At 47.5% G+C, this 57204-nt stretch carries 57 protein-coding genes (2 of these 57 cut by a window edge); 22 read left to right on the top strand and 35 right to left on the bottom strand.

Annotated elements, in window-relative coordinates; translation table 11 throughout:
* The 12 genes from DESPODRAFT_RS01880 to DESPODRAFT_RS01830 form a co-directional block, all read right to left on the bottom strand.
* Window positions 1–1832: the 5' portion of a S8 family peptidase gene (locus tag DESPODRAFT_RS01880; protein WP_004070926.1), read on the bottom strand. It extends 601 nt beyond the left edge of the window; only the first 1832 of its 2433 coding nucleotides appear in the window; the start codon lies at window positions 1830–1832; its stop codon lies beyond the left edge, outside the window.
* Complete coding sequence (locus tag DESPODRAFT_RS01875) at window positions 1832–2842, bottom strand: AAA family ATPase (RefSeq protein WP_004070925.1); 1011 nt, start codon at window positions 2840–2842, stop codon at window positions 1832–1834. The genes DESPODRAFT_RS01880 and DESPODRAFT_RS01875 overlap by 1 nt, the downstream gene beginning before the upstream one ends.
* A gap of 106 nt (window positions 2843–2948) precedes the next feature.
* Window positions 2949–4121: a restriction endonuclease subunit S gene (locus tag DESPODRAFT_RS01870; protein ID WP_004070923.1), complete on the bottom strand. Its 1173-nt coding sequence runs from the start codon at window positions 4119–4121 to the stop codon at window positions 2949–2951.
* Between the two features lie 31 nt (window positions 4122–4152).
* Window positions 4153–4512 carry a hypothetical protein gene (locus tag DESPODRAFT_RS01865; RefSeq protein ID WP_004070921.1) on the bottom strand — a complete coding sequence of 120 codons (360 nt, stop codon included), beginning with the start codon at window positions 4510–4512 and terminating at the stop codon, window positions 4153–4155.
* A complete protein-coding gene (locus DESPODRAFT_RS01860) occupies window positions 4502–5548 on the bottom strand; it encodes a PDDEXK nuclease domain-containing protein (protein ID WP_004070919.1) in 1047 nt (348 codons plus the stop codon). Before DESPODRAFT_RS01860 ends, DESPODRAFT_RS01865 begins: the two co-directional genes overlap by 11 nt.
* Entirely contained in the window at window positions 5541–5816 is a 276-nt protein-coding gene (locus DESPODRAFT_RS20830; protein WP_245532054.1) for an N-6 DNA methylase, read from the bottom strand. Before DESPODRAFT_RS20830 ends, DESPODRAFT_RS01860 begins: the two co-directional genes overlap by 8 nt.
* A complete protein-coding gene (locus DESPODRAFT_RS01855; protein WP_245531988.1) occupies window positions 5762–6727 on the bottom strand; it encodes a class I SAM-dependent DNA methyltransferase in 966 nt (321 codons plus the stop codon). Before DESPODRAFT_RS01855 ends, DESPODRAFT_RS20830 begins: the two co-directional genes overlap by 55 nt.
* 162 nt (window positions 6728–6889) lie before the next feature.
* On the bottom strand, window positions 6890–8428 hold the full coding sequence (locus DESPODRAFT_RS01850; RefSeq protein ID WP_004070917.1) for a Fic family protein: 1539 nt from the start codon (window positions 8426–8428) through the stop codon (window positions 6890–6892).
* Between the two features lie 641 nt (window positions 8429–9069).
* A complete protein-coding gene (locus DESPODRAFT_RS20500) occupies window positions 9070–9393 on the bottom strand; it encodes a hypothetical protein (RefSeq protein ID WP_040015765.1) in 324 nt (107 codons plus the stop codon).
* Window positions 9394–9902: 509 nt separating this feature from the next.
* Window positions 9903–10478: a hypothetical protein gene (locus DESPODRAFT_RS01840; RefSeq protein ID WP_004070915.1), complete on the bottom strand. Its 576-nt coding sequence runs from the start codon at window positions 10476–10478 to the stop codon at window positions 9903–9905.
* Between the two features lie 101 nt (window positions 10479–10579).
* Window positions 10580–11284: a TRADD-N-associated membrane domain-containing protein gene (locus DESPODRAFT_RS01835; protein WP_004070913.1), complete on the bottom strand. Its 705-nt coding sequence runs from the start codon at window positions 11282–11284 to the stop codon at window positions 10580–10582.
* 331 nt (window positions 11285–11615) lie between these two features.
* Window positions 11616–12368, bottom strand: a complete 753-nt coding sequence (locus tag DESPODRAFT_RS01830; RefSeq protein WP_004070911.1) for a DUF4412 domain-containing protein — start codon at window positions 12366–12368, stop codon at window positions 11616–11618.
* A gap of 208 nt (window positions 12369–12576) precedes the next feature.
* Between DESPODRAFT_RS01830 and DESPODRAFT_RS01825 the strand changes: the two genes are divergently transcribed.
* From DESPODRAFT_RS01825 to DESPODRAFT_RS01805, 5 genes are read left to right on the top strand one after another with little or no spacing between them, the layout of a single operon-like run.
* Window positions 12577–12912 (top strand): CerR family C-terminal domain-containing protein, encoded by a 336-nt coding sequence (locus DESPODRAFT_RS01825; RefSeq protein WP_083843532.1) that lies wholly within the window; start codon window positions 12577–12579, stop codon window positions 12910–12912.
* Between the two features lie 17 nt (window positions 12913–12929).
* The gene (locus tag DESPODRAFT_RS01820) at window positions 12930–13964 is read left to right on the top strand and encodes an HlyD family secretion protein (RefSeq protein ID WP_004070909.1); all 1035 of its coding nucleotides are present in this window, start codon (window positions 12930–12932) and stop codon (window positions 13962–13964) included.
* A 24-nt stretch (window positions 13965–13988) separates the two neighbouring features.
* Window positions 13989–15833 (top strand): ATP-binding cassette domain-containing protein, encoded by a 1845-nt coding sequence (locus tag DESPODRAFT_RS01815; protein ID WP_004070907.1) that lies wholly within the window; start codon window positions 13989–13991, stop codon window positions 15831–15833.
* Window positions 15830–16972: an ABC transporter permease gene (locus tag DESPODRAFT_RS01810; RefSeq protein ID WP_004070905.1), complete on the top strand. Its 1143-nt coding sequence runs from the start codon at window positions 15830–15832 to the stop codon at window positions 16970–16972. The genes DESPODRAFT_RS01815 and DESPODRAFT_RS01810 overlap by 4 nt, the downstream gene beginning before the upstream one ends.
* 2 nt (window positions 16973–16974) lie before the next feature.
* Window positions 16975–18096, top strand: a complete 1122-nt coding sequence (locus tag DESPODRAFT_RS01805; RefSeq protein WP_004070904.1) for an ABC transporter permease — start codon at window positions 16975–16977, stop codon at window positions 18094–18096.
* A 16-nt stretch (window positions 18097–18112) separates the two neighbouring features.
* On the opposite strand, the gene DESPODRAFT_RS01800 is transcribed toward DESPODRAFT_RS01805, so the two are convergent.
* The 7 genes from DESPODRAFT_RS01800 to DESPODRAFT_RS01770 form a co-directional block, all read right to left on the bottom strand.
* Complete coding sequence (locus tag DESPODRAFT_RS01800; RefSeq protein ID WP_004070902.1) at window positions 18113–18772, bottom strand: potassium channel family protein; 660 nt, start codon at window positions 18770–18772, stop codon at window positions 18113–18115.
* A 12-nt stretch (window positions 18773–18784) separates the two neighbouring features.
* Window positions 18785–20146, bottom strand: a complete 1362-nt coding sequence (locus DESPODRAFT_RS01795) for a TrkH family potassium uptake protein (RefSeq protein ID WP_004070901.1) — start codon at window positions 20144–20146, stop codon at window positions 18785–18787.
* Window positions 20143–20547 carry a CHASE3 domain-containing protein gene (locus tag DESPODRAFT_RS20495; protein WP_004070899.1) on the bottom strand — a complete coding sequence of 135 codons (405 nt, stop codon included), beginning with the start codon at window positions 20545–20547 and terminating at the stop codon, window positions 20143–20145. The genes DESPODRAFT_RS01795 and DESPODRAFT_RS20495 overlap by 4 nt, the downstream gene beginning before the upstream one ends.
* Before the next feature lie 293 nt (window positions 20548–20840).
* On the bottom strand, window positions 20841–22166 hold the full coding sequence (locus tag DESPODRAFT_RS01785) for a sigma-54-dependent transcriptional regulator (RefSeq protein ID WP_004070897.1): 1326 nt from the start codon (window positions 22164–22166) through the stop codon (window positions 20841–20843).
* Window positions 22159–23712, bottom strand: a complete 1554-nt coding sequence (locus tag DESPODRAFT_RS01780; RefSeq protein WP_004070894.1) for a sensor histidine kinase — start codon at window positions 23710–23712, stop codon at window positions 22159–22161. The genes DESPODRAFT_RS01785 and DESPODRAFT_RS01780 overlap by 8 nt, the downstream gene beginning before the upstream one ends.
* 62 nt (window positions 23713–23774) lie before the next feature.
* A complete protein-coding gene (locus DESPODRAFT_RS01775; RefSeq protein ID WP_004070892.1) occupies window positions 23775–25739 on the bottom strand; it encodes a monovalent cation:proton antiporter family protein in 1965 nt (654 codons plus the stop codon).
* A 211-nt stretch (window positions 25740–25950) separates the two neighbouring features.
* Complete coding sequence (locus tag DESPODRAFT_RS01770; protein ID WP_004070890.1) at window positions 25951–26916, bottom strand: sulfite exporter TauE/SafE family protein; 966 nt, start codon at window positions 26914–26916, stop codon at window positions 25951–25953.
* A 170-nt stretch (window positions 26917–27086) separates the two neighbouring features.
* Between DESPODRAFT_RS01770 and DESPODRAFT_RS01765 the strand changes: the two genes are divergently transcribed.
* The 4 genes from DESPODRAFT_RS01765 (at window position 27087) to DESPODRAFT_RS01750 (ending at window position 31576) form a co-directional block, all read left to right on the top strand.
* Window positions 27087–28196, top strand: coding sequence for a TOBE domain-containing protein (locus tag DESPODRAFT_RS01765; RefSeq protein ID WP_004070888.1), 1110 nt, complete (start codon window positions 27087–27089; stop codon window positions 28194–28196).
* A gap of 62 nt (window positions 28197–28258) precedes the next feature.
* Entirely contained in the window at window positions 28259–28474 is a 216-nt protein-coding gene (locus DESPODRAFT_RS01760; protein WP_004070886.1) for a hypothetical protein, read from the top strand.
* A gap of 260 nt (window positions 28475–28734) precedes the next feature.
* Complete coding sequence (locus DESPODRAFT_RS01755; protein ID WP_004070885.1) at window positions 28735–30426, top strand: hydroxymethylglutaryl-CoA lyase-like TIM-barrel protein; 1692 nt, start codon at window positions 28735–28737, stop codon at window positions 30424–30426.
* A gap of 16 nt (window positions 30427–30442) precedes the next feature.
* Window positions 30443–31576 carry a Gfo/Idh/MocA family protein gene (locus tag DESPODRAFT_RS01750; protein ID WP_004070884.1) on the top strand — a complete coding sequence of 378 codons (1134 nt, stop codon included), beginning with the start codon at window positions 30443–30445 and terminating at the stop codon, window positions 31574–31576.
* A 71-nt stretch (window positions 31577–31647) separates the two neighbouring features.
* Here DESPODRAFT_RS01750 and DESPODRAFT_RS01745 read toward each other — a convergent pair whose 3' ends face one another.
* A complete protein-coding gene (locus DESPODRAFT_RS01745; protein WP_004070883.1) occupies window positions 31648–32130 on the bottom strand; it encodes a methylated-DNA--[protein]-cysteine S-methyltransferase in 483 nt (160 codons plus the stop codon).
* Between the two features lie 125 nt (window positions 32131–32255).
* Between DESPODRAFT_RS01745 and tilS the strand changes: the two genes are divergently transcribed.
* The 6 genes from tilS (at window position 32256) to DESPODRAFT_RS01715 (ending at window position 39793) form a co-directional block, all read left to right on the top strand.
* The gene (gene tilS, locus DESPODRAFT_RS01740) at window positions 32256–33368 is read left to right on the top strand and encodes a tRNA lysidine(34) synthetase TilS (protein ID WP_004070882.1); all 1113 of its coding nucleotides are present in this window, start codon (window positions 32256–32258) and stop codon (window positions 33366–33368) included.
* Window positions 33369–33425: 57 nt separating this feature from the next.
* Window positions 33426–35444, top strand: a complete 2019-nt coding sequence (gene ftsH / locus DESPODRAFT_RS01735) for an ATP-dependent zinc metalloprotease FtsH (RefSeq protein WP_052314655.1) — start codon at window positions 33426–33428, stop codon at window positions 35442–35444.
* 119 nt (window positions 35445–35563) lie between these two features.
* Window positions 35564–36436, top strand: a complete 873-nt coding sequence (folP, locus tag DESPODRAFT_RS01730; protein ID WP_004070879.1) for a dihydropteroate synthase — start codon at window positions 35564–35566, stop codon at window positions 36434–36436.
* A 64-nt stretch (window positions 36437–36500) separates the two neighbouring features.
* Entirely contained in the window at window positions 36501–37391 is an 891-nt protein-coding gene (locus DESPODRAFT_RS01725) for a CdaR family protein (RefSeq protein WP_245531987.1), read from the top strand.
* Between the two features lie 66 nt (window positions 37392–37457).
* Complete coding sequence (locus DESPODRAFT_RS01720) at window positions 37458–38225, top strand: type III pantothenate kinase (RefSeq protein WP_004070876.1); 768 nt, start codon at window positions 37458–37460, stop codon at window positions 38223–38225.
* Window positions 38226–38284: 59 nt separating this feature from the next.
* On the top strand, window positions 38285–39793 hold the full coding sequence (locus tag DESPODRAFT_RS01715; RefSeq protein ID WP_004070874.1) for a transporter substrate-binding domain-containing protein: 1509 nt from the start codon (window positions 38285–38287) through the stop codon (window positions 39791–39793).
* Here DESPODRAFT_RS01715 and pyrE read toward each other — a convergent pair.
* The 9 genes from pyrE to DESPODRAFT_RS01670 are packed head-to-tail and all read right to left on the bottom strand — an operon-like array spanning window position 39775 to window position 47963.
* A complete protein-coding gene (gene pyrE, locus DESPODRAFT_RS01710; RefSeq protein WP_004070872.1) occupies window positions 39775–40446 on the bottom strand; it encodes an orotate phosphoribosyltransferase in 672 nt (223 codons plus the stop codon). The genes DESPODRAFT_RS01715 and pyrE overlap by 19 nt on opposite strands.
* Window positions 40447–40457: 11 nt before the next feature.
* Entirely contained in the window at window positions 40458–41309 is an 852-nt protein-coding gene (locus DESPODRAFT_RS01705; protein WP_004070870.1) for a dihydroorotate dehydrogenase electron transfer subunit, read from the bottom strand.
* Complete coding sequence (locus DESPODRAFT_RS01700) at window positions 41306–42214, bottom strand: dihydroorotate dehydrogenase (RefSeq protein ID WP_004070868.1); 909 nt, start codon at window positions 42212–42214, stop codon at window positions 41306–41308. Before DESPODRAFT_RS01700 ends, DESPODRAFT_RS01705 begins: the two co-directional genes overlap by 4 nt.
* A gap of 9 nt (window positions 42215–42223) precedes the next feature.
* Window positions 42224–43435, bottom strand: a complete 1212-nt coding sequence (nqrF, locus tag DESPODRAFT_RS01695) for an NADH:ubiquinone reductase (Na(+)-transporting) subunit F (protein WP_004070865.1) — start codon at window positions 43433–43435, stop codon at window positions 42224–42226.
* 12 nt (window positions 43436–43447) lie between these two features.
* Window positions 43448–44056: an NADH:ubiquinone reductase (Na(+)-transporting) subunit E gene (gene nqrE, locus DESPODRAFT_RS01690; RefSeq protein WP_004070863.1), complete on the bottom strand. Its 609-nt coding sequence runs from the start codon at window positions 44054–44056 to the stop codon at window positions 43448–43450.
* A 9-nt stretch (window positions 44057–44065) separates the two neighbouring features.
* Window positions 44066–44701: an NADH:ubiquinone reductase (Na(+)-transporting) subunit D gene (locus tag DESPODRAFT_RS01685; RefSeq protein ID WP_004070861.1), complete on the bottom strand. Its 636-nt coding sequence runs from the start codon at window positions 44699–44701 to the stop codon at window positions 44066–44068.
* 19 nt (window positions 44702–44720) lie between these two features.
* The gene (locus tag DESPODRAFT_RS01680; RefSeq protein WP_004070859.1) at window positions 44721–45470 is read right to left on the bottom strand and encodes an FMN-binding protein; all 750 of its coding nucleotides are present in this window, start codon (window positions 45468–45470) and stop codon (window positions 44721–44723) included.
* Entirely contained in the window at window positions 45463–46626 is a 1164-nt protein-coding gene (locus DESPODRAFT_RS01675) for an NADH:ubiquinone reductase (Na(+)-transporting) subunit B (protein ID WP_004070857.1), read from the bottom strand. The genes DESPODRAFT_RS01680 and DESPODRAFT_RS01675 overlap by 8 nt, the downstream gene beginning before the upstream one ends.
* Window positions 46626–47963, bottom strand: coding sequence for a 4Fe-4S dicluster domain-containing protein (locus DESPODRAFT_RS01670; protein ID WP_004070855.1), 1338 nt, complete (start codon window positions 47961–47963; stop codon window positions 46626–46628). Before DESPODRAFT_RS01670 ends, DESPODRAFT_RS01675 begins: the two co-directional genes overlap by 1 nt.
* A gap of 419 nt (window positions 47964–48382) precedes the next feature.
* Between DESPODRAFT_RS01670 and DESPODRAFT_RS01665 the strand changes: the two genes are divergently transcribed.
* On the top strand, window positions 48383–48766 hold the full coding sequence (locus tag DESPODRAFT_RS01665) for a hypothetical protein (RefSeq protein ID WP_004070853.1): 384 nt from the start codon (window positions 48383–48385) through the stop codon (window positions 48764–48766).
* Window positions 48767–48858: 92 nt separating this feature from the next.
* Here DESPODRAFT_RS01665 and DESPODRAFT_RS01660 read toward each other — a convergent pair whose 3' ends face one another.
* The 4 genes from DESPODRAFT_RS01660 to rdgC all read right to left on the bottom strand — a co-directional run bounded on the left by DESPODRAFT_RS01660 (window position 48859) and on the right by rdgC (window position 52097).
* Window positions 48859–49389 (bottom strand): peptidylprolyl isomerase, encoded by a 531-nt coding sequence (locus DESPODRAFT_RS01660; protein ID WP_004070851.1) that lies wholly within the window; start codon window positions 49387–49389, stop codon window positions 48859–48861.
* Window positions 49390–49695: 306 nt separating this feature from the next.
* Window positions 49696–50634 (bottom strand): ribose-phosphate diphosphokinase, encoded by a 939-nt coding sequence (locus DESPODRAFT_RS01655; RefSeq protein ID WP_004070849.1) that lies wholly within the window; start codon window positions 50632–50634, stop codon window positions 49696–49698.
* 315 nt (window positions 50635–50949) lie between these two features.
* Entirely contained in the window at window positions 50950–51483 is a 534-nt protein-coding gene (locus DESPODRAFT_RS01650) for a hypothetical protein (protein WP_004070846.1), read from the bottom strand.
* The gene (gene rdgC / locus DESPODRAFT_RS01645) at window positions 51480–52097 is read right to left on the bottom strand and encodes a recombination-associated protein RdgC (RefSeq protein WP_004070844.1); all 618 of its coding nucleotides are present in this window, start codon (window positions 52095–52097) and stop codon (window positions 51480–51482) included. Before rdgC ends, DESPODRAFT_RS01650 begins: the two co-directional genes overlap by 4 nt.
* A 481-nt stretch (window positions 52098–52578) precedes the next feature.
* Between rdgC and DESPODRAFT_RS01640 the strand changes: the two genes are divergently transcribed.
* The 6 genes from DESPODRAFT_RS01640 (at window position 52579) to DESPODRAFT_RS01625 (ending at window position 54947) form a co-directional block, all read left to right on the top strand.
* The gene (locus DESPODRAFT_RS01640; protein ID WP_004070842.1) at window positions 52579–52782 is read left to right on the top strand and encodes a cold-shock protein; all 204 of its coding nucleotides are present in this window, start codon (window positions 52579–52581) and stop codon (window positions 52780–52782) included.
* 248 nt (window positions 52783–53030) lie between these two features.
* Window positions 53031–53378, top strand: a complete 348-nt coding sequence (locus DESPODRAFT_RS20825) for a DEAD/DEAH box helicase (RefSeq protein WP_004070840.1) — start codon at window positions 53031–53033, stop codon at window positions 53376–53378.
* 204 nt (window positions 53379–53582) lie between these two features.
* Window positions 53583–53690 carry a helicase-related protein gene (locus DESPODRAFT_RS21660; protein ID WP_353740114.1) on the top strand — a complete coding sequence of 36 codons (108 nt, stop codon included), beginning with the start codon at window positions 53583–53585 and terminating at the stop codon, window positions 53688–53690.
* 129 nt (window positions 53691–53819) lie between these two features.
* The gene (locus DESPODRAFT_RS20235; protein WP_004070838.1) at window positions 53820–53975 is read left to right on the top strand and encodes a hypothetical protein; all 156 of its coding nucleotides are present in this window, start codon (window positions 53820–53822) and stop codon (window positions 53973–53975) included.
* A 9-nt stretch (window positions 53976–53984) separates the two neighbouring features.
* On the top strand, window positions 53985–54647 hold the full coding sequence (locus tag DESPODRAFT_RS01630; protein WP_004070836.1) for a class I SAM-dependent methyltransferase: 663 nt from the start codon (window positions 53985–53987) through the stop codon (window positions 54645–54647).
* A gap of 18 nt (window positions 54648–54665) precedes the next feature.
* Window positions 54666–54947: an RNA recognition motif domain-containing protein gene (locus DESPODRAFT_RS01625; protein WP_004070834.1), complete on the top strand. Its 282-nt coding sequence runs from the start codon at window positions 54666–54668 to the stop codon at window positions 54945–54947.
* 33 nt (window positions 54948–54980) lie between these two features.
* On the opposite strand, the gene mnmL is transcribed toward DESPODRAFT_RS01625, so the two are convergent.
* Both mnmL and pncB read right to left on the bottom strand, forming a co-directional pair.
* The gene (gene mnmL, locus DESPODRAFT_RS01620; RefSeq protein ID WP_004070831.1) at window positions 54981–55910 is read right to left on the bottom strand and encodes a tRNA modification radical SAM protein MnmL/YtqA; all 930 of its coding nucleotides are present in this window, start codon (window positions 55908–55910) and stop codon (window positions 54981–54983) included.
* Window positions 55911–56094: 184 nt separating this feature from the next.
* Window positions 56095–57204, bottom strand: the 3' portion of a protein-coding gene (pncB, locus tag DESPODRAFT_RS01615; RefSeq protein WP_004070829.1) for a nicotinate phosphoribosyltransferase. 54 nt of this gene lie beyond the right edge of the window; 1110 of the gene's 1164 nt are visible here — the last part of the coding sequence; the start codon falls outside the window, past its right edge; the stop codon is at window positions 56095–56097.

Genomic DNA, 57204 nt, shown 5'->3' with positions numbered 1-57204 from the left:
ACCATTAGATGTGCTTTTTCGGCGTATTTTGCTTTATCGGTCTGATAAAATTCCTTGTTTGGCGCAACTGGATACTCCGCGCCCATGAGCAACATGTTTTTGATGAAGTTGCCTGATCGTTGCGGGAAGTAATTAGCGATTTTTCCGGCGAGATAGGCAACCTTGGGCGCGGCAAAACTGGTGCCGCAATCGTATTGAATAATATCCTCTGTTGCCCGATTATTGAGAAGGGGGATTTTGCCTCCTCTATCCTGAGTGATTCTTCCATAGTTGTCGAACAAAATAAGATTGCCGCCATATTCAACAAGCTCTGGCTTTATCATGCCGTTAATGCCGAACCCCGACCTTGTAAAAGGCGACGGCTGGCACTCATCCGCAATAGGGGTTTTTATCTGTTCAGCGCCATATCGCTCCCGTTCAATACGCACCTCACCGGCAATGGAGCCTATTGTCAAAGCGAGCGATGCCGTGGCCGGATTAATGATGCGGAAATTCGGATTTTGGGTCAGATAAACCGGGTAATTTGATTGAATGTCCGCAATAGAGCCATAGAACCCGGTAGGGTCCTGATTGCCGGCGGATACCACAAAAACGACATCCGGAAAATCAAACGCCAGTTCATCAATAAGCGCGGCAAGTGGGAGCTGTCGATAATAGTGTTTATGCCAAACTTCATTTGCGTTGCCCAATGAGATGTTGACTGCCCTGATGTGATATTCGGGGTTGGCAAGAAAACTCTCAACCGCATCTTTCAACTGATGCTCAACAAGTTTTTCAGGATCATAAACAGAACATATTTCACCGGTAAACACATTTCTTTCCGCATACAATACTTTGGCGGAAAAAATCCAGTTGGCCGGTGTGAAATTTTTCGCGTCCAGGCATTTTTCAATGTCCCCATAGGCCGCGCAGCCTGCAACAGCAGTTCCGTGGCCCACGGTATCTTGTATTTCCGCCTCCCCGGCCTGAAAATTTTCTTCGCCGCCGACACATTTCTCCAGCATCGGGTGGTTTGAAATAATGCCGGAATCAACAATCAGAATACCGTGTGCGGCATCATCCGGTTCATTGACTTCTATTGTGGAAACATCCGGCCGGGTATATTCAAATGGATTGAACTGAGGCAGGCAAGGGCGGTCGGCCCGGCTGATCTCTTTGAGTTCGATAATCTCATCAAAGATCTGTGCCGTGAGCCTTGCCCTAACCAGAACAAAAGTTTTGGATATAAGGGTATCGGTGATGCGGAATTGACTCCGGTTGGGATAGGCATCCTTCAGCTCATGGATGAACCTTTCGTTTTTCCGGGGATCGGTCATCCTCCATAATTCGATATCGATAAACTCGGGTGTTTCCCCCAACGGCGCATCTTTTAATCTCTTGCCGATTTTTTTCTCCCTGGGAATGTCCTGAAAGGAATCAATTGCATTGAAAAAATCATATTTGGGGCCTGTTTCGCTGCCATATTTCGCAAGTTTGTTTTTGAACCCGCTCAGGTTCTCGTCATCACTGAAAACCACCCAGAAGCCTTTTCTGTTTTCCGCAACTGATAGGACATGAATTCCCATTGATGAAAGCGTATTCTCAAAGGCATCCGGCGAAACACTCTGATTGATTTCGATTTCATAAATTAAAGACGGGGTGATCCTGCCGGCGAATTTTCTTTTCAATGTGGCAAATGATTGGGATATTGTTTCCGCTTTTCGCCTGGCTGTTCGAGAAAACGCCGCTTTCCGCCTCCCTTCGGGGAGACTGTAACCGCCGCCGCCACCTCTTTTCTGACGTTCAACATTGCCATGGTAGATTGGCAGTCTCAGGTGGTCATGTCTTTCCATTACCGATCTCCCATTTGATTATTCCTGACCTTTTCCCGGCGGCTGAATTTATAAATAGCGGTTTCGATGTCGTTTTGGGAAAGACAGGGCCTGGAATCAAGAATTGAGAGCTTCATGGCTTCTTCGGTTATCATTTTGATGTCAGCCGGAGAAAATCCTTGGGTCAGATGAACCGCCTTGGGCAAATCGATGCCTGGGTCTTTTTTGATCGGCCTCATGTAGAGATCGAACAATGCTTTTCTGATATGTTCATCGGGGAGTTCATAATAAATCACATCGTCAAAACGCCGCCAGATCGCCGGGTCGAGCATATACTGATGATTGGTTGCCGCCAGGATAAGACTGTCGCCCTTGATGTTGTCCAGCATCTGGAGAAAATTGTTGACGACCCTTTTGATCTCTCCATGTTCATGGCTGTCGTCCCTGTTTTTGCCGATGATATCGAACTCATCGAAAAGAACTATCCATGTACCGTTTTCTATAAAATCAAACACTTTCCGGAGATTGGAGGCTGTCTCACCAAGATACGATGAAATGATGGAGTCAAATCGGACATACACCAAGGGAATTTGCAGGACGGAGCTGACGATCCTGGCGGAAAATGTTTTTCCCGTGCCGGGCCTGCCACACAGAAGGATCTTTTTTTTGTTTTGGAGATTATAGGTTGCGAGTACGTCCGCATCTTTAAACTCCCTGAGTGCCTGTTCCAATTGATGCTTTGTTTCCTGGCAGATCAGCAGGCTGTCCATGCTGATGTCAAAATGCTGGATTTCAAGCAGGGGGAAGCCTTTTTCCGTATCGCGAGGTATCGGCAGAGCGTTTTTAAACCGCTTGTTGCTTCCCGATGAACTGTTTGAGATGTAAAGAGCCTTTTCCAGTTCCCTGGCAACGATGGTATGTTTTTTTCTTTTTTCGTACTCGATATATTCCCGAGCCGCATTGTAAAAGGCGTCATTGTCTTTTTCGTGAAAGGACAAAAATATTTTTTTTATTAGATCGGAGGTGGTCATCGCTGTCTCCCATAGAGAGTATATTGCACAATCGGCGGTTCCAACCACCTGCCGTATTGCTCGATTATCTTTCTCAGCCTTTCCATTTTCTATATCATCTCAGTTTTCATATCGCCACCCGTACCTCGCCGCTCATCAGTTTGGGGAGCAGGGTGTCTCGGAGTTTTTCGAGGGTGCGGATTTGTATTTTATTCAACAACATCTTCTCAAAATATCCTGAAACAGAATTGTCAAATTGAATAATCTCATCCCTTGGTGGCAATAGCACCTTGTGTTCTTTAAATGTGGTTGTTGTAATTGTGTCAAATACACTGCCATACGCCGATGACTGTAATTCCTCAACGACATGATTTATGAGTAAATAAATAAAATAATAGTTTTCTGAGTTCTTCGGCAATATTCCATAATTTGATTGACTAAAAGCCATCGGTTGGGCAAGCATACAATATTTCCCAACGGTTCCTCTTGCTGAGATTACAGTTGCATGTTTAGGTAATATTTTTGCCGCGCTATTTTTCAATCCATGCTCTGTAATATGTTTTGGGGTGTCCTGGACAAAAGATTTGTGATTTGCTGCGATATCACCACCCGACAGCCATGGTATGTTTCCATCCCAGTATTCGAGTATTGAGGTTTTCGGAGTTCCTCCACCAATCAGATCAACAAGTTCAAGAAGGCTGCCATTCTCCCAATCCTCCTCCGCCTCCTCCACAAACCACTGCCGAAAAAGGGTTTCGGCCATGGCTTCGAGGGTTTTGTTCTGGCGGTGAAGCAGGTCTATTTTGTCGTCAAGACTGGAAAGGACCGAGGCAATGGCTTTTTGTTCGGGGAGGGGGGGGAGAGAAACTGGAACCTTCCTCAGGACAGCGGCTTTAATTCCAAAAACAGTAGTTCCTGATGCTCTTGAATCAAGTTCATAGTGTCCGACTGGACTTTGAAAATAGTATTTTAAAAATGGATTAAATACAAAATTTGGCTTCCCTCTGAGGGTTATTACTCTCTGAGCTAAAGCAACATTTTTATCTTTGATAAGCGCAACTTCGCCGAGAGGGGCTTCGGTAGTAATAACTACATCATTAATTTCAGGTAATCCTCTTGTCATCCAGGACTCATAATCACCTAACGCAATAAATTCATTCGGCTCAATTATTTTCCCGCTTTTGACTATTTTGGCGGTCACCAATGGAATACCCTCTTCTGTTTTCTTTGGTGTCTTCCCTCTATAATCAATGAACTTTTCGATTATATCTTCAAGAATGTATGCTTTCCACTCACCCATCAATCTACACCTTTCCCCAAATTCACCCAACTCAACACATCCACCCCTTCACTCCCCATAATCCACCCCCCTCCAATTCCGCCTCAATCTCCTCAATACCGGGCAACTCAACGCAGTTTCCACACTGCGGGCAAAGAAAGATACTGGGATTGTCTGTTCCAACAAAACGCAAACCGCTGTCTTCTTGAGTTTCATTTTCGAGAATTACGGTTTCATTATAAGTAATTAATTTACCTTCAATGGTAATGTCCTCCATCAGTTTGCAATGCTGACATTTCAACAATTCTCTCGTATCTGTAAATAAACCCATCTCATCGCCCTGTTTCCGGATTCTTATCAGTTCGGTTGCCAACTTACAAATATCGTTATGGATTTTATTTTCATTTTTCATCTTCAAACAAATCCTTGACAATCGCCAATCGCTCCGCAATCACATCTGGTGCCGGCAGATATTTGCTGTATTCTTCCGGCAAGTGAGTCGAGGTGCTGTAAGTTGCAATACCAATGGGCTGGGTTGTCGTTTTGAGTGAATATTCCACGACTGTTTTGTCCTTGCTTTTACATACAATGATGCCGATCGCATCATTTTCACCATCTTCTTTATATCGTTCATTGAGTGCGATCAGGTAAAACTCCATTTTGCCTTTATATTCCGGTTTAAATTCGCCGATTTTCAGTTCCACTGCGATAAACCGTTTTAATTTCCGGTGAAACAAAAGCAAATCGATAAAATATTCTTTCTCCCCGACCGTCAGCCTGAACTGGTTGCCCACAAAGGTAAACCATACGCCCATTTCCATCAGAAATTTACGGATATTTTTTACCAAAGCCTGTTCCAGTTCATGTTCACTGTGTTCTTCCGCCAGTTCCAAAAAATCAAAGGTATAATGATCTTTTACAGCGAGCTTTGCCTGATGTTTGTATTTTTCAGGCAAGGTTTGGTCAAAATTGGTCTGATTCAGCAGGTACTTTTCATAGGTTTTATTTTCAATCTGATGAACCAGAACATCCTTGCTCCATCCGAATTTTCTGACATGCAGCATGTAAAATTCTCTCTCCAGAGGATCTTTGCATTTGGTCAGAATCAGAAAATTTTTTGTCCAACTGATTTCTCCAACCAATGGTTGGAGATTTTCATGCTGTTGAATTTCCAGATAAAACAGCCGCATATTCCATAAATTCGTTGTAGAGAATCCTTGAATCCCAGGATATTCCCCCTGAATATCTTTTGAAAGCTGTTCAACCACGGATCTACCCCAGCCAAGGTCTTGCGGTTTCTCGACAATCATCCTGCCAATGTCCCAATAAAGCTGTATCAGTTCTTTATTGACTGCCTTCAAGGCGTCATATTGGGAACGGCGTATCCGTTCCTTTATGTCGGTAAAAAAATCTGTGTAATGACGATCGGGGCTTAATGATTTATCCATGATTGATCTTAATTTTCCCGAAGTTTTCCAATATCAGTTGATTCAGCCGAGTTTCCTCTTTCAATTGCGCTTCGAACTCAGCTCTGAGTCTGGTAACCCGCTCCTTGAAATCAAAATCATCCTCTTCATCGGCCAGCCCCACATACCTGCCCGGCGTCAGCACATAATCCAGTTCCCGCACCCGGTCAATGGGCACGGAGCAGCAGAACCCCTTCACATCTTCATAATTCCCGTCCGGATTCCGCCAATTATGATAAGTGCCGGATATGGCGTCAATATCTTCTTGAGAAGCTCTCCGCTCCAGTCGCTGTCATTGAAGGGCGGATTGGCGATGACATAATCAGCCTTCAGATCCTTGTGGCCGTCGTTCAAAAAGGAGCCTTCATTGTTCCACTTGACCTGGGAACTGTCAATGCCCCGGATCGCCAGGTTCATCCTGGCCAGCCGCCATGTGGTGTGGTTGCTCTCCTGGCCGTAGATGGAAATATCGTTCACCTTGCCCTGATGCTCGACCACGAACTTTTCCGACTGCACGAACATGCCGCCGGAACCGCAGCAGGGATCGAACACCCTGCCTTTGTAAGGCTCAAGCATTTCCACCAGCACCTCGACAACGGAACGCGGGGTATAAAACTGACCGCCCTTCTTCCCCTCGGCCAAGGCAAATTCCCCCAGAAAATATTCAAACACATGCCCAAGCACGTCGGCGCTGCGGTCTTTGGCGTCTCCCATGGCAATATTGCCGACGAGGTTAATTAAACCGCCAAGGTTGGTCGGATCAAGATTGCCCCTGGCATACACCTTGGGAAGCACATCATTGAGAGACGGGTTGTCTTTTTCAATGGCATCCATGGCCTCGTCAACCGTCTTGCCGATCGCAGGCTGCGTGGCCCTGGATTGCAGATACGCCCAACGGGCCTTTTCAGGAACAAAAAAGACATTTTCCGCCTTGTATTCGTCCTTGTCCTCCGGGTCGGCCCCGGCATATTCACCTTCCCCCCTTTTCAGCTTGTCATACAGGCCCTCAAACGCATCGGAAATATACCGAAGGAATATCAACCCCAGGACAACATGCTTATACTCAGCAGCGTCAATATTCTTCCTGAGCTTGTCTGCCGCCTTCCAGAGCTGCGTCTCCAGCGGCTCTTCCTTGTCATTATTCTTCCTGGCTTTTGCCATTTGTTGCTCCAGCTTTTAATTTGGTTTTTATTACTGATACCAAAACCTTGTGCTAATTCTGCTTTGCGCTGTCAATGATGCAAGGGGCTAACATGAACATCACCGGTGAAATCCGGTGTATGTTCGTTGTTGAAATCTGTATTGATTCTTAGGATACTGTTCTTAGATGAAAACATCTGCGTATTTTTGTTCAATTGCTTGGATTTCACTATCAGTCAGCTTTTTGAATTCTTTTTCTCGTGCTCGTTTTGATAGTTTTCCACCATTTTGGACAAGAAAACGTATAAGCAAATCAACAAGCTTGTCTGGCATATCAATATAGTTTTTGATAAATTCGTTGAGAAAATCATATTTTCTCAAGTATTCAACCTCATCGGGAAGCGTTTTATTTACAGTTTCCTCAACGCATTCAAAGAAGAACTCAGCCTGTTTTGTTGCATCAAAATAACGATACAAATTTATAGTCTCGTTTAAAACCTCAACATTATTTTTGTCTGTAGGCCTCCATTCGATCAAATTAAGCCGTGGCTTTGAATAATGCTCCAATATTTTTCTATATTCTTCTATCCTTTCTAGAATAATTGCTGATACTGGGAAAATTAATCCTTTTGAAACAAAATCGTTTTCAGCCAGTACATGATGAAATAAATAACGATGAATCCGACCATTACCATCTTCAAACGGGTGAATAAAAATAAAACCAAAGGCAAGGATAGTTGCCAATAAAATTGTATCAAAATCGTCTTCACGAAGCAGATTGTATGTTTCTATAAGGCCCGACAATAGAATGTCCAGATCCTCCGAGCGCGCAGAAATGTGGTCCGGTAGAGGCATTCCTATGCTACGGTCATGTTCTCCGACAAAACCGCCTTCTTTACGCAATCCTAATTTTATAAATCGATTATCTGGAATAACTATTTGTTGTAAATATTCCAGTTCTGAAATACTGAGTTTGCGTTGTCCTGCTTCACCTATTGCCTTTCCCCATCGTTCTATACGATTATGCGGAGGCTTTTCCCCCTCAATAGTGTAAGAGGCTTTAGAGTCTTTAAGCAACAGGAAAGAAGCTGCCCGGCTTAAAAGATCGGGGTGAGTGCGACCGATATGTTTTATAGATACTTCTGAAAGATTCTTAGCAATATATTGTTCAAGCTTTTCTGTTTTTCTGATTAGGGGGCAAAAATTGTGTGTCCCCGGTAAATTATTGCGAACCCGATGGCGCTTGGATGGAAATGATTTTCCTTCGTATTGTAGCTTGCTATTAACGAGAAAAACAAAATTCCCAGCCCGAGCATCTTCAATATCAAGTTGTTCTTCACGTAACCATTCCCACAAAAACCATAACCGACGGCTATAGCTTCCGGTCGGTTCCGAGCAGATAATTTCTTGAATTTCTTTGGCCTCAATCGTTTGAAACAAGGCATTGAGGATAGCCAGATCAAGGCCCTCATATTTAAGCGCAAATGTCAAATGTCCAAAAAGTGTACCTTCCGGTTTATGACGTGGTGTAAAAATGTGCCAGCGCCCATGATTGTATTTTTTATGTTTCGGACCTATAGCGCAGAGATAATCAGGAAGAGGTACTTTCAAATCATAAGCTGAAATAAGGGTTGAATATCCAGCCAAATAGCTTTCTTCTTCCAATGCAGGAAAGCCGTGAAAAACAGTTAAACATCCTGAATTTTGATTAAAATTTACCATTCTTATGAATTCTCGTTTTATTTGTTTGATTTACAATGGCATGAAAAACGATTATTGTCTATGAATTTTGATTAAAAAATTAGAGTTATATGAAAAACAATTCAATCAATAACTCCAAGAATTTCAATTTCAGGACTCTTGATTTAGGAAATGCCCCTTTAAACATTTAAGTTGAGCGGCACGCTCTCGACAGCAATCATGCCTCCTGAAGAGTTCATGAGCGTGTCCGCTCCAACTTACAGGTTACATTAGCCGGGTTTTTGCCTTGATTGCCCCTTCCTTGGTGAAAAGTAAATCACGGCTCCATATCATTTTTTGGTTTACCTTGTAATTTGTAGCGATTATCGCCGAGACGTTCAATCCGTGTCCTCTCTGGTTGTATATTTCAGGCAAAATTTACCCGTAGTTTGTTTATTCAAGACAGCTTTTTCTCAATTTGCCCGCAATACATGCCTCCATGTATTGCGATGGTCATGATTATCCCTTTCAATCCAATGGATCACTGTCAGGTAGAATCTGGTAATCTGGGTAGAGTAGAGCACTGATTCGGCCGGTTTCTTCAGCCCTTTTTATATTCGAGACGCCTTGCCGCACGCGGCTACTACGTGTTCCAAAGGCCTTGCATCCTCAATGCTCCCTCATCAAACCGTGCATACGGTTCTCCCGTACACGGCTTTCCGATGTTCTTCACTGTAAGGCTTGCGCCCTTTTCCACTTTGCGTAAGTTGGGATTCCAACTTTTGCACAAATTTGATTTCCCCTCCATCCTTCTCTATGGACTTAAAGCTGACACCATCTATTCCAGGTGCACCTTTGTTTGCCCGGGCAAGGCGATAGGCATGACCAAGGATGTCAGCCCGGTAGACCTTGTCATATAAAGAATAGAAACGAAAATCCGGTTCCTGCTTGGCCTTACAATAGAGCTTCCTCTGAAGCGTCCTGATCCTATCCGGAGTTAGTAGCATATTGCAATCTCCTGATCCTCCGCTCGTTAGTTACGTGAACAAAGTAGGGTCCCTTTCCTTGGCCGGGGTTATGTTGTCCCTCAGCCTCAATCGGTACTATGAACCCCTCCGACTCCCAATACAGCCCCATGGAATTTCGGATCTCCTTATATCCATCAGTTAACGGCCCTTCACCGTAACCGCATTGGGTCTCCCGCACTGCACTGCAATTCTTCCGATACATGCCATCCCTGCTACCCCGGAAGATCACCTGAAAGGATTTCCGTTTTCTACTCCCAGGCACTACGGCCTTCCCTTGATGTCCAAAAGGTCGGCATCTTCAATTAGTTGACGAGGCTACATATAGGTTCACTTTCGTTACGGCCTGCATCTTTGCCCATAAGAAACTTACAACCTCTGGTTACCCAGACGCTGCTTCCCGGTGCTAAGAAGGCGTACGGACAATTCCTCCTTCAGGACTTTAACCTGTTAGAACTACAGTTGTTACGGCATACGGACATCTTACTTAATTAACTGGGATTATGTAAGATGTCCCCAGAATTCCCTTGCGGTTTATTAGGAATTTGAAAATGTATGGTTTTTAAATTCCTGAATTCCTTGTAGTCGTCATCACAAAGATCTTCTCTAATTGCAGAAAAAAGCTTGTTAAAGTCAGCCTCTCCTTGCGAAACATCCCTTCCTGATGCGATGTGATTAACAAGCTCGACCACAGCTTGAGAGGCATATAACGGAAGCCTATTAACCTCAATACAAAACTTCTGATTCTCTTCAAAATCATATCCTGAAGGTGAATTGCCAGCGGCCAACTTTCTGCTGAAATGCTCAAGAAACCGGTTATAAAATTCTCTCTTAAGGTTTCTGGCTTCTGTTTGTCGCTGCTTGCGGCCCTCATTCAATGCCGTTAGCTGTGCGATGAAAACCGATCCTACTATGGTAGTTGCTGCTGTGATTGCACCAATCAAAGCAATAACAACATTGTCTGATACGCTATCTTTAGATGCCATTTGCTCTAGCACAACCCACAAAAGGACCGTGAGCACTAAAATTAGCGCCACAGAAACGAACCAGTTTATCGATTTATGCATCGCCCCTCCCTTTTCCAACAACTAACGCATTGCTCACCAGAGAGGGCCGCTTTTTGGCCCGAATCTGGTGCAGCAAAATGTTATGCGATATCTACTTGGTTTCATGGTGATTCTGTAAGCTTGCTGATATCGATTTCTTTCTGCTCAAGCCCTGCCATATGTAATGCAATTTGTGCCTGAGCAACCGACTTGATCTTTTTGTCCTCTATTGAAGCGAGAAGCTTTTGTGCCATGCTCATTTGACTATCCTTGCGTAATCGATCATAAAGATCTGTCGCTCTCTGGCGGGTTTGTTCCGCTTGCCGAAAGAATAGTGCTGCTACGGCGTCGATAACAAGGCCGGGCAGTATTTTAACTAAAGAAGACAATTGGTCAAGACCAGCGGAAGCGGCTACCAAAAGGATATAACCAAAGCCGACTGTAGCAGCCATTATGCTAAACCAGAATTGAACTTTTGCTTGGGAGAGGGCCTGGTGGTGGTACCCTGTTACAAGATCCTGTATAAAGTCTGAACCTTCTTTTGTAATCTGATTAATTACAACATCCCCTCCGATCCGAAACTGACTTGCAAGTTTTTCGGCAATGTCGATTGGAGTAGCCCCTGCGGGGGCTTTTTCAGCTATGCTGGCGATTACCTTTGCTTTAGCTTCTTCTGCTTTGGCTTCAACCGCTGCCAACACATCCTCAATGTTCTTTCTTTCCTGTTGTTTGCGACGAGAAAACCTCTCATTGAGAATATTTAATATTACCGCAATAGCTGCTGTAATAATACCGCTCGCAAATGTAAATATTAGTTCTATTCCCATTCTATTACATTTTCATGCATAATCGCGGTGCTGACCGGCGCCGTGCGCCGGTCAAGCAAACGCAGTTTGATTGATCGGTGTGCGGTGTCCGGTCCAGTACCTTGTTCTAGCGCCAGAGGTGCCGGGACAAGGTTCTGGACGCAGTCAGCACCGCGATTCTCGGCGGCGCAGCCGCCGAGAACAAGTCGATCTGTGGTTTCCGTTTATCTTTCATGTCCACCTATCTACCGGGATAACATTCGAAAAGTAAGAATAACCAGATCTGAAGAAATTGCTCAGATACGCCATAAAATTGAAACAGAAAATGTGTGGTTCTGTATATTACTAACGCTTAATCTCCAAAGGCTTTTTTCGTATACCCTTTGGGAATAGAGAATACGTTGGAAGGCGCTTTACCTTCTTTAAATTCCAAAAGCGCTACCGAGGATTTCATCTCCTGTCCCATCATATTCATAGTAGACTCATTTAGAACCTGAACACCCTTTATTTTTTTCATTTCATGCACGATTTTATCAAGCGATTGTTCCATACCCGGCTGATTTGCGAGTATTGATGCGCTAAATTTGGCATAAACATCCGCATCTACGTTGATATCCGTTGTTGCCCAAATTACGGATGTATTTGTTCCCATCCCCATTTCCATGGTCTGGATATATTTTTGGCAATGGTAACCGTTGATTTGCTTTTTCTCCCCGGTTGGCTCTACAGATATTTTAATATCCATCATTTTGCCCATGAGTTGTTTTAAGCCTGCCATCTCTTCAGCATCCATTTTTTCACCCGACGCTTCAGCCATTTTCTCGTAATTCATGTTCATTTCAGTATAGGTTTTGCCAAGGTGGTCAAGCATGATCATGCTGCCGTCTTCTTTTATTAGAATCCCCTTATCACCTGTTTGGGTCCACATTGCGCTGTCGGAAATCCACGATTCTGTTTCAACTTCCTGGGCAGGTTGTTCCTGGCCCATCATGGAAAATGCCTCTGTTCGTTGCTTTTGCTTGAGATAGATATCAGCCAAAGCAAACTGTTGCGATAATAATATCACTAAACACATAACGGCACACAGCAATAGCCCCTTTTTCATATTCCCTCCCTTGGAATTCGGTGTTTTCTGCAGCGCTTATCTTATAAAGTTTAGCAGAACCAGATCTGCATAAATGGTAAAAAAAATAAATTAGCACTATCTGAACAAGCTTGCAAATTTTTTCAATTTTATCGGCGAGTAACCGTGGTTTTACATGTGATTGACATAATTTATTCACTTGATTTATTCAATCGATTGAAATAATTTCATTGCTGGTTCGGAACAAGGGCCTCGTGTTTCCAGAATCATCCTGCGCGAGCAGATGTTCCCAAGTCCTGCCTATGACACTATTTTTGAAGGGTTTCTGAAACCTGTGCTCAATGCGTTGTCCACCCTGATCATGGCGGCATCCGGGGAATGCGACCCCAGGCAGGCAACCTTCAAAGCCATGACGCTCATGGGCCAGGTGGTGATTTTCCGGGTGGCCCGGGAGACCATTGTCCGGGGGCTTGACCTTGAAGGATATTCCCCGGAAGAACTGGAAGAGATCCGCAGGGTGCTTGTGGCCAATGCCCTGGCAATCACTGCAACGCCAAGCGAATAGAGTACAAGGAAATAATCATGAAAAAAAAAGTATTCCCTGTCATCATACTGATCCTCGCGGCAGCCGGTGCTTACATCTATTGGCAGGATCAGAATAAAAAACAGAATGAAAATGTCGGCACCTTCAAAATATACGGCACCATTGATATACGCGACGCATCCCTTGCCTTTACCGAGCAGGAACGGATTGAAACGGTGCTGGTCGAAGAGGGTATGCGTGTAAAAAAAGGGCAGGTGCTGGCAAAACTTCGCACCGCAAAGCTTGATGCCGCCATCAGGGAGCTGCAGGCCCGGATTGCGGCCCAGAAGGAGACCGTAGCCAAACTGGAAGCAGGCAACCGTTCCCAGGAGATCGACCAGGCCCGGTCTGAAGTGCAGGCTGCCAGGGCCCGGGTGGAAAATGTCTCCCGCACCGCACAACGCCTCCAGGCCACCTCCCGGTCCGGGGCCACCAGCATCCAGAACTATGATGATGCAAAAGCCCAGCTGAAAGTTGACCAAGCCCAGTTATCAGCAAGGCAAAAAGCATTGGACCTGCTCATTGAAGGCCCGCGCAAAGAGGATATCGCCGCAGCGCGCCATCAGCTTGATGCGCTGGGGGCAAGCCTTGACCAGCTTCAGGTGCGCTTCTCCGATATGACCCTGACCGCCCCTGCCGACGGGATCATCCAGTCCAGAATACTTGAACAGGGGGAACTTGCAGGTCCTTCCAAGCCCGCTTTTGTCCTGGCGCTTTGCGATCCCAAATGGGTTCGGGCATACATCCCCGAGCCCATGCTGGGAAAAATCAACCTGGGCATGACCGCCCAAATTTTTACGGACTCTTTACCCGACCAGCCCCTGGACGGATGGGTGGGCTTTATTTCACCCGTGGCGGAATTTACCCCCCGGGCCGTGGCCACTGAAGATTTGCGCACCCAGCTGGTATACGAAACCCGGGTTTTTGTCAAAGACCCAAAAGATATTCTTCGTCTGGGCACCCCTGTGACCGTTGCCATTAATGACAATCAGATCCTAACCCGGCCCAATGCTCCGGCAGAGCCTGCTGACTGATCCCGGGAATCGGCGGTATAGCATATGAACAGCACAGTAAGCAGCGTAAGCAGCACAAGCGTGGCATTATCAACAAAAGACACGGACGTTGAAAACGCGCCCCTGATGCATGCAAACTGCGTATGCAAAATCTTTGACAACGCAGGCGGTAAAAAAATCACGGCCCTGGATGCGATCAGTCTTAAAATTTTCCAGGGCCGGGTGACCGGCCTTGTGGGCGCGGACGGTGCGGGAAAAACCACTCTTATCCGCATTGCCGCAGGGCTTCTGGTACCCACTGCAGGACAAATGACCCTGCTGGGACTGGACAGCGTGGACCACAGCCTGGAAATCCAGAGCCGCGTGGGGTATATGCCCCAGAAGTTCGGCCTGTACCAGGACCTGACCGTAATCGAAAACCTAAGACTTTATGCAGACCTCCAGGGGGTTGCGTTAAAAGCGCGGCATGACCGCTTTGACAAGCTGCTGGCCATGACCGATCTGGCCCCGTATACCAGAAGACGCGCAGGTGCCCTTTCCGGCGGCATGAAACAAAAATTAGGCCTGGCCTGCGCCCTGGTGAAATCCCCTGAACTGCTCCTTCTGGATGAGCCCACCGTGGGGGTGGATCCGGTCTCCCGGCGGGAACTTTGGAAAATCGTCTATGAACTGGTGGAAAAGGAGAGGATCGGGGTTCTGGTCTCCACAGCCTACCTGGATGAGGCGCAACGCTGCGACCAGGTTAAGGTGCTTCACCAGGGTCGGCTTTTGGACCAGGGCAGTCCGGACAAATTTACAGCCGGGATGCAGGGCCGGGTATTCCTGGCCGCCCCGGATGAACAGATGCGGGCCAGACAGATTTACACCCGGCTGGCCGGACAGGAAGGCATTGCAGACGCCACCATAAGGTCCGGACGGGTGCGGGTGGTGCTTGACAGTTCGTCACTCCCGGAAAACGGCAACACCCAGGACGCTGGAAAGCAGAAAATTGCAACCCTGCTCAAGCGGGATGCCGGCACAATAACAACAGCAACCCCGTCCTTTGAAGATGCGTTTATGGCCCTGATCCCAAGGGGCGATGCCCAGCTTCACAGACCTGTACCGGATCAGAAAAAGCCATGGATCCCGGAACCGTCATCCGGGGATGATGCGGCAGTAATAACAAATAATCTATGCAAAAAATTTGGTGATTTTACGGCGGTTTCCGACCTCACCCTTGATGTCCGCCGGGGTGAAATCTTTGGATTGCTGGGTCCCAACGGCGCCGGTAAAAGTACCACATTCCGTATGCTGTGCGGACTTTTACCCGCCACATCCGGGGAGATCCGGGTGGCGGGCCGAAACCTGCGGCGATCCCGTGCCAAAGCCAGGGCACGCCTGGGATATATGGCCCAGCAATTTTCACTTTACGGCCAGCTCAGTGTGGAGGAGAACTTTAAATTTTTCGGCAGGGCATACGGTCTTTCCGGCAGCTGGCTCAAAGACCGTATGGCCTGGGCTTATACCGAATTCGGACTGGGCGTCTGGCGGGATAAACCGGCCGGAACTCTTCCCGGCGGGTACAAACAGCGTCTTTCCATGGCCACAGCCCTGCTCCACGAACCGGACATCCTGTTTCTGGATGAGCCCACGTCAGGGGTGGATCCCTTTGCCCGGCGGGAGTTCTGGCTGCGCATCAACGGGTTTGCCGAACAGGGGGTGACCGTTATCGTGACCACCCATTTTATGGAAGAGGCGGAATACTGCGACCGCATGGTGATCATCAGCCGGGGCAAAACCCTTGCCATGGGCACACCGGGGGAAATCCGCAGCCTGGCCGGAACACCGGAAAACCCGGAACCCACCATGGATGATGCCTTTATCGTTCTTTCCGAGGGGGACCGGTCATGACCCGATTTTTCATGCGCCTTTTCGGGGTGCTGCGCAAGGAAACCCTCCAGATCTTAAGGGACCCAAGCTCCATCATCCTGGCCCTGATCATGCCCATGGTTTTGCTGATAATTTTCGGATATGGGGTGAGCCTGGATGCCGAACATGTGCCCATGGTGCTTGTCAATCATGACAAAGGTCCCATGTCCCGGGAGCTTGCGGCACGCTTTGCCGGTTCCGCCAATTTCAAAATAAGGACTGCAGAGAGCATGGCCCAGGCGCAATCCCTTGTGCTGGCACGCAAGGCCGAAGGTATTATCCTGTTACAAAATAATTTCACGGCGATTCTTGAAGGCGCAGCTGAAGGAACGGGTACAGGATACAGGGCCCCGGTCCAGTTGATCATCAACGGCACCGACGCCAACCGCGCCCGGCTCATTGAAGGCTATATGAAAACCATTGGTGCCAAATGGGCATCCATACGGGTGGCCCGGGGGCAAACCGCCGTGGTTCCCCTGGTCTCCATATCCCAGCGCATCTGGTTCAACGAGGCTGCCATCAGTCGACACTTTCTGATTCCAGGCTTGATCACCTTGATCATGACGCTCATCGGCATCCTTCTGACGGCCCTGGTCATTGCCCGGGAATGGGAGCGTGGCACCATGGAAGCCATGCTGGTAACGCCCCTGCGCAAGGTGGAGATCCTGTTGGGAAAGATTGTGCCCTATTATTTGCTGGGCATGTTCGGCATGGTCATGTCCGTGGTGGTGGGCACAACCCTTTTCGGAGTGCCTTTCCGGGGTTCCGTGGGTGCGCTTGTGGGGTTAAGTTCCCTGTTCATGCTCACCTGCCTTGGGTTCGGGCTTTTTCTTTCCGCGGCCATTCGCATCCAGTTTGTGGCGGCCCAGATCTCCATTGTGGCCGGTTATTTACCGGCATTTTTTCTCTCCGGCCTGATATTTGATCTTGAATCCACACCGAAATTCATCCAGATCATCAGCTATATTTTCCCGGCCCGGTATTTTGTCACCATCGCCCATACCCTGTTTGCCGCAGGAGATATCTGGTCGGTGCTGCTGCCCAATGCCCTGGTGCTGGCATTCATGGCTTTTTTGTTTCTGGGACTGGCTTTTCGCAAAATATCAAAGAGATTGGAGTAATCATGAAGACCCTCAGACGCCTGACCGCCCTGATATTAAAGGAACTTCTCACCATCATGAAGGATCCAAAAAGCCGGTTTGTGGTGATTGCGCCGCCCATTATACAGTTCTTTATCTTCAGCTATGCCGCCACCTTTGACCTGGAAAATGTCCGATATGCCGTGTTTGACGAATGCCGGTCCGTGCTGTCCCGGTCATTTCTGGCCGATGTTGAAGGCACAGGACGGTTCAGGCTCGCAGCGCATCTTGAAAATGCCGGACAAGTCGAAGAGACCATTGACGATGAAAAAGCCCGGCTGGTGATCCATATCGGGTCTCAATTTGAGGAAAATCTGCGATCCGGACGATCTGTAGAGATCCAGATCATTGCCGACGGCAGGAGCCCCAATGTGGCCATGATTGCCATTGGGTACCTTGGCACCATTGTGGAAAATTTTAATAAAGCCCTTTTAGAACAAGGCATAACCCAAGGCAGCGGGCCTGGGCTGGCCCTGGTGGAACGGGCCTGGTTCAACGAAAACCTGAGCAGCCGGTGGTTCATGGTCTCAGCGCTTGGCGGGGTGATCAGCACGGTGGTGGTGATGATCCTCACCAGCCTCTCCGTTGCCAGGGAGCGGGAGTTCGGCACCTTTGACCAGCTTCTGGTGGCCCCGTTCAGTCCGGTGGAAATCCTGGTGGGCAAATCCATACCCGGCATTCTCTTTGGCATGCTGGACGCCCTGATCTTTGCCGGCGGCGCAGTACTCTGGTTTCACATTCCCTTCCGGGGAACGATCAGCGCCCTTATGGTTTCCCTTTTATGCTTTATCATCACCATCGTGGGCGTCGGCCTGCTGGTGTCGTCTTTGTCCACCACCATGCAGCAGGGGCTTTTAGGCGCATTTTTGTTCCTGATGCCTGCGATTACGTTGTCAGGACTTGCCACGCCCGTGGAAAACATGCCCATGTGGCTTCAGCAGGCAGACATGCTCAATCCGGTATGCCACATCATCACAGCCCTTCGCAGGATCTTTCTTGAGGGTGCGGATCTTACGATGATCTGGCCTCAAATCTGGCCGTTACTGATCATGGCGAGCATCACCCTGCCCCTGGCAGCCTGGTTGTTCAGACGTCGATCAGTATAATGGTTTTATGGTATTTTCATCCTTTTAATGCCTTAATTCGTTTGATATCCACGGATTTTCCGAGCATCATGAGCATATCACTGTCTTTGATCACAAATTCAGGGGGCGGCACCAAAACAAAATTTTCAGGAACCAATTCTTTAATGGCGATAATATAAACATTGAACTTTGCCCGCAGGTTGATCTCCTTCAAGGTTTTTCCGATAAATTCTGCCGGCGGTTCTATGTGTACAAGATCAAATCCTTCAGAAAGAGGAATGAAATCCATAATATTCGGTCGGGATAAACTCTGGGAAATCCGCAATGCCACATCCCTTTCCGGATGAATGATTTTAGTGGCACCCACTTTTTTAAGTATTTTGGCGTGATCATCATCCAGGGCTTTTGCCAAAATTTGCTTGACCCCCATCTCGTGCAGATGGAGGCATATCAGTATACTGACGCTGATCTTGGTGCCGGTGGATACAATCACGCCGTCCATGGTTTCCAGGCCAAGGGCTTTTAATTTTTCCTTGTCCGTGGCCTCCATGAGGATCGCTTCGGTGCAATGCGCATCCACGGCCTGCACGCGGTTCTTATCCATATCCACGGCAATAACTTCATTACCGTCCTCGTATAAAGCTTTGGCCGCATAAAATCCAAAATTCCCTAACCCTATCACTGTGAATCGTTTCATTGTATCTCCTGTTTATCCGATCATCATATTCTCTTCGGCCCGTTCAAAACCATTTGTCGGATTGGTCCCGATGATGATGTATGAGAAGGTTAAAATCCCTACCCTGCCGATAATCATGGTTATAACAATCCAGAATTTTCCCCATACACTTAAATCCGCCGTAACCCCGAGAGAGAGTCCGACGGTTCCAAAGGCAGATACCACTTCGAAGAGATAAGGCAGAAATTCTCCGCCAAGGCTTCGCCCGGTGATAGCCCCTTCTGAAAGAATCATGAACAATACCATGCCGATGATTCCAACCGAGACTATAATCAGGGTTGAGGCGCGGCGAACGGTTTCATCCGGAATGCTTTTTTTAAACAGATTCACCCGTTGCATCCGCTTGATCCGGGTGATGGTTGTGGCGGTCAGCAATGCCAGGGTGGTTGTTTTCACGCCGCCCCCGCAGGACCCTGGTGAGGCCCCGAAGAACATCAGGACCAGCATCATGGCGATGGTTGCTTCGTTGAGTGCAGAAATATCAACGGTATTGAATCCGGCCGTCCGGCAGGTAATGGATTGAAACAGGGCAACCAGGAATTGGTATGCCGGGGATTTGCCATCCAGAATCCCCTGTCGTTCAAGGATGAATAACCAAACCGTACCACCAACGATCAGAATGGCCGTGGTCAACAATACGATCCTGGTCTGCACCGAAAATCGGAACCGTTTTTTCTTTCTGAGCTTTATCCAGTTTTTAAATTCATACAATACCGAAAAACCGATGCCGCCGGTCACGATAAGCATACAGATGGTAAAATTTAGAAGATAACTGTCACCGAAGGTAGAAAGACTGTCCGGGAACAGGGAAAAACCGGCATTGCAAAAGGCAGATATGGCATGGAAGAGAGCAGTATAGACGGCTTCATGAACCGGCATTGTCCGGCTCCAGTAAATCGCTAAAAGAACGGCGCCGGCAGTTTCGATGCAAAAAGTCATATAGATAATGTTTTTGACGATTTTGAAAATATCATCCTGGGGCGTGTGCAAAAACATATCCTGTACCGCCATCCGCTGATGATAGAAGGTTTTCCTGCCGATTATCCGGAAGAGGAGTACTGAGAGCGTCATGACCCCCAGCCCCCCCATCTGGATGAGAACGAGAATAATGATTTGGCCGAAAAGGGTGAACCGGGTTCCGGTATCCACCACAGCCAGTCCGGTAACGCAGACCGCCGAGGTCGAGGTAAATAAGGCGTCTATGACTTGCAGCGGAGCGCTCTTCGAAGAAACCGGCAGGCTCAATAAAAGTGTGCCGATCAGAATGAGCGCAAGAAAGCTGATCAGAATCAGTGCCGCCGGATGCAGTTTCAACAGCTTGCGTCGTAGGGTCATGATACCACCTTGGGGTTCTTGTAATATTCAATCACCTCTTTGTGCCCCTGGATATCTCTGCTGTTAAAAAAGATGACAATCAGATCCGGATGGTTTGATGTCGCCTGGCTCAAGCAGCTTAAAGGGCTGACGGATATCTCACAGAAGCCCCGGCTTTGAGGCATCTGATCCGGGAGGAGCGAGCAGATCAATATTTTTTTTAAGAGGGCATCCACCATGTTTTGCGCAGCCAGGATGCTTCTGTAATTCTCACTCAGGATTGCATCCGAGGCGTTGCCCAGGGAGACGAGATTGGCGACTGACCATGCGACCACAAGTCCCATGAGGGTAAAGGCCACACCGTACCCGGTCAGAATTTTCTTTTTTAATGTCATATCAGCCATCATTTTGAGTAAAAGCAATTGATGCATCCCTCCTGATTTTTAATCGATACCCATCTATGTCGGGACTATAACCCCGGAACTGAGCAAAAAGAATGCCTTGATGTTTTTTTACTTTATTTACAAGATGTTGGCTTTATTTCAGCGCGAATTTAAAATTATTCAATTCAAAACCCTTGAATTTTGCAATAAAACCGCATTGCACTTTGCACGAGTCTTTAAGTCTGATCTCTTGAATACCTGATTAAAAACCTTATTAAGACCTTCAAAAAAAACAGGGAATGAAAATTATATGGGAGGTAACCTTTTTTGAATCAGTCAAGCTGATATTTTTTTCTTTTTCGCCACAACGTTGCAGGATCAATCCCCAGTATTTTAGCCGCTTCGTCAAGGGATACCGTGTTCATAATGACTTTCCGGATATGCTGTTTTTCAATTTCATCCAGACATTCCAATCCTTCATGCGTATTCTGGTCCGGATTATAGTTTAATATACCGGGGGATAGATCCTTGTCTATGAGCACTTTACCCGTCGCTGTAATTACGGCCCGCTCAATGGTATTGGCAAGCTCCCTGACATTGCCCGGCCAGGGATAAGCCTGCAATCTCTCCAGTGCAGACTGGTCCATACTTCGGATCGTTTTGCCGTTTACCCGGCAAGATTTTTTCAATAGCATTTCAGACAGCAGCTTTATATCCTCCGGACGTTCCCTGAGCGGCGGCAGAAAAAGCTCCATCACATTGAGACGAAAGTAAAGATCCTTTCTGAACACACCATCCTCGACCATAGCCTCCAGATCTCTGTTGGTTGCAGCAATGATACGAACATTCACAGATCTTGGCTTCGGGTCTCCGATACATTCATACTTATGCTCCTGAATAAAACGGAGCAGTTTTCCCTGAATCGATTTCGGGATTTCAGACACCTCGTCAAGAAAGACAGTCCCCCCGTCCGCAAGCTTGAGTTTACCAAGCTTATCCTTGACCGCTCCGGTAAAGGCCCCCCTAACATGGCCGAAAAGATCACTCTCCAGCAGATTTTCCTGAAAGGCCGCACAGTCCACCACGACAAATGGTTTTTCCGATCGGGGGCTCCAGTCATGAATGAGCCTGGCCAGAAGGCTTTTACCGGTTCCACTCTCACCGCCGATGAGTATGGTGGCATCAGAATCCGAAACCTGTCCTGCTGTTTTAAGAATTTTCAGAAGCCTTGAATTGCGGGTTATAAATCCACCTTCGGAGAAGAGACCCTTGAGGGAAGCAATTTCGTTTTCCATTTGGCTGAACCGCTTGATTTTCTCCAGCACAAGATCCAACTGTCCCGGAACAAAAGGTTTGGGCAAATAGTCAAATGCCCCCATTTTCACTGCACTCACAGCGGTTTCTATACTGGCATACGCCGTAATCATCAGCACCTGGGTTTTGATTCCGCTTTCAATAATTTCCTGGAGAACATCCAGGCCGTTCTTGTCGGGCAGTTTCAGATCCAGCAGAATTAAATCAGGAAGCTGGCTCTTGGCACACGCAAGCCCTTTCTCTGCCGTTTCTGCGCTGAAGACCTTAAAATGATTCTCTTCAAAATAAATCTCCAGTGTCGTCATAATATTGGAATCATCGTCAATGATCAGGACTTTATTCATCTGTATTCTCCTTAATGCTGCCGGGTATCCAGAATGTAAAAACCGTTCCTTCACCCACCCGGCTTTTCACCTTGATATCCCCGCCGTGCTGGTCAATGATGTCTTTTACAATGGCCAGGCCCAGACCGACGGTGCCGCTTTTCCCCCGTTCTGAAAACTGGGTGAACCGGTCAAAAATGTGCGGAAGATATTCAGGCTTTATTCCTTCCCCTGTATCGGAACATTGGAAATAGCATCGTTGACCCTGCCGGTAGGCCCTGAAAATTATGATCGCTCCTTTTGAGGTATACCTCAACGCATTTCCAATCAAATTTGTTATGACCCAGGGGAATCGAAAGGAGTCAATGGTGACGTCAGGCAAATTATCCGGGATATCCAGATGAATTGAAATCCCTTTTTTCTCAGCCTGTTTTACCAAGGGGGCGACAGATTCGGTAATCACCATTTTAATATTCAGGGTCTCTTTAGGGCGGGGTTGGGACATGGTTTCAAGGCGGGAAACATCCACCAGCTCATTAATCAGAGTCGCCAGTCTCGAACAATCGTCAAAGGCGGTATCATAGAGCTTTTTTTGTTTTTCAGGAATTAACTTTTCCCCTCGGCTATGCAGCAACCCCAGACTCATGCTTAATGATGTCATAGGTGTTTTCAACTGATGGGAGATATCAGCAATGAATCTGACTTTTGCCTCTTCGCTCTGTCGTACCTTTTCTTTTTCTGCAGCAATAATATTATCCCGGTGATTGTCATAGTGTGAAATCCTTTGGAAAAGTTGATTAAACGCTCCTGCAAGGACACCGATTTCATCATCGGCTTTTATAGCCATATCGGGATAGTCGCCACTTCCTTCTTTGATTTTAGATAGTTGATCGGCCAATTTAATCATCGGCATTACGATTCTGTGTGAAAAAAAATAATTTAAACTCGATAGCGTTACAATAATAATTCCAAAAAATATCACGGCATTTCTCTGGGCCTGTGCTGCAAGGGTTCGGGTCTCTATTTCGGCCCGCTCCATAGCCTGCTCGTTCACTGAGACAAGCTCATCAATCGTCAGAATCATCTCTGCCGTAATGGCAAATATGTCGAAAATTTCCTGCTCATTCCATACTTTTGATTTTCTTTTGTCTAAGAGAGCGGCTGCTTTTTTATATTGAGAATAACGTTCAAGCAGTCGATCAATAAGTTCAAGTTCTCCCTTTTCCGTGATGTTGTCTCTGCAGATATCAAGCGCATCAGAAATTTTTTTTACAAGCCCCGGGGGTATATCCGCTAAACGCTCTGTCCTGTTAACCGGCGCAAGAAAAAGATTTCGTATCTCTTCTAATAATTTTCTGCTCTCCTGGGCTGCCTTGATGCTTTTGTAGTTTTTGGACAGAATTTGTTCTGCGCTTTCTCCCAGGATTGTTAGATATTGATGGTTGAAAAATGCGGCTGCGATCAGCGCAATGGTTGGCAAAAGGCTTACCAGAAAAATTTTGAATTTTATTGATCGCCTTGGGATATGTGATACCACTTTGTTCCATTCAAATTTTAGGTTGACCATTCTATTTGTGCCGTTAGTGTCATTTTGCGGTTATGAAATCAGGCCACTGCACTTACCGGCCATTATTGTGGCGGTAAAATCAGCGTTTGAAAATCTGCCAGTTGCTGGGCATTGCCCATGACCGCAATTAATTCCCCTGGTTTGAACTGATAATCCGCAACCGGATTGGGTTGCAGCACGCCGTCATGCATCACACCAACCACGGATATGCCGGTCTTGGTACGAAGCTCCAACTCTTTGATTGTCCGGCCAATCACAGGGCTGTCGGCCACCAGTTTTACCCAGTTAAATTCCAATAAATCACATGCTTTCTGCAGTTGAGACAGAGTTTTACCCCCCTGGCTGATCTTGAAAAGCGGTGCATACAGCTCCCTGCGAAAAGAATCGGTATATTTCTGGATATCCGTGGGCGGAATATTTAAATAGAGCAGGGCCTGGCGGGTAAATTGCAGTCCGGCCTCAAATTCGGGCTGAACCACTTCCTGGATGCCCTGGTCATGCAGGGCCTGCATCTGATCTATCCCTTCAGCCCTTGCCACAATATTTACCGTGGGGTTTAAAAGGCGAATCTGATGGCAGGCGGGACCGGTTACATCAATCCTGGGTGTGGTAATGAGTACAAGATTGGCCTCTTTTACGCTGCCGGCTTCGAGAACAACATCCCGGGTCACATCCCCGTAAATAACCGGAAACCCCTTGCTCTTGACCTGGCTTACCCGCCGGTAATCGATCTCAATAATGACAAAGGGCTGGTCCAGGCGCTGGAGAACCTGGCCTATGTGAAATCCGATCCGCCCTCCGCCTGCAATGACCACATGGTTGCGCAAGCCTGTTTCAGGTAAATTGATGGTCTGTACCGGCTCTTTTTTAAACATTCGCTTTCGCAATCCGTACAATGGCGCGGTCAGTCCGGAAACAAGCGGTGTCAATAACATGGTTACAATTGCGGTTGCCAGTGTCAGAGAATAGAGATCGTTGGATATGGATTGGGTGCTGATACCGACCCGGGCCAAAACAAATGAAAACTCTCCCACCTGGAACATGCTTAACCCCAAAGCCAGCGGAATGACGTTGCCATACCCGAATAAGCGGCTCAATACGCTGAAAATAAGGCCCTTGCCTGCGGATACAAATAAAACCACAATCAGGATTGTCTGCCAGTGATTAACCAAAAAAATCGGATCCAGGAGCATGCCCACCGATACAAAAAAAAGCAAACCAAAAATATCACGCAGAGGAATAATATCGCTCAGTGCCTGGTGACCGTAATCAGATTCGCTAAGCACCATGCCGGCAACAAACGCACCAAAGGCAAAGGACAATCCAAATAAATAGGTGCCATATCCCACGCCCAGGCCAATTGCGGTGATTGCCAGCAAAAACAACTCCCTGCTATTGCGTCTTGCAATGTAGGCCAGTAATTTTGGAATGAGCCGTGTCCCGATAAAAATCATCAGAAACAGGAATGTCCCCGCCTTGACCGCTGCCCAGCCAAGCACGGGTAGCCCGGCTTCCGGTTGATTTAACTGGGGCAGAATAATCATCAAAGGAACAACTGCCAGATCCTGGATAATCAGCATGCCGATCATGACCCGGCTTGAAAGGGTGCCTATTCGGCCCTGGCTCATCAGTGTTTTAAGAATCACCATGGTACTGGATAAGGCAATGAGTCCGCCAAACCAGAGCGAATCGGTAAAAGGCCAGTTCAATATTGTACCGATGCCAAAACCAAGGAGAATTGACAATAGCATCTGTATCGGGGTGCCGATCAAAGCAATCCGGGCAACAGGTTTTAATTCCTTCAGTGAAAATTCCAGTCCCAGAGCAAAAAGCAGAAGCGCAACACCAATCTCGGCTAACAATTCAATATCATGGATATTCGAGACAGTGACACCCCCGGTAAACGGGCCAACCATGACGCCGATCACAATGTATCCCAAGATTAAAGGCTGTCTTAACCACTGGGCGACAAGGCCGCCAATTAAACCGGCCACAACAATAATGGCAATATCAGATGCTATACCCATTTGTATTTATACCTAAAAATAAATTGATAACTACCATAGACCCTAAACGATAAATTTGAAATAGTAGTAAAGTTTGGATTAGAATGCCACTGACTTTTTATTGACAAGGTGGTGCAAAATTGCAGGGAATTGTCTTTATCTACGAAGATAGCCGTTCGGCCAAACCTGTTTCAACACTTCGCAATTAGGCTCGGTCTTATTTCGGCGGGGCTTAAAGGCCTAAAAACGAAGCCGCATACCGGGTTGCGGTAAAGAGAATAATACCTGTGAGCATTAATTTGATCAGGTTGGCCGAAACATATTTCTGGCAGTAGGCACCCAGGTACATCCCTGCCATCCCGCCAATCCCGAACAAGAGGCCCAGGCCCCAGTCCGGGGCTACGGACATGGCCGGAAAAAAAGGGGCTATCAGCTGGTAAAAGGCAACCCCGGCAACTGAGGTAATAAAAGTTCCCATGAGTGTGGCTCCTGCCACAGTGTGAATGGGAAGCCTGAAAAATGTTACAAAAAACGGGGCAATGATCGATCCCCCGCCGATACCATACACGCCACCCACAATGCCCACGATTAAACTGAGGGTGAAAATACCCCAGAATGATATGTCAAACGCCTGGCCGTCAACGATGTAGCTGATGCGCTTCAGATTAAACCGGGAGGGGTCCGGACTTGTTAGACCGGTTGCAGAACGCGCCTGCGAATCAGCCGGTTGGGAAAAATGGGAGCCATCCATATTCTGAGCTTTCAATTCGCTTGTGGTGAGGGGAGGGATCTTTACATTGCTTTTTTTCATTAAGTCCCTTGCCATTTTAACCCCGAGATAAAACAGAACAGCAGATGCAAAGAGTTTAAACCGGAGTGGATCGGGCAGATATGCCACCCGCAGAATAGCCCCTATGAAGACACCCGGAAGGGTACCCAGGATCACCACCCAGGCCAGGGGCCATACCATTCGTCCCTCCCGCCAATACCGGAATACACCGCTGGGAATAGCTACAATATTAAACACGTGGTTGGTTGCGCTGACCGAAGGATTGACATATCCCAGAAATGACATTTGGAAGGGCAGCAGGAGAAAGGCCCCGGATATACCGCCCATGGAGGTGAAAAATGAAATCCCGAACGCCACTATCGGCGGAATCCAGGGCTGAACTTCAATACCGGCAGTATGAAAAACCATTTTACCTCCTTTTGATGGCCGTCAGCCAAAACTGATAACACGATAAATATTATTTTCGTGTCAATTTATAAATAAAAAAATTATTTGTCAAGAAAAGCCGCCTGTTTTTGTGCTCATTTGTGCTATAAAAATGGGGCACAAGGGTTACTTAAGAAGAAAAGAGAGCGTAGATGGATTCTAAAACAACCGCCTATTCCCCGTTACCAGCCCCCCAGTCACCCTCCCAGGGCGGCATGGACCAGGGACGCATTGTTTCGATCCCAGAGACAGGCACTTGCCTGGATTCGGTTCAACTTGACCGTCTGGAGAAGGCCTTCAGGGCATGGGCAGCCGAATCTCCCCGGTCAGATGTCCAATTGTCCCGCCGCCGCATCCTGGTCATCTTTTTGCTCATCCGGTACACGGGGGCAAAGTTAAATGAAATTCTGGCCCTCGACCCTCTCAAACGTATTGATTTCAATCGGCAGTTGGTGGATTTGGGAAATGAAGATCCGCAGACCCAGACAGAACCGAGAAATGTCACGATTTCAACCGCCCTTGCTTCTGAACTTGAACAGATGCTGAACGATCCGTCATTCAGGCGGTTTTTAGAAAAGCAATTCAATGTGGATCCCGGATTTGTTCGACGCAAATTTTACGAACGGGCCCAGGCTTTAGGCTTTCCCAAGAAGCTTGGCGGCCCGGAAATGATCCGGAAGGCAAGAGCTGTGGAGTTGATGCAGCGTAATATGCCCATGCCAGCCGTACAGACCATGCTGGGGCATTCAACCATGAATCTGACCAGCGCCTATGTCTCGTTTTCCAAAGATGACATTGCACAGGTCACAAAACTTTTCATCGAAAGGGAAGCGTCGCGTAAAACCAGTGCCCGCAATTCATTTTTCGGCAAAATCCAGGCGCTTCAGAAAGGAGATATCCAGACCCGGGTCACATTGACAACCGCCGGAGGTGACACCATTGAAGCAGTAATCACTAACAGCAGCGTGGAACGGCTTTCATTAAAAGAATCAAGATTGATTATGGCAGAAGTCAAAGCCCCGCTGGTGATCGTGTACAGCGGAGAAAAAGAGCCGGAATGTTCTGCCGAAAATAGGTTTTACGGCATGATCGAGCAGATCAATGCCGGACGGATTAATACGGAATATATCGTGCGTATCAAGGACGGAACAAGATTATGCGCTCTGGTGTCAACACAGGGCGCCCAATGGCTGGGCCTTGGTGTGGGCGATCCTGTCTGGGCAGCGTTCAGCTGCTTTTCCGTTGTGCTGAATGTGGATTGATAAAACCCAAACAGATATACGGGACAACAAAACTTTAATAACCAAGATTGGAGGAAAAATTAATGGATCCTGATAAAATTATTACTGGCCTGACAAACGAACTGGCTGTTGAACTGAAAACAATATCCAAAACAAAAGATATTAATGAAAAGGAGGCTCATAGCCGGATTATAAAAAATTTATGTCAATCTCTGGGGGTCTTTTTTGATTTAATGAGCGAAATGATGCCTTATGACCACGATGATGATGATTTAGATAACGAAGATATTCCGTTTTAATTGATACCAATTATTTTTTTCTTGACTTCATTAAATTTATATATAATAAATTCACTTTAATTAAAGTGAATAATTTAATGATAAATTTTACCAGCCGACTACTAGTCCTTCTTCTTATCGAGGAGGTGGTTCTTAACACCTCCGGGCGACGGGGCTCTTAGTGGCATAGTATTCATAAGCGAAAACAAAAGCCGTTATCAGCCCCTGCCGGGCAGATAACGGCTTTTTTCATTTTATCCAACATAATAAAGGGGAAGAACATGGCAATCAAAAAAAACGAAACCGGAACATGGATACTGGACCGGACTCAGATTCCAGGCCAGGAGAGGCAGGAAGTTGAAATCTTTGATACGACCCTGAGGGATGGTGAGCAAGGCGGGGTAACCTTTAAAGGCGATTCAAAATTAAGAATTGCCCGGTTTCTGGCAAACACGGGAGTGAGTACCATAGAGGTTGGGTTTCCCAGCTCAACCCCTTTGGAATTCGATACGGTCAAACAGATTGCCGATACCGTGGAAGGCCCCCATATCTGCGGACTGACCACCATGGATCTTGAAAATATCAAGCGGACATGGCAGGCCCTGGAAAATAATCCCAAGCCCACGATCCACGTGTTCACCCTGAATATTGACGAGGCATCCATCCGCGCATATAAAGCAGATCCCAATGAGCAAATTAAAAAAGCATCCCGGGCAGTTGCCTATGCAAAGCAGTTGACAGGCGGTAAAGGCCGGGTGGAATTCTCGGCCCAGAACACCATCCTGGCCTTGTCCCAGTCTCTGAACCCGGAGCATAGTTTTCTGCAGGAGTATATTTCCAAAATCTATGGCCATGCGATTAAGGCAGGCGCAGACGTGATCAACATTCCCCATACCGTGGCCAAGGGAATTGAAATTGAAATCCAGGAAGCCATCCGGTACTTTAAGATGCTCGTGGAGGGCACGGATGAGGTGATGCTCAGTTTCCACGCCCACAATGATTTCGGCGTCAGTGTCGCAGATACCCTTGCAGCCGTTGAGCAGGGAGTCAGGCAGGTGGAAGGCACCTGGTACTCCCTGGGTGAAAGGGCAGGCAATACGCCGTTGGAGCAGGTGATCATGAATCTTTGCTTGAAACCTTCCTACAACCGCAAATACTTTACCGCCTTTAAACTTGAAAAAACCAATGCCGTGGCAAGGTTCATTGAAAGGGAAAGCTTCATTCCCATTCCCTACAATGCGCCGGGAATCGGACCCAATGCCCTGCGCCACGGGTCAGGGGTCCATTCCGACGGAGACGAAAAGGGCAAGGCCATTGGGGAGAATATTTACCTGCCCTGCTCACCCGAAGATATCGGCTGGACAGGCAACACCCACCAGATCACCAAACTGACGGGTGTGACCGGTGTCACGGCCAGGCTTGAGGAGTTGGGATACGAATTTGAAAAAGCCTTTGTCCGGGAACATATCATGCCCGTGATCAAATCCCGGGACATCACATATGGGGACAAGGAACTGCGTATGATCGCGGATGAGTTCAGATACACAGGCAAAGACCATATCGAATTTGTGGATTACGCGTTCAACAAATTTGCCAACTCCATTATCCGCCAGGCGCAGGTGGTACTGGTGGTTGATGGTGAAAAAAAGATCGGCGAGGCCTTCATGGGCAAAAACGGTCCCATCAATGCGGTATTCAGTGCCATTGATGATGTCCTGGAACTTGGTGAAAAAAAACCTAAACTCGTGGTTTATGAGCCCAGCAACCGTGGACGGACCCACTCTTCGGCTGCAGAAGCATTGGTTGTACTCTGCGGCAACGGCAATGAAGTTAACTATAATCTGTCTGCCCCGGTCTGGGTGGGTAAGGCCGAGGATGATGACACCATAACGGCCTCTGCCAAATCCTATGTCCAGGCGTTAAGCCGGTTTATGACGGACATGAAAGAAAAGAACGGAACCGATAAAAATTAACAGATAAAGGGAAAAAATGGCTGGAAAAATGCTTCGGGTAGCACTTATCGGATGCGGTCGGATTGCCGTCAAACACATCATGGCCATAACAAAAAAAAACAGCGGTCTTTTGCTCTGTGCCGTGTCAGACAGAACCTCCGGGGCTTTCGACAGGTTGTTTGATTTCTGTAAACTGTCGGGCAAAACAAAAAATCAAATAAGAAATACCGTAAACACATATACGGATTATCAACAGATGCTTCAAAAGGAAAAACCTGATATCACCTCAATAACGGCGCCATCAGGGCTGCACTATTCCATGGCAAAAGCGGCGATGCTCAGCGGATCTCATATCCTTCTTGAAAAACCCATGAGCATGAAAGCAAGCCAGGCCAAGGAACTGTTTGATCTTTCCGAACAAAAAAACAGACGAATTGCCATGGGGCATATCTTCCGTTATTTTCCCTTTGTCAAAAATCTGCAAAAAGATGTTGCTGCCGGACGGTTCGGCAAAATCAGTCACGGATCGGCAATTGTGCGTTGGGGACACGATCAGGCATATTATGATCAGACCGCCTGGCGCGGCACATGGAAAAACGACGGCGGCGTGCTGATGAACCAGTGTATTCACGCAATTGATCTTATCTGCTGGCTTATGAACGGCCAGGCCACTGCGGCAAACGCAATGCTTGGAAAACGCTTTCATCACATGGAAGCAGAAGATATCGCCCTTGGGATACTCAAACTTGACAACGGCGCGCTGTGCCAGATCGAAGGGACAACCAACTCACCTTCCCGCGAGCACGAGGCGTCGTTCTACCTGCTTGGAGAAAAGGGGGCCTTCCGTATGGGGATTCGGCGGGGTAAGCCATATTTTGATATCAGGATCAACGGTAAAAAGAAAAATTTCGAATATGCCATGAAAGAAATCCGGTCAAGGGGCCTTTCCGGCCTGCGCTCCCTGACCAATCCCCATGCCGCAATATATGCCGACCTAAGAGATGCCGTTCTTAACCAAAAATCTCCCATTGCCGATGCACGATCAGGTATGACATCTGTTGAATCTGTTCTGGCGTTATACCTGTCGGCAAAGGAAAAAAGGCAGATAGAGATCCCCCTTGCAACCGATTTTTCATCCCAAGAGATGTCGGAATATATTTTTGGGGAATAAAAGACGCGGTTATTCTCTTTATACATCAAATGCAAAAGTCCTCGCCATTCTTCCTTCGTTTAGATTTGCGGTTAAAAGATCAGCCCCTGTTCCAGGGCAATCAGTTTTTCCTTGATGGCCAGGCCGTGGGCAAATCCGGTGAGGTTGCCGTCGGCCCCCACCACCCGGTGGCAGGGGATGATGAGGGGGATGGGGTTTTTCCCGTTGGCCGCCCCCACTGCCCTGGCAGCCTTTGGGTTGCCCAGTTTTTTGGCGATGTCACCGTAACTGGCCAGGCTGTTGTAGGGGATGGTGCGCAACTGCGCCCAGACGGTTTTCTGAAATTCAGTGCCTGCCGGGTTTAAGGAGACCTCAAAGACCTCTCTTTTACCCGCCAGATATTCCAGGATTTGGGATTGGGCATCCTTGAAAAATTCCGGCTTTAATTCCCAAGCGTTCCGAATCTCAAACTCACGGCTACCCTCGCCGGTGTTGAGGTGAAGAAGGGCAAGCCCCTTTTCGTCTCCGGCCAAGGTGATCTCGCAGAACCGGGTGTTGAATTTTGTATAATACATAAATTGCTCCAAACAAACTTACAGACTCAAAGCTGCGGGCATTGCATATTATACCTGTTTTCTGGTATTAAATATCTATGACTGAAAAAAAATCATCCGTATTTCATACGCAGCATTAATAACACATGACAGGCCTATCATCCTTTGCCTCAAAATTTAAAGACCAGGTGCTTGATACCATCCGGGAACACGGCATGGTTTCCCCTGGACACAGTGTATTGATAGGCATTTCGGGCGGTCCTGACTCCATTGCCCTGGCACAGGTTTTAACAAGTTTAAAAAAAAGCCTGGACATCCGCATAGGCCTGGCTCATCTCAATCACATGCTTCGGGGCAGCCATGCCCTGGCTGATGAGGCCTTTGTCCGTGAGTTTGCCCGGGCACACAACCTTGACCTGGTCGTTGAAACAAAAAATGTGGCAGAACTTTCGAAAAAGCAACGGCTCTGTGTTGAAGAGGCCGGCAGAAATGCCAGGTATGAATTTTTTACGCGGATAGCCTGTGAAAAAGGTTTTCAGCGCGTTGCTCTGGGCCATAACCGGGATGACAATATAGAACAGGTTTTAATGAATCTTGTCCGGGGGACCGGTCCCCTTGGGCTTCGGGGGATTCCGCCGGTCAGGCAGGAAAAATTTATACGTCCTTTGATCCGGATGCCCAGGGCCGACATCCTGGCATTTCTTAATGAGATACACCAGGCGTATAGGGTTGACGGGTCCAATGAGGACACATCCTACCTTCGCAATCGAATCCGCCATTGTCTGATCCCCTTTCTTGAAAAGGAGTTCAATCCCGACATTAAAGCCGGACTGGAGCGGCTATCCGGCATCATCGGACCGGAAGATGATTTTCTGGACCGGATGGCCCGAACGGCCCTGGACAAAGCAACAACCGGAAGGGAAAAAAATCAGATTGATTTGTCCATACCAACGATTACCGAACTCGACCGGGCCCTGGGTGCCCGGGTCATCCGTGCAGCACTGTTGTCAATAAAACAGAATTTAAGACGAATTTCCAACACCCATATCCGGGATATCCTTTGCTTTGCAGGTAAAAAAGGAGATTCAGGAAAGAGTCTGGACCTTCCCGGCCAACTTCGGGTATACAGATACAGGAATATTCTGCGTATAAAAAAGGAAGAAACAGCGCTGCGGACACTTGGCAGGCATCTTAAGACCCGTCGGTATCAAAATGGACAACCGGACGAAAACCCCGCTGCTGACCCTTGTATAAAATAAATTTATGTTTATATATATCCATTAATGTTTTTAGCTAAACCTAAGAGAGGAAAGACATTGAATCAATTATATAAAAATATCTCCCTTTGGCTGGTAATTGTCCTGATGATGGTCATGCTTTACAATATTTTCAACCAGCAGCAGGGCACCCAGTCAGACATCGGCTATTCAGAATTTTTATCCCTTGTGGAAGACGGTCGGATTCAAAGTGTGGTGATCCAGGGGCGGGATCTGATCATTACCGATAACACTGGTGCAAGGTTCAACAGCTATGCCCCGGAGGATGCCCAACTCATTGAAACCCTGCGTAAAAGCCAAGTGGCCATCAAAGCCAAGCCACCGGCTGAATCGTCCTGGTTTATGTCAATTATCGTTTCCTGGCTACCTATGATTGTGCTCATAGGGGTATGGATTTTTTTCATGCGTCAGATGCAGGGCGGTGGCGGCGGGGGAAAAGCCCTGTCTTTTGGAAAAAGTCGGGCCAGGCTCATGGATGACAAGGGGGAGAAGGTAACCTTTGCCAATGTCCAGGGCATTGATGAGGCCAAGGAAGAACTCACCGAGGTGGTGGACTTTCTGAAAAACCCCAATAAATATACTCGGCTGGGCGGCCGTATCCCCAAGGGTGTGCTTTTGATGGGCAATCCAGGTACCGGCAAAACCCTGCTTTCCAGGGCCGTGGCAGGGGAAGCGGGCGTTCCGTTTTTCACCATTTCCGGATCTGATTTTGTTGAAATGTTTGTGGGTGTCGGTGCATCCCGGGTCCGGGATCTGTTTGCCCAGGGCAAGAAAAACGCCCCGTGTATTATATTTATTGACGAAATTGATGCCGTGGGTCGCCAGCGGGGCGCAGGCCTTGGCGGCGGGCACGATGAACGGGAACAGACCTTGAACCAGCTTTTAGTGGAGATGGACGGGTTTGAATCCAATGAAGGGGTTATTCTCATGGCAGCCACCAACCGGGCCGATGTTCTGGACCCGGCACTCCTGCGCCCGGGTCGGTTTGACCGGCAGGTGGTGGTGGATATGCCCGACATCAAAGGTCGTGAAGGCATTTTGCGGGTACACATGAAAAAAAGTCCCCTGGCCAATGATGTGAACCCGACCATTCTGGCCAAAGGGACGCCTGGTTTTTCCGGTGCAGACCTGGAAAACTTGTGCAATGAGGCAGCCCTTCTGGCAGCCAAGCGCAACCATGAAAAACTGTCCATGCGTGATTTTGAAGATGCCAAGGACAAAGTTTACATGGGGCTCGAACGAAAATCCAAGGTAATCAAGGAAGATGAAAAAAAGACCACGGCCTACCACGAAGGCGGCCATGCTCTGGTGGCCCGCTTCCTGCCCAATACGGATACCGTGAATAAAATCACCATTATCCCCAGGGGAAGGGCTGCCGGGGTGACCTGGTTTCTGCCCGAAGAAGGGGATTTTAAATATAAGGACCAGCTTGAAAACGAACTGGCCATTGCCTTTGGCGGGCGTGTGGCCGAAGAGATCATATTCAAACGAATCTCCACCGGAGCCTCCAATGACATAAAGCAAGCCACAAAACTTGCCAACCGCATGGTCAGAAGTTTCGGCATGAGTGATTCCCTGGCACCGGTCTCCTATGAAGATCACGATGACAATATCTTCATCGGCAGGGAAATGACCCAGGCCAAAGGCTATTCCGAATCCACGGCCCAGAAAATAGACGACGAAGTGGCGGGCCTGATCACACGCGCATACAATACGGCCAAAACCATTTTAGAGGAGAATATCGACATCCTCCATGCCCTGACCGACCTTCTCATGGAAGAGGAAACAGTTATGGGGCCTGAACTTGATGATCTTATTGCAAGCCTTCGCCCGGATTTTGATTTCTTTGGACGCCGGAACATCCGGACTGAAGAGGAGCCCCCGACACAAGATAAGCGCGATGATGTCAAGGATGATCATTCCGCAGACGATGCGCAGACACAGACAAAATCCCCTGATCCGCAGACGCCGGATTCCGAGGCTCGGATTGTTGACGTAGAGGCGACGAAGCAGAACCAGCCGGGCGAGCCTGATGACGCCAAGGAAAAAAAGGATTAGAGCATAGACAGAAAATCCGTGTTTGGACAGGCTCAATACGATAAAGCAGTGCATGCGCTCAAGATTGCCCGGATGCCGGATGGGTGACTTTACGTCCAAACACTAACCGGAGAATTTCCTTGACCACCACACCCTTTACACTTGAATTTGGCCGTTTCAAACTGGATTTGGGCCCAAGAGCCTGTATCATGGGTATCTTAAACACCACGCCGGATTCTTTTTCAGACGGGGGAAAATACACCAGCCTGGACAAAGCCCTGACCCGGGCACATGAGATGGTGGCGGCAGGAGCCCATATCCTGGACATCGGCGGAGAATCCTCCAGGCCGTTTTCCGAACCGGTGAGCGAGCAGGAAGAGCTGGATCGAACCATACCTGTCATTGAGGCCATTGCAAGCCGGATTGATATTCCCATCTCCATTGATACGGTGAAAGCCAAGGTGGCAAAAGAAGCCCTTGCCGCCGGTGGGTCCATCATCAATGACATCTCCGCCTTTGAAAAAGATCCCGGCATGCTGGATGTGGCTCTGGAGACCGGTGCGCCGGCCGTTCTCATGCACATGAAAGGCACACCGGAAACCATGCAGGTGAACCCGAGCTATGATGATCTCATGGGTGAAATCATCACCTATCTGCAAAAACGGGTTAATTTTGTGCTTGAAAAAGGCATGGCTCCCCAAAAAATTATCCTGGATCCGGGTATAGGGTTTGGTAAAACCGTTGCGCACAACCTTGTGTTGATCAAGGAGCTTCACCAGGTCACAGCCCTTGGGTATCCGGTGCTCATAGGACCGTCTAGAAAATCCTTTATCCAGAAAGTGCTGGGCAAGACCACCGGCAAAAAGATCGGATCCGGGGATGCAGGCACAGAATACGGGACCCTGGCTGCCTGTGCAGCTTCCCTGATGAACGGCGCACACATTATTCGGGTTCATGATGTTGAAACGGTGTGCGCATTCTCACACATCATTGACGCCATCAGGAATGCTTAAGCTCCGACAAATACCTTTGTTTTTCCGGGTGGCCGTCCCAATAGCTGTGGCGACTGCGGTGATTATGATTATTTTTTTCGCCTCCTGCACCCAGGAACATAGGCAAACAAACCTGCTCTTGCCTGTGGATTATGCCAATGTTCCCGATGATATGATTTTGACAAACTTTCACACGGACAAAATCGAAGTCAGGATAAAATGCCGCCCCAAACACATTGAAAAACTTTCAAAGAGAAGCCTGGTCTATCCTGCAGACATCTATACGGACCTGGCTTTTGACCCGGCAGGCGGCGCCGATGCCATTGAACCGGGCTCTTATCTGCTGCCTGTGGATAAAAACCGGATTCCTCTGGGACGTTCTGTTTCCATTGTTAACATCACCCCTTCTTCTTTAAGCATCCGCCTGGAAAAAAAAGTAACCCGGGTCTTCAAGGTGACGGTTCCGCTTATCGGAGAAACGGCCACGGGCTACATGGCGCTTTCACCGGAGTGTGAACCAGCCACAGTGGCTGTGACCGGCGCGGAATCTCTGATTAACCGGATTGAACCGCTCACCACCAAACCCGTGGACCTGAGCAATGCCAATGAAAATTTTAAAAAGGAAGTCGCCCTGGACCTTGGACAGCCTGAATTTTTCACGGCGGCCCAATCCATAGTTGTGGTGTCTGTGCAGATTCAGCCGCTCACCGGGACCCGGACCATTGAGCAGATTCCAATAGAACTTCAAAACCGGCCCGGGAAAAAAATCAGCATTGAACCCTCAACCATTTCTATTGATCTTAAAGGTCCCCAGGAAACGTTGAACAACACGAACCTGGCCGACAAAATTTATGCGTTCATGGATCTTAAAGGACTCAAAACCGGGGTGTATGCCCGACACGCCTGCATTAACATCCCCGTGGAACTGGTCATGACCAATGCCTCTCCCCGGGTATTTACCGTTAAAATTGAATAGACCTCGAGGTTGCCTAAAAAATTTATAAAATAAGGATAAAACAACTTGGAATCAAAAGGAAAAAACATGTTGTTGGTCATTGATGTGGGCAATACCAATACGGTGATCGGCGTTTACGAAAACGAAACATTGACTCAGGACTGGCGTATCAGAACCATCAGGGAAACCACGACCGATGAATTCAATATCCTGGCCCGGGCTTTGTTTGCCGACAAAGGCATCCAGCTCACGGACATCACAAAAATTGTCATATCCTCCGTGGTTCCGTCGTCCGTGAGGATATTAAACGCTTTTTGCCAGCAGTATCTGGGTATTACACCATTGTGGATCAATCCGGCATCCGTAAAAAAGCTGATGCCCATTCTCTATTCCAATCCCAACGAGGTCGGCGCAGACCGTATTGTCAATGCCGTAGCAGCCTATGCAAAACATAAAAAGGCACTGATTGTAATTGATTTCGGCACTGCCACCACCTTTGACGCCATCTCGGAAAAAGGCCAATTCCTTGGCGGCGCTATCTGCCCCGGTGTAATGATCTCATCCGAAGCACTTTTCCAGAGGGCATCCCGCCTGCCCCGGGTGGAAATTTTCAAAGCACCGGAAAGGGTAATCGGCGATGACACCATTGAAAGCATCAAGTCCGGTATTATCTACGGCAACGCTGCCATGGTGGACGGTATGGTGGACCGGATGAAACAGGAAATGGAAAACACACCCATAATCATTGCCACGGGCGGACTTGCCCCGCTCATTGCCGAAGTATCCAATGCCATTGAATCCGTGGACTTAGCCCTGACCCTGGATGGTCTTAAAATCATCAGCCGGGCAATGTAATGTATCCGATCCTTTAATCTTTCAAGGGTATCCTAAAATAAAAGGTTCTCGATAAATCAATGGCAATCAAAAAAACAGTTGTGGTGTGGATCACTCTTGTTTCGTCTCTTTTTGCTCTGGCGGCCGGCGGGTCCGCAGCTCAGGAGAATGCCGTGCTTCACGCGCCATTGGAACATATTGACAGAAAACCCGTTGTTTTTGCTATGAATAATCTTGGGAGTGATATCTATAAACGGACCATGGAGTTAATTTATAAGGAAGCCTTTTCCAGGTTGGGTTATACTTTTGCCTACAATCTGTATCCGTTGAAACGCTCCCTTGGGGAATCCAATGCCGGTCGTATTGATGGAGAATGTGCAAGGGGCTGGCTGCCCCCGGCTGTACAGAAAAAATATCCCAATCTGATACAGGTAAGAGAACCCATTTGGGAAAGCCGGATCTGTGTCTATTCCATGAATCCTGATATCCGTGTGAATGAATGGCAGGACTTAAAAAAATATGAAAATATCGTTATCGGATTCAGTAAAGGCGGCGGCTATCTTGACCGGATGATTCGCCAGTATGGTTCGGGCTCCCAAACCTTCTACGGCGCATTGAATTGTACCCAGGGCCTGCGGATGCTTGCATCCAAAAGAATCGGCATGTTTCTGGGAGTTGAGGACGCCATTGGCAGCATTCTCAATGAAGCGGAATTCAGGCAGAAGACTATATACAATGCCGGTTCCGTAGATACCCTGCCCCTTTATCCCTATCTGAACAAAAAGTATGCTCACCTGGCAAAGCCTTTGGCATCGGTACTGAAACAGATGAAAAAAGAACAAATAGTTGACCAATATATTCTCAGGTCCCAGAAGGAAGTATTTGCACCGGCCCGGAAAATAACGATAAGTACAGGGCTTATGCCCCCTCAAAAACCGTCTCCGGATTTAAACCCCTCTTTTTTCAACAAAGTCGCAGAGGTCGTGACCCGGGCATTTGCACTGGAAAACTACCAGGTCTCTTTTATTTTCAGATCCAGGCTCAGCGCCTTTAATATGGCAAAGGAGAGGCTGGTTGACGGCACAATGCTCTGGAGAAAAACCAAAAGCCGGAATAACCATTTCTATTTCAGCAACCCCCTGATTACCGCAGAGATTGTTTTTTTTCATCTGAAATCAAAAAGTTTCGACTGGCAGCAACTTGACGATCTGAGTAGTTACCGGGCAGGCATCGTTGCAGGGATGCAGTATGAGGACCTTTTTGATGCCGCAATTTTTTCAGGCCAACTTTTGTCCCTGACAGCAAAGGATGAGACAGGCAATTTCAACAAACTGCTTTCAGGTGAAATTGATTATACACCTGTTATTTTAGAAAGCGGGTATGACACCATAAGAGAAATCTTTCCCAAAAAAACAGCGGCATTGTTCACTCACCACCAGAAACCTTTGATACGGCAAAATTTTTACCTGCTTTTATCAAAACAGATAAAAGAAAATCAAAAAGTCATTACTGATTTTAACCAAGGGCTCTACCACCTTGAAAAAATGGATAGAAGCGACGTAAAACAATTTCAACAGTCTGCACCATAGGTTGCCAGATAGGTTTCGATCGTTACTTTCATTTGGTCATCCATAACTATTTTGCCATCTATTTCCCGATTGTGCAGAAAATCAATAATTTCCCGTATGGTAACAATGGCAAAAATGGGAATGCCAAGGGTCTCTGACACCTCTTCCAGGGCATTTTTATCTGTTTTTCCCTTTTCCTGGCGGTTCACGCTGATGATAATACCGCAAACCTGGGGATTGCTGCATCCTTTTAGAACTTCCAGGGATTCCCGGATGGCTTTGCCCGAGGTGATGACATCATCCACCAGGACCAGCCGGGTGTCGGAGGTCAGGGACATACCCACCACAGCACTTTTGTCGGCATAAGTTTTGGCCTCCTTGCGGTTGAATACATACCCTTTGTCAATGCCCATGTCAGCCAGGGCACAGGCGGCCGTAATGCACAAAGGAATCCCCTTGTAGGCAGGGCCGTAAATTCCGTGAAAATCTTCTTTAAAATGAGCGTTAATGGCCCTGGCATAATAGGTGCCCAGTTTTTTAATCTTTGAACCGGTGTCAAACATGCCGGTATTAATAAAATAGGGGGCAAGTCTGCCGCTTTTCAGTTCAAATTCTCCAAACTTCAGGGCATTGCACTGCACCAGAAACTCAATAAATTCCTCTTTATAATTCATGCTTCTTCCTTTTATTGGCAACGCCAGGTGGTATATTCATTTAACGGAACCGGTTTTCCGGTTTTTAACAGTGCCCGGGTATTAAAATCCGCCATGGTTCTCAACATCTTTGATTCAAATACCGGCCCGTCTTTACACACCACGGCATGACCACAGACACAGGCCCCGCATACCCCGAACCCGCATCTCATGTACCGTTCCAGGGAAACCTGGCAGGGGATGCCGTGGGCTTCACAGATATCAAACACCTTTGCCATCATGATTTCCGGGCCGCAGGCATAGACCATATCAAAAGCAGGGACGGAAGCAGCCGACAAATCTCTGATTTTCTGTTTTTTTATTTTTTCCATCAGGATATCCGTCACAAACCCTTTATACCCCTTTGATCCGTCATCGGTACAGATTTCGACCTTTGCCGTAAACCGGTCCGGGTAGAGCAGAAAAGATTTGGACCGGGCACCCTGGATCAGCACAATTTCAGGCCCGGTATCGGTCTGAAAGGCCTCAACAAGGGGCGCAAGGGGTGCCATACCGCAGCCGCCGGCCACAACGGCAATCCGTTTATACGCAACACCCATATTAAATCCATTACCAAAAGGTCCCCGGATACCGATTTTATCACCAGCCCCGAGTGATACGGCTTTTTTCGAAAAAATACCCTTTGCCTCCACGGTAATGCCGAAGCGGTCCGGAGTGTGATGGGAAATGGTATAGGGTTTTTCATCCACGCCGGGAATCCACACCATGACAAACTGGCCCGGTTTGAAGTCAATGGCCTGGTTAACATACAGGGTGGCAAACTCAGGACTGTGAACCTCCTTATCCGCCACCGTGACCATGGCGGGCAGCAGTTGTGTAATCATCGGACCTCCCTGTGGGCTGCACCCCGGATTTTTTCCATAGTGGTATCGTGGGCCGCCAGCCAGTCGCTGATCTCATTAGTAACTTTATCAAACACGGAGATTCCCCGGTATCGCACGGCCGTACCGATTCCCACAAGCGTAGCCCCTGCCATGATGATCTCTATGGCGTCTTTTCCCGTGCTGATGCCACCCAAGCCAATAATGGGAATGGATACTGCTTTAAAGATATCGTACACGCAGCGCACGGCAATGGGTTTGATCATGGGGCCGGAAAGCCCGCCCTTTTTAAAGGCAAGTACAGGAGAGCGGGACTCGATGTCAATAACCATGCCCGGCCCGGCCGTATTAATGGCGCAGATGGCATCGGCACCTGCATCCTCACACGCCTTTGCAATGCTTGCAATATCCGGGGCAGCCGGCGTCAACTTGGCAATGAGAGGGACATGAATCACCTTTTTAACCGCGGCAACAACATCATGGGAGGACTGGGCGTTAACCCCGAAAATCATGCCATGCTTATCTGAATTGGGACATGAGATATTCAGTTCAATAAAGTCCGGCCCTTTGGCGGATACAAACTCGGCCACCCGGACAAATTCGTCCACAGACCCGCCGTAAATGCTGGCGTTTATGGGGAAAGTCCGGCCTGACAGTTCCTGCCACTCCTCTTCCATGTTCAGGTAGCCTGGAGAGGGCAGGCCTACGGCATTAATCATGCCGTTGCCAAGATCAATGACCGTTGGATTCTTATGCCCTTCGCGGGGAGCAGGCCCAATGGACTTCATGGTGGGAAGCCCGCACCCGTTTTCCCAGACCCGCTCCAAGATGGCTTTGTTGTTGCCGAGTACGCCCGATGCCAGCACTATGGGCGTGTGAAGGATTTTGCCTAAAAACGTGGTTTGCATCAATATCCTTTAAAACTTGTCATAAAATATCATATCATCCTCCACACCCATCTCATGAAGGCTGTGAATAACGGAATTAATCATGGGCGGCGGCCCGCACAGGTAATACTCAATCTCAGCCGGATCTTCGTGAGTGCTTAAGTATGCATCCACAAGATAGGTGTTGATAAACCCGGTCTGTCCGGTCCAGTTGTCTTCCGCATCGGGATCGGACAGGGCCACATGGTAAGAAAAATTAGGATATTTTTCCACCAGTTCTTTAAAATCCTCATCATAAAACATCTCCTTTATAGATCTGGCGCCATACCAAAAGGAGATCCTGCGGCCGGAATGTATACCATCGAGCTGATGAAGAATATGGGAACGCAAAGGCGCCATGCCGGCACCCCCGCCGACAAAGCACATCTCCCGGTTCGTCTCCCTTGCCATAAATTCCCCGTAGGGACCGGATACCAGCACCCGGTCGCCGGGTTTAAGCCCGAATACATAAGAAGAACCAAATCCCGGGGGGATGCCTTCGGTGCCCGGCGGCGGGGTTGCAATACGTACGTTGAGCATGAGAGTCTCTTTGTCATGGGGGGGATTGGCCAGGGAATAAGCCCTGAATCCCGGTTTTATCCCTTTGGATGTCAGGGCTAAAAGATTATATTTTTTCCATTCGCTGACATACTTACTTGCGATATGAAAATCTTTAAAATTAACTTCATATTCGGGCACGTCAATCTGAATATAGGCTCCGGCCTTAAAGTCAAAGGGTTCAGCAGGACGCAGCACAAGTTCTTTGATAAACGTGGCCACATTTTTATTGGATATCACTTCGGCTTCTACCTTTTTAATGCCAAAAATGGATTCAGGCACCTCAATGGAAAGATCTTCCTTAACTTTGAGCTGACAGGAGAGACGGACACCGGCTGCCTTTTCCTTTCGGCTTAAATGCGACATCTCCGTGGGCAGCACGCTGCCGCCTCCCTCAAGGACCTTGCACCGGCACATTCCGCAGGAGCCGGATCCGCCGCAGGCCGAGGGCAGAAAAATCTCTTTGCCCGCCAGGGCAGACAAAAGCGTGGGATTGCCCGAAATTTTCAAGGCAGCGTCTGACTTGCCGTTGATGGTCACCCAATGATCCCCCCTGGTCGTAACTTTTGCTTCCACAAACAAAAGCACCACAACCAGAATACCGATAACAAAGGTGAATACTACAATACTTATAAGGTAAATCAATTCAAAGCCTCCTTATAAGGTGATGCCTGAAAACATCATAAACGTCATGGCCATAAGTCCGGCAATAATCATGGTAAACCCGAATCCCTGCAGACCTTCAGGCACATCTGAATACCGGGCCTTTTTTCGGATGGCCGCCATGGTGACAATGGCCAGCATCCAGCCGGTGCCCGAACCTGCCCCAAAGACAATGGATTCCATGAAGGTGTAATTGCGCTCCACCATGAAAAGACTGGTGCCTAAAATGGCACAGTTTACGGCAATCAGGGGCAAAAACACGCCCAGGGTGGCGTAAAGCCCGGGCGAATACCGGTCAATGACCATCTCCACGGCCTGGGTGATGGCGGCAATCACGGCAATAAAGGTAATGAATTTTAAAAAACTTAAGTCAAGATCGGAAAATCCCAGCCAGGACAAAGCACCCGGGGCCAGAAGCCCGTGATAGATTATCCAGTTGACCGGACTTGTGACGGACAACACAAAAATAACGGCAAACCCCAACCCTGCCGCAGTATCCACATTTTTGGACACGGCAATAAAGGAACACATCCCAAGAAAATAGGCCAGAAGGATGTTGCCGATGAAAACGGAATTGATAAACAGACTGAACAGATCGCCCATGAGTGCTCCTTATTTTTTTTGGCTTGATATGCCGGGCAAAGAATTCTTCAGCCACACCAGAAGGCCGATGACAAAAAAGGCGCCCGGGGCCAGCACCATCAGCCCCATGTTCTGGAAACCAAGGTCATATACAAATCCGGGCACCACCTGGAACCCCAGAAATTTTCCAGACCCCAGAAGCTCCCGGATAAAGGCCACCACAATAAGGATCAAACCATACCCCAGACCGTTGGCAATGCCGTCCACAAAAGAATCAATAGGATCATTGGCCAGGGCAAAGGCTTCGGCACGGCCTAAAACAATGCAGTTGGTAATGATCAGCCCCACAAAAATGGAGAGTTGTTTGGATATGTCATAAAAATAGGCTTTAAGCACCTGATCAGTAACGATCACCAGGGTGGAGATAACAGCCAGTTCCACAATGATCCGGATGTTGGAGGGGATGATCTTTCTCATGGAAGAGATGATCATGGACGAACAGGCCGTCACCACGGTCAGGGCCAGCGCCATGACAATGGCCGTGGACATTTTCACGGTCACGGCCAGGGCCGAACAGATTCCGAGTACCTGGTAAGCCACCGGGTTCTGGGTCCATACCCCCTTGGTCAGGATGTCGTAGTATTCACCTTTGGATTTGAGCGTCATGGTTCACCTTTTGCGGGTTTCAGTCATGGGATGGGTCCCCATCTTTAGCTTTCAATTGTTTTTGCCGGAAGGTAACCGATACCCCCTCGTACTTCATCAAGGTATTTTTGATCCCTTCGGACAGATACCTGCCGGTCAGGGTGGCCCCGGAAATACCGTCCACATAATTCTCCTGTTCACCCTTGGGCAGATTACCGGCCTTTCCTTTGGCAATGCCTATGGAGACAAATTTATCCTGGGAATTAAGAATCTTTTTGCCCTTGAAATTCTTTTGGAACCAGGCACTTTCGATTTCTCCGCCAAGGCCGGGGGTTTCAGAGTGGCTGAACACGGAAAAACCGGAAACGGTCTGTCCGTCATTTTCAAAGGCCAGGTATCCATGGATCTTTCCCCACAGCCCGCGGGTATTGATGGGCACGATATAGCCGGAAATGTCATTGAAATCATGACGATCCCCAGCCTCCTGTGCATGAATAAAATACAGATGCATGCCGTCGGGGTCTTCGGCGTCCATGATTATGCCCTGACGGTCCACAAACACTTCTGCAATGCGCCGGTTATAAAGGGTGTTAATGGTATCTTTCCCATATTTTTGACCCGCATCCACAAGGCCTGCGGCCCGCAACAGATTCACTTTTTTGTCCAGGGCCATGTTCTCCTGCTGCCGCTCCCTAAGACCTGTTGCCGCCGCCGTAATCAAAAGGCTGCACACCACGGACAAAACAAGGGCAAAAAAGGTCACATGGCGTTTTGAATTTTTTTCAAACATTGGGAATCCTTTTTGACGATTTGTACTTGAGCACCAGATGGTCCAGCAAAGGCGAAAACACGTTCATGAACAGAATGGCCAGCATCACCCCCTCCATGAACGCAGGATTACCCACCCGGATGATCACGGTTAAAAAACCAATGGCTGCCCCGAAAATCCATCGCCCCGGATTGGTGCCCGGCGCGGAGACCGGATCCGTGGCCATAAAGGATATACCGAACAAAAATCCGCCGGCGCACAAATGGTAAAGGGGACCGGCATTGGACCAGGTCTCCTTACCCCCGGGAATCAGGTAAATAATAATACTGGTGATGACAAGTCCTGCAATGCCGCCGATAATGATCCTGTAATTGGCAATACGGGTCACCATGAGAATGGCGGCACCAATCAGGCAGCAGAGAGCCGAGGTCTCCCCCACACTGCCCGGCACAAATCCTGTGAAAAGCTGCCCCAGGGAATAACCGGCATTGGAAAGGGCTGCGGTGATGGACTGCTCTCCTGCGCCTGTCACGGAAAGGGCCGTGGCCCCGGTCACGCCGTCTACCAGGTGTTTGCCCGCCACCCAGACATCCCCGGACATGGCGACCGGATAGGAAAAAAACAGAAAGGCCCGTCCGGTCAATGCCGGGTTAAGGATATTGCGCCCCGTACCACCAAACACCTCCTTACCGATAACCACACCAAAGGAGATACCAAGCGCCACCTGCCACAAGGGGATGGTAGGTGGCAGGGTCAAGGGAAAAAGCAGGCCCGTGACCAGGAGACCTTCGGATATCTTATGGCCGCGCACCACCGCAAAAAGAAACTCCCAGGCAAAGCCCACCACATAAGAAACGATGATCATGGGCAATACATACCAGGCACCTATAAGAAAGCATTTGGTCATGGACCAGGATTCCCCGGTACCGATGCCGGCCTGGTATCCGGCATTATATATCCCGAAAAAGGTCACCGGCAAAAGTGCCAGGATAACGATGCTCATGTAGCGTTTCAGATCCAGGTGATCCCGGACAAAGGGCATGACACGAATTTTGGCCGAAGGCAGAAAGAAAAATGTTTTTGTGGCGTCCCAGACAGGTTCATACTTTTTATACTTCCCGTCTCCAGTAAACAAGGGGCGTGTATCATCAAAAAACTTTTTCACAAGATTCTTCATTATTTGTCCTTGTAATAGGCGTCCATGGCGTCTGAAAGGATTTGGGTCAGTTCAATCTTGGAGGGGCAGGCAAACGAACACAACCCGCATTTGCAGCAGTCCATGAGCCCGAGCGCCAATGCTTCTTCAAGTTCTTGTGCATGCAGTGCCTTCATGATAAAGGAAGGCATAAGACCATTGGGGCAGATCCGTTCGCAATATGAACAATTAATGCAGGCCCGTGCTTCCCCGTGAAGGGTGCAATCCATTTTTGCCGGACGTCTGAACAGAGAAGAGAGAAACGTGGACGATAGGGTGGGTTTGTCAAGGCCGGGCCGGACAAAACCGAACATCTCTTCCCCGGGCCCCGCCTCAATGATATTAACCGTGTTTTCAAAAAAGCCGATATGGGCATCTTTTTCAAGAATCCGACCGTTGAACCGACCTGTGGTGGCAATACTTTGCACAGGTATTTGACCGGCCAGAGAAGATAAAGGCATGCCCTGCCGGACCCGCATATGGGGCCGCCGGTCCCCGGGCCGGGTAATGGTGACGATCTTGTCAACCGGATACCGACCGGAAAGTAAAAAGCGGCCCATCATGACCAGATGATCCAGGCGGATGCACCAGGAACTGTTCTCCGCCGCCTGTTGCTTGATCTGATAAAGTACGGCACCGGGCTGCCAGGCAGGATAAATGTCCGGGGCGGTATGGGTGATCTGATCCGCCACTGAACTGCCTATCTCCCGGATGCGTTCAACGCGGCTTGCCCGGCAGACCACGGCAAGTTGATGCGAAAATCTGCGCAAAACCGCCATGCCCGCTTCAAAGGCAGCAATGTTGCCTTTAAGGATTATGGCCGGATGCGGCGAAAAGAGGTCATTGCCGTCCATGGCCACAATAATCATGGCAGGGGAATGATCCGGATCGGCGACATCCAGGGCTGGAAACTGCCGCAGGCCCTGCCACAGGCCGCCATTTTTCAGGTTCGTCACAAGCGCATCGCGGGGCATGCCGACGATGCCCGCCAAGGTCACCGGATCATATTCAACATACTCATCTTCGGGCTCAGTTGCGATCACTACCTCCATCAGCCGTCGACGATGCCCGTAAACAACCTTTTCCACCCGGCCGGTTCCAGGGGAGACATATTGTATGCTTGTATCCCGCTTATCCGTAAACAGCGACTGGCCGGTTTTAACGCGCCAACCCTCTTTAATCAGCAATTTTGGCCGGATATGCGGTATGTCCGCGGCACAGCATCCCAGACTGGTCGGCAGGGCCAGGGGAACACAACTCAAATCGGGCTCTTCAGGCACATTCAGGTCAAATCCCCGGAAAATTTTTAATTTTTTCATTTAATTATCCCATGTTTGTTGCCGACAGTGAAGAGAATATAGATACTTTTTTCGAATGGACACAAATTTTTGACTCCCATCTTTTTTCAGATTTTTATTGTACCAGATACCGAAATAAGATCAAATGTATAAACATGATCCTTTTAAATTTAATACATTGATTATCTACGATCCATTTATAATTGACATGAAACTGCAGGCAGGTTAAATGCTATTGCCCTGGGGGTTCCTGGTTTATCCCTTGATTTTCCGACATAGAAAGAATAGAAGAGAAATCTCTGATTTAAACTAACGGCCATGGGCCGATCTAATCGATCAACACCCAGGCTTAACCCATAACAAAGTTTGAAATATCTGAGTAACTTAACCAGACTTTATTATAAAAAAGATACAGGCTATAAAAGAAGGATAGATAAAACATGGTTCAAAAAGATTTTGACAACATACTCACCCAAGAATTTTTAGATGAGCTGTTGCCGCCTGAAAGAACTGATCAGTTTTTTGATGCGCTGTATGGTGATGCCTCAGAAGGCGCCTATGACATCAGGCTGGAGCCTATCAGTATTTCCGGCAGCCGGATTGTCCTTGCCTTTAATCTGCTGCGCCGGCCGGACAAATGCCTGGTGTGCAGCCTGACATACGGGCTGCCCAATGTGTTTAGCCGGCACCCCCTGATCAATATCAAAGGAATGGTTGAAAAAATCAAAGAAGCAGGAATTCCGGCGAAAAAATGGCGCTTAGGGGATACCGAGGAAAATTCTCCTTCCCTTCATGTTATCCCCTTGTACATTGACCTGGACTGATAACCGACACTGCAGGCAAAACCGCTGAACCCAAAACAAAAAGACCTTTTGCCGCATAATCATGCGACAAAAGGTCTTTTTGTTCAAAACATTCAAGCTTTGGGAAGCTTGGGAAAGGACTTGTTCAGGGTTTTATTCCACACATCCAGTTTGGGTTGAATCTTCTTGAACACAGAACCCACATTGCCTTTGATGGTGATGCTTTCAATAGTATCTCCCTGGGTAATACTGTTGACTACATCCTGATCTGCTTCGCTGACAACTGCCCCGAATACCGTATGCATACCGTCGAGATGGGGTGTGGGGACGTGAGTAATAAAAAACTGGCTGCCGTTGGTCCCGGGACCGGCATTGGCCATTGACAGGATGCCGGGCTTGTCATGTTTGAGATCTTTTTTGAATTCATCTTCAAATTCATAGCCCGGGCCGCCCATACCATTGCCGTAAGGACATCCACCCTGGATCATGAAATCTGAAATCACACGGTGAAAGGTTAAACCGTTATAATATTGGCGTTTGGCAAGGTTTACAAAATTGCCCACGGTATAGGGGGTCTTGTCTGCAAAAAGCGTAATGTTAATCGTGCCTTTTGAAGTTTCCATAATCGCTGTTAAATCTGCCATGTTTTTCTCCTAAAAATTAAAAAATTTCTTTGAAGTTAATATAAAATCGCCGAATGTCAAACATAAAAAACCGATGTTTTACATAAAATATTCCTGAATGAAGGCAACGGCGCAGAGCGTCGTTTTGTTACCCGTATCCTATCTAAAGGTCAAACCGGCGTCATGGACCGGGGGTATCAATCTCATAAAGAATTTGATCTCCTCCAGGAAGAGAGCAAACATTTTGTCTGCCGTATTAAAGTAAGAACCACCAGAAAAATAGTCACCGAACAGTTCAATGAAAAGGTTTCACTGATTTGTTATGGCTTAAAAAAGCCCTGAAACACTCTCTCCTGTATGGATGTGCTTGATGGCCCGGGCAAAAAGAGATGCCACTGACAAGGATTTAAGCTGGGGAAACTGTTTTTCTACAGGAACATGTACCGTGTTGGTGACCACAATCTCAGATATGAAAGTTTGATTTAATTTTTCCACTGCGTGGCCGCAAAGCACCGGATGGGTTGCACCAACATAAACCTTAGCCGCTCCTGCGCGGCTCAAGGTCTCAACGGTGCTCACCAGGGTTCCCCCTGTGGATATTTCATCGTCAAAAATAATGGCATCCAGACCCTTTACATTACCCACAACCAGCCCCTGCTGAACATCTGAATCGCTGAGCCGACGTTTGTCAATGATGGCAAGGGAGGTGTCCAGACGTTTGGCAAACCGTCCGGCTCTTTTAGCACCGCCGGCATCTGTGGCCACCACCACCACCTTTGACAGATCCAGGAACGCTGCAAAATAATCACAGATTGTGGGTATGGCTGTTAAATGATCCACGGGAATGCTGAAAAATCCATGCACGGCATCGGCGTGCAGATCCATAGTCAGTACCCGGTCTGCCCCGGCAGTTTTCAAAAGATCGGCAACCAGGCGGGCAGCAATGGATATTCTTGGCGCATCCTTCTTATCGGACCGGGCATATGAATAATAAGGGATGACAGCTGTAATCCGTTTAGCAGATGCGCTACGCAGGGCATCCAGGGTAATCATCAATTCCATGAGATGATCACTGACAGGTGTGCTCAAAGACTGGACAACAAATACATCTTTTTCCCTGACACTTTCCTTAATCTGAACAAACAAATTGTCATTTGAAAACCGGGATGTTTCCATCGGACTTAAATGAATTCCGATATTCCCACAAATTTCCGTTGCCAGATCCGGATTGGATCCACCGGAAAATATTTTTAAATCATCTGTCATTTTAACTTTCCTGAAGGGGTTCCAGTTCGCGCTTTTAAATACCAGTTTACCAGTCAAGAAACAAGAGATTGGAAAGAAGAAACAAAGCATATCGTTTTTATTACAAGATGTAATATATTAAAGATTATTTAAATAAAGATAATAACAATAATAATCAAGGCCTAAATGTTTACAATTGATTTAATAGCTTAATATTATTGATTGTTTTTGTATCTTTTGTGTTTAAAGTTTTGAATAAAATGTTTTTAAAAATAGAAGGTATTAAAAGCCTGTTTTTTAAGGGTCCATAAAACAGGCTTTTTAAACAATTTGTTGTCAGGATTGAATCCAATCCCTGATACCCTTTAAATCAGACGCATTCCAGTCATCTGAAATTCTTTTTTCGATAAATTTTAAAAAAAGGGTGTCAATAACTTTGATAACCTTCATGATTAAAAAGGTTTTTTCAATAATCAAACCTTCTATTTCATCTTCTGATGAGGAGATGTCAATGGTTGGGGTTTTCAAACCGGTGATATTGAAACTTTCACCTTTGATTGAAAATTTATATTCTTCTTCACCCATCCTGCAGATCAGGTTCATATCTGTTACCCATGCCCCTTTTTTAAGGGCTGTGCCCCCTTCTTCAAGACCGGCCTGATCACCTTTAATGGTAATTTTTTCTTTTGATTTATCGCCAAGATTATTTTCAAGACTGATGGAATTTCCAATCTCAAAAATTACCGGATCTTTTGAACTTGCAAGGGTTGTAATATCCTGATCCGTTTCAATGAGGTACCAGATCCATGTCAAAAATTCGTTGCCTAAAAATCCATATTTATTGTAAGCCGTTGCTATATCTAACATCATGCACCTTTCGTATTTAAGGGCGATAGAGCCAGCACCCTGTCTTTTTTATCGTTTGAAAATCTGCCCAGCTTTTCCACTATTGTATAGGGAAATATTTTAATGGGTTTATGGTCAAAGGATTTGAAAAACAAGGTTTCAAATAATTCATTGGCCGCCTTTTGGGTGGAAAATAAGATTAAGTTTTTATCTTCATAATCCCATAACACATCATAGATATTTGGAATAAAGGGTGTTTTATGCATCAAAATATCGATGACCATCTCCTTTATTTCAGTTTTTTCATTTTTTGAAATAAAGGGTCTGCCGCTTTCTTTCTTTTTTTTCTCCATTTCAATGGCCATATGTTTTTGAACCAGTTTAGCCGGGATTGATTTTTTATCAATTCGCAGAGAAAAGGCAAAATAGGTGCCGAATATAAAAGAAGTTGATTGAAAGTCTGGTTTATAGGGGGTTTCAAGGGGAGACCATCCGGCTGATATTTCATCGTATTCGTTTTCAATTTCAGGGATGGCGTTTTCAATCAATCCCCGGCGGACACCTTCTGCAGCACCGTCAGTAAATTCACCGTCAATATAATAACGGCTGATGGAATGGGTGGAAGATATCAATCCCATATATACTCCTTCTTTCATGTTAAACGGCTGTTAAACGCTTGTTTAAGTCTCTTACAGCCGTGTTTAATGTATAAAAAATTTTTGACAAATTGTTATGATTATCAGATACAGATGAATCAAGAAAGCTCATCTTATATTTTTTCCAGAGTCAAAGCATCACCTTGAATCTATCCGAAAAATAATTTTTGGTCCATTTCGTTCTAAAAATCAGTGCATTATATCCAATCTGGAATACAGGCAACCGGCTTGATACTTTGAGTTGTCTCTTAAGTCAACCGCATTGACTACTACGGTGCAGGTGCGACACTCTGAATTGCTGAATTTTAAGAATACATTTGACATTTTTTATTTTTTCAGTATTATACAAAGAATGCATGGTTTGCATATGTTCCTTCCTTAAGGTGTATATCTCAATATCTCTGTGATTGCCCCCCAAAGTTAGAAGCAAATTTTTATTTTTTTTATTTAGGAGACTGCCAACATGGCAAAAGGTACCGTAAAGTGGTTCAGCGAGACTAAAGGTTTTGGTTTTATCGAAGTAGAAGATGGTGGAAAAGATGTCTTTGTTCATCATTCAGGCATTAATGCACAAGGTTTTAAGACCCTGAACGAAGGCGATCGGGTCACATTTGACATTGAGCAGGGCCCCAAAGGGCCGTCTGCTGCAAATGTCATCGTGCAATAGATGACCATTTTTGTGCAATAGCTGACCATTTTTATTTATAACAGTCCTGGGCCAACCCGATTTTTGTTCCGGGCCACCCAGTGACGAATCCGGAAGGGTTTTGAACCATTCCGGACGCTTTCATCTGAACAGTTATTAAAGCCCCTGAGAATTCTGTTCTCAGGGGCTTTTTTTGTTGACAGTCATGGCCTACAGTGGCAGCAGGCACCTTGTGCTGTCTCAACCGTTGTGTATGATAAATTATGTAAATGCCAGTAAAGGCACTTTTCCTGTTTGAATTTTCTTCTCTCAGGCACTCCTCGCTGACCGCGTTGTCTGACAAACATCGTACGTTAACGTTGACGTTTTTACTGATAGTTAACCGTGAAAACAGTATGAACAGGGCGTGGACATTATTGTGGCATGCCCGGGGACGGCTGCTGGATCTTATGAATGAAAAGGCCCTGAGCCTTAGGGGAATTGATACCCTTGTTCTGGACGAAGCAGATCAGATGTTTGATATGGGATTTCTGCCTGATATCAGGCGAATTATCCGGTCTTTGCCCAAAAAATCGCCAGAACCTGGTCTTCTCTGCGACCATGCCAAAGATGATTAGCAATCTGGTCCAGGATATTTTAAACCATCCCATCACGATTCAGGTCAACCAAACCGGTCCTGCACCCCGCATCGCCCATGGCCGGTTTAATGTCCAAAAATAAAAGCGAACAGACCTGCTCAAAACGCTGTTTGCAAAAAACGGCATGGCCAGCACCATTGTGTTTACACGAACCAAACATAAGGCCAAAAGCCTTGCGGACCAATTAAAGTAAAGAAATCCGGATTCAACTATGATCTGCCGGATACGGTTGAAACCTATATCCACAGAACCGGAAGGACCGGAAGGGCTAATCAAGCCGGCCAGGCATAGACCTTTACAACCATGCAAGATAATAAAACCATTACCTTAATCGAAAAAGCCCTGGGCAGAAAAATGACAGAGGAATAGTTACTTCCGGCTTAAATAGCCATAACAGCAGGACCAACCAAAAGGAGAGGCATGGCAGTCCGAAATCAATTTTCCCGGGAAAAAAGACAAAAAGAGTTGAATAAAAAAAAGAAAAAAGAAGAAAAGCTCAAACGAAAAGCTGAAAAAAAGAACCCGACAGACACCGAAACCGATTCTGAACAGAATCAACAGGAACTGCAGGAATAGAAAGGTCTCATGTCCACTATACGCGTCCGTTATACAACCATTGAAATCGGAGCAATGGATATTCATATCCGGACGCTTAGAGATACACTGCAGTTTGAGGATATCAACGGTGAGGCCGAAAGACTTGGGATATCTTCGGCGACCTGGCCGATATTCGGCGTGGTCTGGCCTTCCAGCTGCTTGCTTGCCCGCCTGATGCTTGATCATTATGTGAACGGAAAACGGGTGCTTGAAGTGGGCTGCGGCATTGGGCTGGCCAGTCTGATTCTGAATCAGCGATTGGCAGATATTACGGCCACAGACTACCATCCTGAAACGGAAGGATTCCTGATTCACAATGTAAAACTCAATGACGGGAAAAAAATACCCTTTGTTCGCACCGGATGGGCGGATCTGGATGATGATCTTGGTCATTTTGATCTGATCATCGGTTCGGATCTTCTTTATGAAATTAAACATGTCGATCTTTTGTCAACTTTTATAAACCGCCATGCCCGTGACCATTGTGATGTAATCATTGTGGACCCCAGGCGGGGCTATCATGCAAAATTCAGCAAAAAAATGGCTGGGCTGGGTTATGCCTGTTCACAGGAAAAAATTAATCAGACAGACAGTATGGGAAAAAGCGTCATCTGTCAGGTGCTGACTTTCTCCCGCCAGGATATAATTTAAAAACAAAAGGATCCGTGAATGAAAATTTATGTGGGAAATCTAACGGAATATATGACAGAAGAGGCGCTTAAAGAGGCCTTTGAAGCATTTGGTGAAGTTGAAAGCGTTAAAATTATAAAAAACAGGTTTAACGAACGTTCCAAAGGATTTGGTTTTGTTGAGATGCCAAGCAATTCTGAAGCGGACAAGGCCATTAAGGCCTTGAACGGCAACATAGTTGATAAAAAGCCCATCAAAGTGAATCATGCCGATTCCGGTGGTAAAAAGAAGAAAAAGCCTTTCAGGAGAAGAAGCTATTAGAAGGCGGCTCAAAATCCGAGAAAAATAAGGATTTTAAATCCAGTATTTTCCCTGGTATGAATCCCGGGCTTCAAGGGTATACTGAATCATGTTGAATGTCTCTCTGTACCGGGCTGACCACAATGGGGCCACAAGTTCGTCAGAATGGGGGTCCCCTGTGATCCGCTGGATAATCACGGACGTGGGCAGCCGTTCCAGAAAATCGCAGACCAGGTCCACATATTCCTGTTGTTCTAAGGGCGTATAACGCCCCTGACCATACATCTTATCCAAAGCGGTGCCGCGGACCACATAAAGCAGGTGAATTTTGACGCCATTAACCCCCATGCTTCCTAAAATACGGGCATTTTCAAGCATCATGGCCCGGGTCTCTCCGGGTAGACCCAGAATAATATGGGCACAGACATTAAGCTTTTTTCTATGCGCAACCAGGTCCATGGCTGTTTCAAAGGCCTTGAAATCATGACCGCGGTTAATCAGGGCAAGGGTGGTGTCATGGGCAGACTGAAGCCCGTATTCCAGCCAGATAAGATAATCATTTGTGTAGGCGTCAAGCAGATCAATTTTGGCTTTATCCACACAGTCAGGTCTTGTGCCCACAGCCATACCCACCACCCCCTCACAGGACAGGGCTTCGTCATATAAGGCGTTAAGATGATCCACCGGGGCATAGGTATTGGTAAAAGACTGGAAATAGGCAAGAAATTTTCGAGCCTTATATTTTTTTATGGCCCCGATCTTCCCGGCTTCAATCTGCTGGGAAATGGAAAGCCCCCTGGCAAAGGCACCTGTACCCGACCCTTTGGCATTACAGTAAATACACCCTGACCTGGACAGGGTTCCGTCCCGGTTGGGACAAGTCAGCCCGGCATCCACGGAAATTTTCTGCACCCGCTCACCAAACAGGTTGCGAAGATAAGCATTATAATCGGAGTACCGTTTCATTCGATCAGCATCTGCCAACTTCTTCCTCCATGTCATCTGTTCTGATTTATCCGTTCACCCTTTAAGGCATCCCCCAAAGGGATCGGCAACAAAATCACGGCTTATGGAAACCACTCCCCCCTACAGACCGTCAGATCGGCGACCCCGAACTCCCGAACACTTTATCCTGGACTTTGAAATCTGGCTGACAGAACAGGAAAAATCAAAGGCCAAGGGCTTTTCGGCAGTGTAGCAATTCTCCGGGATCACCGGTGTGCTTGCCCGGATCATCCGACAACTTAACCGTGGGTCTGCCTTCCATGCCGGGTTCAGGCTCTGCCCAGGACAATTTGATCACAATATTCAAAGGATCAACCCCCACGTCATTGGTCAGATTGGTGCCGATACCATAGGAGTCCTTTACCTTTCCCCGGCAGAACCTATGAATTTTCATTGCCCGTTCCACATCCAGGCCGTCTGAAAATACAATGGCCTTGGAAGCCGGATCAATACCCTTTTCTCTGTAATGGCTGAGGATATCCCGGGTAAAAATTTCAGGGTCTCCGGAATCGTGGCGGACACCGGAAAACCGGCCGGCCCGGTCTCTATTAAAGGCATTTAAAAAAACCTTCGTGGTAAAGGTGTCGGTCAGCGCAATGCCCAGCACATCAGGATAGACCTTAAGCCAGGCATCCATGGCCGCGGCATTGGCCGCGGCATAATCGGTTAAGGCCGCATGAAACATAATCCATTCATGGGCCAGGGTCCCCATCGGGGCAAGTCCGTAATTTCTGGCAAAATGCACATTGGAGGTGCCGGCCATGCGGTGGTGGTCCAGCGCCAGAACATCCTCAAGAAAATGGGCGTGGTTGGCAACGGAAAATCGCCGCCGGGTACCGAATTCCACAAAAGTCAGGCCGGCATTGGACATCATTTTCGCCTTGGTCTGGTTGCGGTCCCGGATGGCCTGCCTGGACAAAATTTCAGGGTTGGCAACCTTGAAAAAGGTTTCGGAAATGATGGCCATCAGCGGCACTTCCCACAAAATGGTCCGACACCATGGCCCTGAAATCTTGACCGAAAGCGTATGCCCGTGCTGGCAAATTTCCACCTGGTCAGGGTCATAACGGTATGAGGCCAGATAATCCAGGTACGCTTTTGTAAAATAGGGGCAGGCCTTTTCCAGCCACACCCTTTCATCAAGGGTCAAGCGTAAACCTGCCATCTGCGCCACCCGGTCTTTAATCAAGCCGTCAAATCCTGGAGGAAAAGGGGTACGCCCCCGGTTCGTCAGTTTATACCGGACCCGGGCCTTGGGATAGAGCTGATACAC

The organism is Desulfobacter postgatei 2ac9, from assembly GCF_000233695.2.
In the GTDB taxonomy this organism is placed as follows: domain Bacteria; phylum Desulfobacterota; class Desulfobacteria; order Desulfobacterales; family Desulfobacteraceae; genus Desulfobacter; species Desulfobacter postgatei.
The sequence above is the reverse complement of the archived record's forward strand: the minus strand, read 5'-3'. Positions and strand labels throughout refer to the sequence as shown.

Excerpts from the sequence above, each read along its gene's own strand:
- DESPODRAFT_RS01875 (WP_004070925.1), bottom strand. The coding sequence starts at position 2,842 with ATGACCACCTCCGATCTAATAAAAAAAATATTTTTGTCCTTTCACGAA.
- DESPODRAFT_RS01870 (WP_004070923.1), bottom strand. The coding sequence starts at position 4,121 with ATGGGTGAGTGGAAAGCATACATTCTTGAAGATATAATCGAAAAGTTC.
- DESPODRAFT_RS01865 (WP_004070921.1), bottom strand. The coding sequence starts at position 4,512 with ATGAAAAATGAAAATAAAATCCATAACGATATTTGTAAGTTGGCAACC.
- DESPODRAFT_RS01860 (WP_004070919.1), bottom strand. The coding sequence starts at position 5,548 with ATGGATAAATCATTAAGCCCCGATCGTCATTACACAGATTTTTTTACC.
- DESPODRAFT_RS01855 (WP_245531988.1), bottom strand. The coding sequence starts at position 6,727 with ATGGCAAAAGCCAGGAAGAATAATGACAAGGAAGAGCCGCTGGAGACG.
- DESPODRAFT_RS01850 (WP_004070917.1), bottom strand. The coding sequence starts at position 8,428 with ATGGTAAATTTTAATCAAAATTCAGGATGTTTAACTGTTTTTCACGGC.
- DESPODRAFT_RS20500 (WP_040015765.1), bottom strand. The coding sequence starts at position 9,393 with ATGCTACTAACTCCGGATAGGATCAGGACGCTTCAGAGGAAGCTCTAT.
- DESPODRAFT_RS01840 (WP_004070915.1), bottom strand. The coding sequence starts at position 10,478 with ATGCATAAATCGATAAACTGGTTCGTTTCTGTGGCGCTAATTTTAGTG.
- DESPODRAFT_RS01835 (WP_004070913.1), bottom strand. The coding sequence starts at position 11,284 with ATGGGAATAGAACTAATATTTACATTTGCGAGCGGTATTATTACAGCA.
- DESPODRAFT_RS01830 (WP_004070911.1), bottom strand. The coding sequence starts at position 12,368 with ATGAAAAAGGGGCTATTGCTGTGTGCCGTTATGTGTTTAGTGATATTA.
- DESPODRAFT_RS01820 (WP_004070909.1), top strand. The coding sequence starts at position 12,930 with ATGAAAAAAAAAGTATTCCCTGTCATCATACTGATCCTCGCGGCAGCC.
- DESPODRAFT_RS01815 (WP_004070907.1), top strand. The coding sequence starts at position 13,989 with ATGAACAGCACAGTAAGCAGCGTAAGCAGCACAAGCGTGGCATTATCA.
- DESPODRAFT_RS01810 (WP_004070905.1), top strand. The coding sequence starts at position 15,830 with ATGACCCGATTTTTCATGCGCCTTTTCGGGGTGCTGCGCAAGGAAACC.
- DESPODRAFT_RS01805 (WP_004070904.1), top strand. The coding sequence starts at position 16,975 with ATGAAGACCCTCAGACGCCTGACCGCCCTGATATTAAAGGAACTTCTC.
- DESPODRAFT_RS01800 (WP_004070902.1), bottom strand. The coding sequence starts at position 18,772 with ATGAAACGATTCACAGTGATAGGGTTAGGGAATTTTGGATTTTATGCG.
- DESPODRAFT_RS01795 (WP_004070901.1), bottom strand. The coding sequence starts at position 20,146 with ATGACCCTACGACGCAAGCTGTTGAAACTGCATCCGGCGGCACTGATT.
- DESPODRAFT_RS01785 (WP_004070897.1), bottom strand. The coding sequence starts at position 22,166 with ATGAATAAAGTCCTGATCATTGACGATGATTCCAATATTATGACGACA.
- DESPODRAFT_RS01780 (WP_004070894.1), bottom strand. The coding sequence starts at position 23,712 with ATGGTCAACCTAAAATTTGAATGGAACAAAGTGGTATCACATATCCCA.
- DESPODRAFT_RS01775 (WP_004070892.1), bottom strand. The coding sequence starts at position 25,739 with ATGGGTATAGCATCTGATATTGCCATTATTGTTGTGGCCGGTTTAATT.
- DESPODRAFT_RS01770 (WP_004070890.1), bottom strand. The coding sequence starts at position 26,916 with ATGGTTTTTCATACTGCCGGTATTGAAGTTCAGCCCTGGATTCCGCCG.
- DESPODRAFT_RS01765 (WP_004070888.1), top strand. The coding sequence starts at position 27,087 with ATGGATTCTAAAACAACCGCCTATTCCCCGTTACCAGCCCCCCAGTCA.
- DESPODRAFT_RS01760 (WP_004070886.1), top strand. The coding sequence starts at position 28,259 with ATGGATCCTGATAAAATTATTACTGGCCTGACAAACGAACTGGCTGTT.
- DESPODRAFT_RS01755 (WP_004070885.1), top strand. The coding sequence starts at position 28,735 with ATGGCAATCAAAAAAAACGAAACCGGAACATGGATACTGGACCGGACT.
- DESPODRAFT_RS01750 (WP_004070884.1), top strand. The coding sequence starts at position 30,443 with ATGGCTGGAAAAATGCTTCGGGTAGCACTTATCGGATGCGGTCGGATT.
- DESPODRAFT_RS01745 (WP_004070883.1), bottom strand. The coding sequence starts at position 32,130 with ATGTATTATACAAAATTCAACACCCGGTTCTGCGAGATCACCTTGGCC.
- tilS (WP_004070882.1), top strand. The coding sequence starts at position 32,256 with ATGACAGGCCTATCATCCTTTGCCTCAAAATTTAAAGACCAGGTGCTT.
- DESPODRAFT_RS01725 (WP_245531987.1), top strand. The coding sequence starts at position 36,501 with ATGATTATTTTTTTCGCCTCCTGCACCCAGGAACATAGGCAAACAAAC.
- DESPODRAFT_RS01720 (WP_004070876.1), top strand. The coding sequence starts at position 37,458 with ATGTTGTTGGTCATTGATGTGGGCAATACCAATACGGTGATCGGCGTT.
- DESPODRAFT_RS01715 (WP_004070874.1), top strand. The coding sequence starts at position 38,285 with ATGGCAATCAAAAAAACAGTTGTGGTGTGGATCACTCTTGTTTCGTCT.
- pyrE (WP_004070872.1), bottom strand. The coding sequence starts at position 40,446 with ATGAATTATAAAGAGGAATTTATTGAGTTTCTGGTGCAGTGCAATGCC.
- DESPODRAFT_RS01705 (WP_004070870.1), bottom strand. The coding sequence starts at position 41,309 with ATGATTACACAACTGCTGCCCGCCATGGTCACGGTGGCGGATAAGGAG.
- DESPODRAFT_RS01700 (WP_004070868.1), bottom strand. The coding sequence starts at position 42,214 with ATGCAAACCACGTTTTTAGGCAAAATCCTTCACACGCCCATAGTGCTG.
- nqrE (WP_004070863.1), bottom strand. The coding sequence starts at position 44,056 with ATGGGCGATCTGTTCAGTCTGTTTATCAATTCCGTTTTCATCGGCAAC.
- DESPODRAFT_RS01685 (WP_004070861.1), bottom strand. The coding sequence starts at position 44,701 with ATGACGCTCAAATCCAAAGGTGAATACTACGACATCCTGACCAAGGGG.
- DESPODRAFT_RS01680 (WP_004070859.1), bottom strand. The coding sequence starts at position 45,470 with ATGTTTGAAAAAAATTCAAAACGCCATGTGACCTTTTTTGCCCTTGTT.
- DESPODRAFT_RS01675 (WP_004070857.1), bottom strand. The coding sequence starts at position 46,626 with ATGAAGAATCTTGTGAAAAAGTTTTTTGATGATACACGCCCCTTGTTT.
- DESPODRAFT_RS01670 (WP_004070855.1), bottom strand. The coding sequence starts at position 47,963 with ATGAAAAAATTAAAAATTTTCCGGGGATTTGACCTGAATGTGCCTGAA.
- DESPODRAFT_RS01665 (WP_004070853.1), top strand. The coding sequence starts at position 48,383 with ATGGTTCAAAAAGATTTTGACAACATACTCACCCAAGAATTTTTAGAT.
- DESPODRAFT_RS01660 (WP_004070851.1), bottom strand. The coding sequence starts at position 49,389 with ATGGCAGATTTAACAGCGATTATGGAAACTTCAAAAGGCACGATTAAC.
- DESPODRAFT_RS01655 (WP_004070849.1), bottom strand. The coding sequence starts at position 50,634 with ATGACAGATGATTTAAAAATATTTTCCGGTGGATCCAATCCGGATCTG.
- DESPODRAFT_RS01650 (WP_004070846.1), bottom strand. The coding sequence starts at position 51,483 with ATGATGTTAGATATAGCAACGGCTTACAATAAATATGGATTTTTAGGC.
- rdgC (WP_004070844.1), bottom strand. The coding sequence starts at position 52,097 with ATGGGATTGATATCTTCCACCCATTCCATCAGCCGTTATTATATTGAC.
- DESPODRAFT_RS01640 (WP_004070842.1), top strand. The coding sequence starts at position 52,579 with ATGGCAAAAGGTACCGTAAAGTGGTTCAGCGAGACTAAAGGTTTTGGT.
- DESPODRAFT_RS20825 (WP_004070840.1), top strand. The coding sequence starts at position 53,031 with ATGCCAGTAAAGGCACTTTTCCTGTTTGAATTTTCTTCTCTCAGGCAC.
- DESPODRAFT_RS20235 (WP_004070838.1), top strand. The coding sequence starts at position 53,820 with ATGGCAGTCCGAAATCAATTTTCCCGGGAAAAAAGACAAAAAGAGTTG.
- DESPODRAFT_RS01630 (WP_004070836.1), top strand. The coding sequence starts at position 53,985 with ATGTCCACTATACGCGTCCGTTATACAACCATTGAAATCGGAGCAATG.
- DESPODRAFT_RS01625 (WP_004070834.1), top strand. The coding sequence starts at position 54,666 with ATGAAAATTTATGTGGGAAATCTAACGGAATATATGACAGAAGAGGCG.